This window comes from Streptococcus sp. UBA3373 (assembly GCF_002360305.1).
Lineage (GTDB): Bacteria > Bacillota > Bacilli > Lactobacillales > Streptococcaceae > Streptococcus > Streptococcus alactolyticus.
On sequence record NZ_DEQF01000054.1, the window covers coordinates 1 to 41,151 of the forward strand.

General features: G+C 40.3%; 40 protein-coding genes and 2 pseudogenes. 39 read left to right on the forward strand and 3 right to left on the reverse strand.

Annotated elements, in window-relative coordinates:
* Positions 1-1,100: cobalamin-independent methionine synthase II family protein (locus B3R79_RS07005; protein ID WP_293695960.1), on the reverse strand; the 1,100-nt coding region annotated here is incomplete at its 3' end.
* A 186-nt stretch (positions 1,101-1,286) separates the two neighbouring features.
* On the opposite strand from B3R79_RS07005, the gene B3R79_RS07010 reads away from it, so the two are divergent.
* Both B3R79_RS07010 and B3R79_RS07015 read left to right on the forward strand, forming a co-directional pair.
* The gene (locus B3R79_RS07010; protein WP_058833145.1) at positions 1,287-1,727 is read left to right on the forward strand and encodes a cytidine deaminase family protein; all 441 of its coding nucleotides are present in this window, start codon (positions 1,287-1,289) and stop codon (positions 1,725-1,727) included.
* Between the two features lie 28 nt (positions 1,728-1,755).
* Positions 1,756-2,490: a PHP domain-containing protein gene (locus B3R79_RS07015; RefSeq protein ID WP_168260936.1), complete on the forward strand. Its 735-nt coding sequence runs from the start codon at positions 1,756-1,758 to the stop codon at positions 2,488-2,490.
* A 56-nt stretch (positions 2,491-2,546) separates the two neighbouring features.
* Here B3R79_RS07015 and B3R79_RS07020 read toward each other — a convergent pair whose 3' ends face one another.
* Positions 2,547-2,723, reverse strand: a complete 177-nt coding sequence (locus tag B3R79_RS07020; protein WP_154454290.1) for a DUF3042 family protein — start codon at positions 2,721-2,723, stop codon at positions 2,547-2,549.
* A 199-nt stretch (positions 2,724-2,922) separates the two neighbouring features.
* Here B3R79_RS07020 and miaA point away from each other — a divergent pair, with 199 nt between their 5' ends.
* The 29 genes and pseudogenes from miaA to B3R79_RS07165 all read left to right on the forward strand — a co-directional run bounded on the left by miaA (position 2,923) and on the right by B3R79_RS07165 (position 31,096).
* Positions 2,923-3,816, forward strand: coding sequence for a tRNA (adenosine(37)-N6)-dimethylallyltransferase MiaA (gene miaA, locus B3R79_RS07025; protein WP_204984572.1), 894 nt, complete (start codon positions 2,923-2,925; stop codon positions 3,814-3,816).
* A gap of 139 nt (positions 3,817-3,955) precedes the next feature.
* The gene (gene hflX, locus B3R79_RS07030; RefSeq protein ID WP_204984571.1) at positions 3,956-5,194 is read left to right on the forward strand and encodes a GTPase HflX; all 1,239 of its coding nucleotides are present in this window, start codon (positions 3,956-3,958) and stop codon (positions 5,192-5,194) included.
* A complete protein-coding gene (locus B3R79_RS07035; RefSeq protein WP_168260934.1) occupies positions 5,187-5,825 on the forward strand; it encodes a cystathionine beta-lyase in 639 nt (212 codons plus the stop codon). Before hflX ends, B3R79_RS07035 begins: the two co-directional genes overlap by 8 nt.
* Positions 5,826-5,858: 33 nt before the next feature.
* Positions 5,859-6,788, forward strand: coding sequence for a ribonuclease Z (rnz, locus tag B3R79_RS07040; protein WP_168260933.1), 930 nt, complete (start codon positions 5,859-5,861; stop codon positions 6,786-6,788).
* A complete protein-coding gene (locus B3R79_RS07045) occupies positions 6,785-7,543 on the forward strand; it encodes an SDR family NAD(P)-dependent oxidoreductase (RefSeq protein ID WP_168260932.1) in 759 nt (252 codons plus the stop codon). The genes rnz and B3R79_RS07045 overlap by 4 nt, the downstream gene beginning before the upstream one ends.
* Positions 7,544-7,578: 35 nt before the next feature.
* The gene (gene recJ / locus B3R79_RS07050; protein ID WP_168260931.1) at positions 7,579-9,777 is read left to right on the forward strand and encodes a single-stranded-DNA-specific exonuclease RecJ; all 2,199 of its coding nucleotides are present in this window, start codon (positions 7,579-7,581) and stop codon (positions 9,775-9,777) included.
* Between the two features lie 153 nt (positions 9,778-9,930).
* On the forward strand, positions 9,931-10,908 hold the full coding sequence (gene bsh / locus B3R79_RS07055; protein ID WP_058833142.1) for a choloylglycine hydrolase: 978 nt from the start codon (positions 9,931-9,933) through the stop codon (positions 10,906-10,908).
* A gap of 101 nt (positions 10,909-11,009) precedes the next feature.
* Positions 11,010-11,528 (forward strand): adenine phosphoribosyltransferase, encoded by a 519-nt coding sequence (locus B3R79_RS07060; protein WP_168260930.1) that lies wholly within the window; start codon positions 11,010-11,012, stop codon positions 11,526-11,528.
* Positions 11,529-11,631: 103 nt separating this feature from the next.
* Positions 11,632-12,564, forward strand: a complete 933-nt coding sequence (metA, locus tag B3R79_RS07065) for a homoserine O-acetyltransferase MetA (RefSeq protein ID WP_204984567.1) — start codon at positions 11,632-11,634, stop codon at positions 12,562-12,564.
* A 53-nt stretch (positions 12,565-12,617) separates the two neighbouring features.
* Positions 12,618-13,298, forward strand: coding sequence for a DnaD domain-containing protein (locus B3R79_RS07070; RefSeq protein WP_293695975.1), 681 nt, complete (start codon positions 12,618-12,620; stop codon positions 13,296-13,298).
* Positions 13,295-13,948: an endonuclease III gene (gene nth / locus B3R79_RS07075; protein WP_168260927.1), complete on the forward strand. Its 654-nt coding sequence runs from the start codon at positions 13,295-13,297 to the stop codon at positions 13,946-13,948. The genes B3R79_RS07070 and nth overlap by 4 nt, the downstream gene beginning before the upstream one ends.
* Before the next feature lie 100 nt (positions 13,949-14,048).
* On the forward strand, positions 14,049-14,735 hold the full coding sequence (locus B3R79_RS07080; protein WP_293695978.1) for a tRNA (adenine(22)-N(1))-methyltransferase: 687 nt from the start codon (positions 14,049-14,051) through the stop codon (positions 14,733-14,735).
* Complete coding sequence (locus B3R79_RS07085; RefSeq protein WP_154454278.1) at positions 14,722-15,510, forward strand: Nif3-like dinuclear metal center hexameric protein; 789 nt, start codon at positions 14,722-14,724, stop codon at positions 15,508-15,510. Before B3R79_RS07080 ends, B3R79_RS07085 begins: the two co-directional genes overlap by 14 nt.
* Before the next feature lie 111 nt (positions 15,511-15,621).
* Positions 15,622-16,491 carry a glucose-1-phosphate thymidylyltransferase RfbA gene (rfbA, locus tag B3R79_RS07090; RefSeq protein ID WP_154454277.1) on the forward strand — a complete coding sequence of 290 codons (870 nt, stop codon included), beginning with the start codon at positions 15,622-15,624 and terminating at the stop codon, positions 16,489-16,491.
* Positions 16,491-17,084, forward strand: coding sequence for a dTDP-4-dehydrorhamnose 3,5-epimerase family protein (locus B3R79_RS07095; RefSeq protein WP_154454276.1), 594 nt, complete (start codon positions 16,491-16,493; stop codon positions 17,082-17,084). Before rfbA ends, B3R79_RS07095 begins: the two co-directional genes overlap by 1 nt.
* A 133-nt stretch (positions 17,085-17,217) precedes the next feature.
* Positions 17,218-18,264 carry a dTDP-glucose 4,6-dehydratase gene (rfbB, locus tag B3R79_RS07100; protein WP_293695981.1) on the forward strand — a complete coding sequence of 349 codons (1,047 nt, stop codon included), beginning with the start codon at positions 17,218-17,220 and terminating at the stop codon, positions 18,262-18,264.
* Positions 18,265-18,362: 98 nt separating this feature from the next.
* Positions 18,363-18,842 (forward strand): NUDIX hydrolase, encoded by a 480-nt coding sequence (locus tag B3R79_RS07105; protein ID WP_293695984.1) that lies wholly within the window; start codon positions 18,363-18,365, stop codon positions 18,840-18,842.
* Positions 18,843-18,929: 87 nt separating this feature from the next.
* On the forward strand, positions 18,930-20,114 hold the full coding sequence (locus B3R79_RS07110; protein WP_293695987.1) for an AI-2E family transporter: 1,185 nt from the start codon (positions 18,930-18,932) through the stop codon (positions 20,112-20,114).
* The gene (locus B3R79_RS07115) at positions 20,104-21,339 is read left to right on the forward strand and encodes a tetratricopeptide repeat protein (RefSeq protein ID WP_293695989.1); all 1,236 of its coding nucleotides are present in this window, start codon (positions 20,104-20,106) and stop codon (positions 21,337-21,339) included. Before B3R79_RS07110 ends, B3R79_RS07115 begins: the two co-directional genes overlap by 11 nt.
* Positions 21,323-21,496 (forward strand): sec-independent periplasmic protein translocation protein TatC, encoded by a 174-nt coding sequence (locus tag B3R79_RS07120; protein WP_293695991.1) that lies wholly within the window; start codon positions 21,323-21,325, stop codon positions 21,494-21,496. The genes B3R79_RS07115 and B3R79_RS07120 overlap by 17 nt, the downstream gene beginning before the upstream one ends.
* Before the next feature lie 178 nt (positions 21,497-21,674).
* Positions 21,675-23,348 carry an acetolactate synthase AlsS gene (gene alsS / locus B3R79_RS07125; RefSeq protein WP_293695993.1) on the forward strand — a complete coding sequence of 558 codons (1,674 nt, stop codon included), beginning with the start codon at positions 21,675-21,677 and terminating at the stop codon, positions 23,346-23,348.
* Between the two features lie 37 nt (positions 23,349-23,385).
* Complete coding sequence (gene budA / locus B3R79_RS07130; protein WP_154454269.1) at positions 23,386-24,105, forward strand: acetolactate decarboxylase; 720 nt, start codon at positions 23,386-23,388, stop codon at positions 24,103-24,105.
* Between the two features lie 209 nt (positions 24,106-24,314).
* Complete coding sequence (locus B3R79_RS07135) at positions 24,315-24,791, forward strand: PTS system mannose/fructose/N-acetylgalactosamine-transporter subunit IIB (RefSeq protein ID WP_293695995.1); 477 nt, start codon at positions 24,315-24,317, stop codon at positions 24,789-24,791.
* 11 nt (positions 24,792-24,802) lie between these two features.
* Positions 24,803-25,597, forward strand: coding sequence for a PTS mannose/fructose/sorbose/N-acetylgalactosamine transporter subunit IIC (locus tag B3R79_RS07140; protein WP_293696021.1), 795 nt, complete (start codon positions 24,803-24,805; stop codon positions 25,595-25,597).
* Positions 25,581-26,399, forward strand: a pseudogene (locus B3R79_RS07145) (PTS system mannose/fructose/sorbose family transporter subunit IID). Before B3R79_RS07140 ends, B3R79_RS07145 begins: the two are co-directional and overlap by 17 nt.
* 7 nt (positions 26,400-26,406) lie before the next feature.
* Entirely contained in the window at positions 26,407-26,829 is a 423-nt protein-coding gene (locus B3R79_RS07150) for a PTS sugar transporter subunit IIA (RefSeq protein ID WP_154454265.1), read from the forward strand.
* A 23-nt stretch (positions 26,830-26,852) separates the two neighbouring features.
* Positions 26,853-28,535 (forward strand): annotated as a pseudogene (locus B3R79_RS07155) (glycoside hydrolase family 13 protein).
* A 137-nt stretch (positions 28,536-28,672) separates the two neighbouring features.
* Positions 28,673-29,434 carry a MurR/RpiR family transcriptional regulator gene (locus B3R79_RS07160; protein ID WP_293695997.1) on the forward strand — a complete coding sequence of 254 codons (762 nt, stop codon included), beginning with the start codon at positions 28,673-28,675 and terminating at the stop codon, positions 29,432-29,434.
* A gap of 255 nt (positions 29,435-29,689) precedes the next feature.
* Positions 29,690-31,096 carry an APC family permease gene (locus B3R79_RS07165; protein WP_293696000.1) on the forward strand — a complete coding sequence of 469 codons (1,407 nt, stop codon included), beginning with the start codon at positions 29,690-29,692 and terminating at the stop codon, positions 31,094-31,096.
* Between the two features lie 52 nt (positions 31,097-31,148).
* Here B3R79_RS07165 and B3R79_RS07170 read toward each other — a convergent pair whose 3' ends face one another.
* Entirely contained in the window at positions 31,149-32,801 is a 1,653-nt protein-coding gene (locus tag B3R79_RS07170; RefSeq protein WP_168260917.1) for an Rqc2 family fibronectin-binding protein, read from the reverse strand.
* 153 nt (positions 32,802-32,954) lie between these two features.
* Here B3R79_RS07170 and B3R79_RS07175 point away from each other — a divergent pair, with 153 nt between their 5' ends.
* The 8 genes from B3R79_RS07175 to B3R79_RS07210 form a co-directional block, all read left to right on the forward strand.
* Entirely contained in the window at positions 32,955-33,188 is a 234-nt protein-coding gene (locus tag B3R79_RS07175) for a hypothetical protein (RefSeq protein WP_293696005.1), read from the forward strand.
* A 34-nt stretch (positions 33,189-33,222) separates the two neighbouring features.
* Positions 33,223-33,435 (forward strand): hypothetical protein, encoded by a 213-nt coding sequence (locus B3R79_RS07180; RefSeq protein WP_154454260.1) that lies wholly within the window; start codon positions 33,223-33,225, stop codon positions 33,433-33,435.
* Between the two features lie 396 nt (positions 33,436-33,831).
* Positions 33,832-34,833 carry a tryptophan ABC transporter substrate-binding protein gene (gene trpX, locus B3R79_RS07185; protein WP_293696007.1) on the forward strand — a complete coding sequence of 334 codons (1,002 nt, stop codon included), beginning with the start codon at positions 33,832-33,834 and terminating at the stop codon, positions 34,831-34,833.
* Positions 34,834-34,847: 14 nt separating this feature from the next.
* The gene (locus B3R79_RS07190; protein WP_293696010.1) at positions 34,848-35,717 is read left to right on the forward strand and encodes an ABC transporter permease; all 870 of its coding nucleotides are present in this window, start codon (positions 34,848-34,850) and stop codon (positions 35,715-35,717) included.
* Entirely contained in the window at positions 35,714-36,472 is a 759-nt protein-coding gene (locus B3R79_RS07195; RefSeq protein ID WP_293696012.1) for an ABC transporter ATP-binding protein, read from the forward strand. The genes B3R79_RS07190 and B3R79_RS07195 overlap by 4 nt, the downstream gene beginning before the upstream one ends.
* 205 nt (positions 36,473-36,677) lie before the next feature.
* On the forward strand, positions 36,678-38,339 hold the full coding sequence (locus B3R79_RS07200; protein ID WP_293696015.1) for a ribonuclease J: 1,662 nt from the start codon (positions 36,678-36,680) through the stop codon (positions 38,337-38,339).
* Between the two features lie 153 nt (positions 38,340-38,492).
* The gene (locus B3R79_RS07205) at positions 38,493-39,206 is read left to right on the forward strand and encodes a matrixin family metalloprotease (RefSeq protein WP_293696017.1); all 714 of its coding nucleotides are present in this window, start codon (positions 38,493-38,495) and stop codon (positions 39,204-39,206) included.
* Positions 39,207-39,294: 88 nt separating this feature from the next.
* Positions 39,295-41,151: ATP-binding cassette domain-containing protein (locus tag B3R79_RS07210; protein WP_293696019.1), on the forward strand; the 1,857-nt coding region annotated here is incomplete at its 3' end.

Consider the following 41,151-nt stretch of genomic DNA (forward strand, 5'->3'; position numbering starts at 1 on the left):
GCCCATTGTTGTGGAATGCTCAATTCATTTCCAGAATCACATGAAGCAAAACCGCATTGGTGTGAGAGGTAAAGGCGGTCTTTTGGCAAGATTTGGCTAGCTTCTTCAAGCATTTTAAGCGCACGTTCTTCATCGTCAAGATCAGTTGTTTTACTTGAAAGAAGTCCAAGAACGACTTCAGCATCTGAGTCTTTCAAGCTTTCAAGAGCTTTAAGGTCACCAGCCACTTCGCTATCCCATTCAAGGAAGAAACGGTCATAGTGTTGATCTTTCAAGAATTTTGTTGCGATAGCTTCGTAAGTACCACCAGCAGCAGAACGACTTTCGTAGTTACCACGGCAGTTGTGAGTCCAAACTTGCAAACCAAGCTCATGACCGTAGTCCGCAACATCGTTATTTACTGCGATGAATTCATCAGCAAGATTGGCAAGAGCGCTGTTTCCTTGAGCAAAGAAACCAGCTGGGTTTGTTTCATCGAAAAGTTCCCAGAGGCAGTCGTCAAATTGAATGATTTCTCCGCCAGCTGCTTTGTATTCTTTCAAGAATTCTTTATAGGCATTTGTAAGACCAACTTTTAGTTCTTCTTTAGTTTTGTAAACTTGGTCTTCGCCAACTAATTGATTAAAGACTGTGAATTCTGTGTAGGCGTGAGCAGGTCCCCAGATTGTTAGTTTTGTGTCAGTTTCACCAGCTTCTTCTTTAAGAAGTTTGTAAATATCTAGAAAGTGGTGATTTTTGCCAGAAAGTGGTTCTGTGATACGGATACCAATATCCTTACGTGTTTCAAAATGACCGCCATCATGGTCTTGGAAAGTGTATCCGTGGTCAGCGATGTAACGTTCAATACCTTTTAAGCCCCAAACGAAATCAAGGTGCCACATAGATTTTGAGTATTCGCCGTCAGTTAGGACATCGATACCTGCTGCTTTTTCTTCAGCGATAACTTTTCTGATATCAGCTGTTTCTGTTTCTTTGTAGCCTTCGAATGCATCGTAGAAAGGATATTTGATATCATCACGATGCTCGATTGCGATTTTGTATTCGCGTAAATCTGCTGGTCGTAAAAGTGAACCAACTAGTTGAAATCTTGATTTAGTCATTTTCTATACCTCGTTTATTTTTTTGTGATTCCTATTTTAGCTGAGCTTTTCAGTTTTGAAAAATAGTTATTTATATGGGATAATGTATAGTTATAAACTATAACTGAAAAAATATGTTTTTCTATAAAAATGACAGAAAATTTGGTAAAATAATAAAAGACTGACAATTTTTATAGGAAATTTATGATGGATATTTGGGAGAAACTGTACGAAGCGGCAAAAAATGACTATAATCCACATTATGTGACGCCTTTTATTTATTCAAATCATGTTGTTGCAGCAATTGAAGCAGAAGATGGACAGATTTTCACAGGCTACTGTTTTGAAGCTACGTCTGGTGTATTTCATCTTTGTGCGGAACGAGCTGCATCATTTAATATGTTCCAGCAATCTGGTCAAACGACTATAAAGCGTATAATTGCCTTTCGTGATAAAGCGCCAAATGGTGGTGGTTCAGGTATGCCTTGTGGTGCCTGCCGTGAATTTTTGATGCAATTGTCACCTAAAAATAAAGATTTGGAATTTATGATTGACTATGACAAGCGTGAAACCATTACACTTGGTGAGTTGATGCCAAATTGGTGGGGAGAAGAGCGCATGGCAGCTGGTATTGAGGATTTAGATTAGTCACAAGTAAAGATAAACGAGGTAGAGGATGCGAGATAATCATTTACACACACATTTTTCATATGATTCAGAGACTCAGTTTGAAGATTATTTAACTCATTATGATGGTAATATTGTGACAACAGAGCACTATGATTTGTCAAATCCTTATACTAAGCAAGATAATGTGCCGGATTATGACGCTTATTCGCGTGAAATAGCTGAGCTTAATCGAAAATATGGCAATCGTATCAAAAAAGGAATTGAAATTGGCTATTATGAGCCACGTGAAGATGATATTATTGCTTATTTAGCAGATAAGAACTATGACTTAAAATTGTTATCGGTTCACCACAATGGCATCAATGATTATTTGGATGATGAAGTGGCTAGCATGGACAAGGATGTGGTCATTCAAGATTATTTGGATAGGCTTGAGCACGCGATTGGGCGCGTGGATGCGGATGTTTTAGCACATTTTGATTATGGCTTTCGAATTTTTGATATGACAGTCGAGGATTTAAAAGTTTATGAACCTCAATTAAAGCGTATCTTCCAAAAAATGATTGACCATGATTTAGCTTTTGAGTTAAATAGTAAATCCATGTATTTGTATCATAATGAGGACTTGTATCGTTATGCCTTGGGCTTGGTCAAGGAATTGGGCGGGCATAAGTATTCGATCGGCTCAGACGGGCATCGTTTGGAACATTTTCGCCTGTATTTTGATAAGATCCAACAGTTGCTAGAGGAATTTGGCATTAAGGAATGGGAAATTTTGTAAGTAAGACAAAAAAAGAACTACAAGCAGATGCTTGTAGTTCTTTTAAACTTGTCTGATTAGTGAGAGACACGTTTACGAGCGGCTTTTTTACGATTTTCTTCGATGAAAGCAGCTTTTTCTTCTTCTGGGTCAATGATATTTTTCTTGACAGCGTAAACAGCTCCAGCAACAGTTGCTGCAGTTGCTAAAACACCTGTCGCAATCCCTTTAGCAAAAGCAAATCTTTTAGCCATAATCTAATTCCTCCTTTTTTATAAGGACGGTAGTCACAACACATCACTGATTGCTAAAATCAAGTCGTTATTAGTAACTGACGATTGTTCCTTGTCCCGCCACCATATGTTATAATAATAGTAACTAAAATTAGTGTAGAATTCAAGTAAAAACGTTTCTTTTATCAGGATATGTGTTAGGACGGATGGATAAGTAAAAATGGGTTTAGATAAGGTAAAAATCATAGCAGTTGTTGGTCCAACAGCAGTGGGAAAAACCGCTTTAGGGATTGAATTAGCAAAGCGATTTAACGGTGAAATCATTAGTGGGGATAGCCAGCAGGTGTATCGTCATTTGGATATTGGGACGGCTAAGGCGACTCTTGAGGAGCAGGCTGAGGCACCGCATCATCTCATTGATGTGCGTGAGGTGGATGAGGCTTATTCGGCCTATGATTTTGTCAAGGAAGCCAGTGCGGCGATTGAGGATATTACTAGCCGTGGCAAGTTGCCTATTATCGTTGGCGGGACGGGCTTGTATTTGCAAAGTCTGCTGGAAGGCTATCATCTAGGCGGTCAGGTCAATCAAGAGGAGGTGCTGGCTTATCGTCAGGAGCTGGAGCAGTTGGCGGATGCTGTTTTATTTGACAAAATAGCAGAGCAGGACATTGAGATTCCTGAGTTAAACCGCCGCCGTGCCATTCGTGCCTTGGAATTAGCGACATTTGGGCAAGATTTGGAAAACAAGGAAACTCCCTACGATGCTTTGTTGATTGGCTTAAACGATGACCGTCAGGTGCTTTACGAACGCATTAATCACCGTGTGGATGTCATGGTTGAAAAGGGGCTTTTGGATGAGGCAAAATGGCTTTATGACAATCACCGTGATGTGCAGGCGGCGCGTGCTATTGGTTACAAGGAACTTTTTCCTTACTTCGCAGGTCAAGCTTCGTTGGAGGAGAGCGTTGACAAACTCAAACAAAACACTCGCCGTTTCGCCAAACGACAATTAACGTGGTTCCGAAATCGCATGGCCGTTTCTTTTTACATGGTATCAGAAAGTGATGTTAAAAAGCAGATAAATAAGGCTGTTCAGGATTTTTTAGCAAACTAACTAGCCTAAGGGAAGTAGCACCTTCAAGGTGCTTTTTCTAATGCTTTTGCTGATAGCCTAACGGTGCTTTGTACCGTCATTTTTGATTTTATGATATAATGATATTTACGAGTTAATCAAGTAAAGGGGTGAGTACAAGATGATTGAAACAAGCAAGCACCAAGAACGAGTGATTTTGCTAGGAGTTGAGTTGCCTGACACAGAAAACTTTGAAATGTCAATGGAAGAATTGGCGTCACTCGCTGAAACAGCAGGTGCTGAGGTGGTCTCATCTTATCGTCAAAAACGTGAGAAATATGATAGCAAATCTTTGATTGGTTCAGGGAAATTAGCTGAAATCAAAGCGATTGTTGACGCTGATGAGATCGATACTGTGATTGTCAACGACCGCTTAACGCCACGTCAAAATGTTAATTTGGAAGCAGAACTTGGCGTTAAAGTTATTGACCGCATGCAGTTGATTCTAGATATTTTTGCCATGCGTGCCCGTAGTCACGAAGGTAAATTGCAAGTTCATCTGGCTCAACTCAAATACATGTTGCCACGTCTTGTTGGTCAGGGGGTTATGCTTAGCCGACAAGCAGGTGGAATTGGTAGTCGTGGACCTGGTGAAAGTCAGTTAGAGCTTAACCGTCGTTCGATTCGCAATCAAATTTCAGATATTGAACGTCAACTGAAAATCGTTGAGAAGAATCGTGAAACTGGTCGAGAAAAACGCACTGAGTCACAAGTCTTTAAAATTGGTTTGATTGGTTACACAAATGCTGGTAAATCAACGATTATGAACGTTTTGACAAATGATAAGCAGTACGAAGCCGATGAATTGTTTGCGACTTTGGATGCGACGACAAAGCAAATTTATTTGCAAAATCAATTTCAAGTGACTCTCACGGACACGGTTGGATTTATTCAAAATTTACCGACAGAATTGGTGGCAGCCTTTAAGTCAACCTTGGAAGAGAGCCGTCATGTTGATCTCTTGTTGCACGTGATTGACGCTAGCGACCCCAACCATGAAGAACATGAAAAAGTGGTCCTGGATTTGCTGAAAGACTTGGATATGCAGGACATTCCTCGCTTAGCCGTTTACAACAAAATGGACCGCGCTGAAAATTTGGTGGCTACGGCTTTTCCAAATGTTCGCCTATCTGCGCGTGATAAGGGTGCCAAATCTCTCTTGCGTCGTTTGATACTTAATGAAGTTCGTGACCTTTTTGAACCGTTTAGCATTCGGGTGCATCAAAGTCAGGCTTACAAACTGTATGACTTAAATAAAATTGCGCTGCTTGACCCTTATGAATGGACACAAGAATATCAATTGATCACGGGCTACATTGACCCTAAAAATAAATGGAGATTAGAAGAATTTTATGACTGATTATATCAATTTAGCCTTAACCTACGGCGGTTTTACGTCACTAGATAAGGTTTATTTGCAAAATACCTTGGAGCCATTGACAGATGCGCAAAAGTTGAATTTTATCACCCCACCGCCAAGTGTGATTAACGCTTATTTTGCAGAAATGTATCAAAAACAATCTCCAAAGGCAGCAACGGATTACTATTTTGATTTGTCAAAAGCCTTGCATTTGTTTAATAGCGAGCCTTCTTTTGACGAGCACAAGCCCTTTATTCGCTTGAATTTATCAGGAAAATCGTACGGATTTACTTACGAAAACGATCAAGAAATTGCACGAGTATTTTCTGAAAAGCAGGAGCCTGTATCGTTAGAAGTCTTATTTGAATTGGCACAGGTTTTCCCACAATACAAGGTCTATGTCACAGACAATCATATAAAAATGGCAGATATGACGTTTGATGAAGAGGTTCTTGAAGACCTCACGCCACAAGACAGTCTGCTCAGCCATGTTTCAAAGCTAAAAGGAAACGTGGTGAAACTAAAAAGTTTCAATCGCGATGAACTCGCAGAATTACTAACTGGCTACAAGGGGCAAGTTTATTACACCTTTGACCAGCGAGAATTTATCGCTTATGTAAAAGTACAGTAGGAAAGGACAAAACTTCGGTTTTATCGGTAACATATGGAATTACAATTTTTGGGAACAGGAGCAGGTCAGCCTTCAAAGTCACGCAATGTGTCGAGTTTGGTTTTGAAATTGCTCGATGAAATCAATGAGGTGTGGATGTTTGACTGCGGTGAGGGTACCCAGCGCCAGATTTTAGAAACAACCATTAAACCTCGCAAAGTTAAACGTATTTTTATCACGCATTTGCATGGGGATCATATTTTTGGTTTGCCTGGTTTCTTAGCGAGCCGTGCCTTTCAAGCTAACGAAGAACAAACAGACCTTGATGTTTATGGGCCAGTTGGCATTCGTTCTTACATTTTGAGTAGTTTGCGTTTGTCAGGTGCCCGCTTGCCTTACCGCATTCATTTTCATGAATTTGACGAAACCAATCTTGGAAAAATCATGGAAACGGATAAATTTGTGGTTTATGCGGAAAAATTGGACCACACGATTTTCTGTATTGGCTACCGTGTGATGCAAAAAGATTTGGAAGGAACCTTGGACGCTGAAGCCTTGAAGGCTGCTGGAGTACCGTTTGGACCGCTTTTTGGCAAGGTCAAGAGTGGGCAAGATGTTGTCTTGGAAGATGGTCGCAAGATTATTGCCAAGGATTACATTTCAGCACCTAAAAAAGGAAAAATCATCACCATTTTGGGTGACACGCGTAAAACAGATGCCAGCATTCGCCTTGGTTTGGGAGCAGATATTTTGGTACACGAATCAACCTACGGCACCAAAGACGAGCCTTTGGCACGCAAGCACGGACATTCAACTAATATGCAGGCAGCCCAAATTGCCAAAGCTGCTTCAGCTAAGAAATTGCTGTTGAACCATATCAGTGCGCGATTCTTGGGACGCGAGTGCCGTCAATTGGAAAAAGATGCGCAAACGATTTTTGAAAACACACATATGGTCAAGGATTTAGAAGAAGTTAGCCTATGAGAATCATCGCCATTACAGGAGCAAGCGGAGGTGTAGCGCAAGCCATCATCAATCAGCTACCGAGTGAGGATTATGTCATTGCCTTGGGGCGTGATAAGGCGACATTAGAAAGCCTTTATGGCAAGCGTCCCCACACTACTTGTTGGTCGCTGGATCTGTCAAATGATGCTGAGATTGCTGCTATTGTTGAGCGGATGTATGATTTGCACGGTCGGATTGATGTCTTTATTAACAACGCTGGTTACGGGAATTTCAATGCTTTTGATGCCTATACCACTGCGGATATTCGTGCCATGTTTGAGGTCAATACCTTTGCCACAATGACTTTTTCACGACTGGTTGGGCAGCGCATGAAAGCTGCTAAACGAGGGCATATCATCACTATTGCCAGCATGGCAGGCTTGATGGCATCGGCTAAATCGTCGGTGTATTCAGCCACAAAATTTGCTGTGATTGGTTTTTCAAATGCTCTACGTTTGGAATTAGCTGATAGCAATGTTTATGTGACAACGATTAATCCTGGACCGATCGCAACAAGCTTTTTTGACAAGGCAGATCCATCTGGAGAATACTTAAAGAGTGTTGGACGTTTTGTTTTGCAACCAGAAGAAGTTGCTAGACGTACGGTTGCCATTTTAGGTAAGAACAAGCGTGAAGTGAACATGCCTTGGTCAATAGCTGCAGCACACAAATTCTATACTCTTTTCCCAAAGATTGCTGATTTTTTAGCACGCAAAGTTTTTAATTATAAATAACCTCCTTTCAATTCTACATAAGAAGTGAGAAGTGAATGATAACAAGTAAATACAATTGGAAAAATATTGAAAAAGAGCCAGATGATGGCTTTTTTGAAGTGACAAAAAAAGAAAATATAACGGCATTAGCCAGCAAAATCCTATACAGTCGTGGCGTTGACAACGACGAAAAACTAGCTCAATTTTTATCGAATGATTTGTCACAACTTCACGATCCATATCTTTTGCACGATATGGACAAGGCAGTTGCCCGCATTCGTCAAGCTATTGAAAATTATGAACAAATCTTGGTTTATGGTGACTATGATGCCGACGGGATGACCAGTGCTAGTATCATGAAAGAAGCGTTGGAAATGCTTGGAGCTGAGGTTCAAGTCTATCTTCCTAACCGATTTGTTGATGGTTATGGACCAAATGAATCGGTTTATAAGTATTTCATCGAGCAACAACAGGTTTCTTTGATTATTACGGTGGATAATGGCGTAGCTGGACATGAAGCTATTAGCTATGCACAAAGTCAAGGAGTAGATGTCATTGTTACTGACCACCATGGCTTACCAGCAGAGCTTCCAGACGCATTTGCCATTGTACATCCAGAGTATCCAGAAGCTGACTATCCTTTTAAATATTTAGCAGGATGTGGTGTAGCCTTCAAAGTGGCTTGTGCCCTATTAGAATCCATCCCAACCGAAATGTTAGACTTGGTTGCTATCGGAACGATTGCCGATATGGTTAGTCTAACAGATGAAAATCGTATCATGGTCAAGGTTGGGCTTGAAATGCTCAAGCAGACCGAACGCATTGGTCTCATAGAGCTTATGAAAGTATCTGATATTGACATGTCAGATGTTAATGAGGAAACTGTTGGGTTTAAAATTGCGCCGCAGCTAAATTCTCTTGGTCGTCTAGATGATCCAAATCGAGCTATTGAATTATTGACTGGTTTTGATGATGAAGAAGCGCTAAGTATTGCGCAAATGATTAATGCCAAGAATGAAGAACGTAAAGAAATTGTTCAAAAAATTTACGATGAAGCCATGGGCATGGTTGATCTTGACAAGCCTGTGCAGGTGTTGGCAAAAGAAGGTTGGCACCCGGGTGTTCTAGGAATTGTCGCTGGTCGTATTTTGGAGCACATTGCTCAGCCAGTTATTGTCTTAAACATTGAAGACGATATGGCAAAAGGCTCTGCAAGAAGTATTGAGGCAATCAATATCTTCCATGCACTTGATGACCACCGTGATTTATTTGAAGCTTTTGGTGGACATGCTGGTGCTGCAGGAATGACCTTGCCAGTTGATAACTTAGAGCAATTATCACAAGTTTTATGTGATTACATTGCTGAAAATGATATTAATTTAGCTCAGAAAAAGACTTTGATCATTGATGAAGTGCTGGACTTGTCAGAAATTGATTTAGACACTGTTAAAAGTCTTGAGAAGATCGCACCTTTTGGGATGGATAATGCTAAGCCAGTCTTTGAAATCAAAGACCTTACCGTTAAACAAGCACGTACCATGGGGCAAAATGGTGCTCACTTGAAATTAAAAATTGCTCAAGGAAGTACGGCGGTTGACCTTGTTGCCTTTAACCAAGGTCATTTGGTACAAGAATTCCAGCAAGCGCAGAACCTGCGCCTTGCCGTTACCTTGTCAATCAACAAATGGAACGGGCAAACCACAGTTCAGTTGATGCTTGAAGACGCGCGTGTTGACGGCGTTCAGTTGATTGATATTCGTTCCAAAAATGCCAGTCTTCCTGAACGTGTTCCTGTTTTGAGTGAAGACACCAGTGCCAGTGAAGTGGTTGTACTAGATATTCCTGATAAGGCTGAAGAACTCAAATCCCTTTTTGTTGGTCGACAATTTGATGCCGTTTACTTTAAAAATCACATTAAACGAGCTTATTATTTGACTGGCTATGGAACTCGTGAACAATTTGCTAAGTTGTATAAAACGATTTATCAATTCCCTGAATTTGATGTTCGTTACAAGCTGAAAGAATTGAGTCATTATCTTAATATTCCTGATATTCTTTTGGTCAAAATGATTCAAATTTTTGATGAATTGGATTTTGTAACCATCACAGATGGAGTAATGGTCGTCAATAAAGGTGCTGAGAAACGCAGCATTTCTGATAGTAAAATTTATCAAGATCTTAAGCAAGAAGTGAAATTTCAAGAGCTCATGGCACTTGGAACGCCACAAGAAATTTATGACTGGTTGATGAACTAGACTAAAAAGTTACGTTGCTTAGCTCAGCGTAGCTTTTTTAGTTTTTTCCATAGAAAACGTTTACTTAAAAATTGAAAACTTTTTTAATTGGAACTATAATGAGACTGCAAAGTTGTAGATGACTTTTAAAGTATTTTTTAAAGGAGTTTTTTTATGTGTACTGCAATTACTTATACAACTAAAGATAATTACTTTGGTCGAAATCTTGATTTGGACTTTTCTTACAATGAAACGGTAACGATTTGTCCTCGAAATTATCCTTTTTCGTTTAGACACCAAGGAGAAAATAACAGCCATTTTGCCATGATTGGAATGGCAACGGTAGTGGCTGATTACCCACTTTATTACGAAGCAGTTAATGAAAAAGGTTTAGGAATGGCAGGTTTGAATTTCCCTGAAAATGCCGACTATAAAGAAGTAGCAGAAGGGAAAGACAACCTTGCATCTTTTGAATTGATTCCATGGTTCTTATCACAATGCCAATCTGTTGCTGAAGTTAAAAAACTTTGCCAAAATCTTAACGTCACAAATGAAGCATTTAGTGATGATTTTCAACCAAGTCCCTTGCACTGGTTGATTGCAGACCGCAATGAAGCTATTGTGTTGGAATCTGTGGCTAGTGGTCTTAAGGTTTATGATAACCCAACAGGTGTTTTGACAAATAACCCAACTTTTGATAAACAATTATTCAATTTAAACAATTATCGTCACGTTTCTCCAAAAGTTTCTGACAATCTCTTTTCTACAGAAATTACCTTAGACACTTATAGCCGAGGAATGGGAGGCCTTGGTTTGCCTGGTGATTTGTCATCAATGTCACGCTATGTTAAGGTAGCCTTTACTAAATTAAATTCAGTAGCAGAAGATACAGAAGTATCTAGTGTTAACCAGTTCTTCCATATTTTGAAATCCGTTGAACAACAAAAAGGGTTATGTTACGTAGATGAAAGCGGCAAATACGAATACACCATTTACAGTTCATGTATCAACACAGAAAAAGGTATCTATTACTACACAACTTACGATAATTCACAGATTACAGCTGTCGATATGCATAAGGAAAATTTGGATAATAACAAGTTAGTTACTTATCCATTGATTAAAGATTGGCAAGTGAATTATCAAAATTAAGGTCTTGAAAATTTATTACCTAAATCCCCTTCTTTTTTCGAAAAATATGCTATAATAAAATGTAAAACATTTTTTGGCAAAAAGCCCATAGAAAGAAGAAAATGGATTTAAAAAATTATATTGCTTCAATTGAAAATTACCCAGAGGAAGGGATTACTTTTCGTGACATTTCGCCTCTAATGGCAGATGGAAATGCGTACAGCTACGCCATCCGTGAAATTGTTCAATACGCAACAGACAAGAAAATCGATATGATTGTTGGGCCTGAGGCGCGTGGTTTTATCGTTGGTTGCCCAGTTGCTTTTGAACTTGGTATTGGTTTTGCGCCAGTACGTAAACCAGGTAAATTGCCTCGCGAAGTAATTTCAGCAGATTACGAAAAAGAATACGGAGTGGATACTTTATGTATGCACGCAGATGCCATCAAACCAGGTCAACGTGTTCTTATCGTGGATGACCTCCTTGCAACAGGTGGTACCGTTAAAGCGACCATTGAAATGGTTGAACGCCTTGGTGGCGTAGTTGCTGGTTGTGCCTTCTTGATTGAATTGGATGGTCTTAATGGTCGTAAAGCTATTGAAGGTTACGATACCAAAGTCTTGATGAACTTCCCAGGTTAGTTATAGTTATTAGTTATAACTATATAAAGAATTTATATAATTGAAAACTATATCTCCATGTTTTATAATATGATTTAACATATTATAGAATGGAGATATTTTCATGCCAATAAAACTTGATCGCGAACTACCTGTATTAGACATTTTGCGCAAAGAGAATGTCTTTATTATGGACAATAAACGGGCAAATCACCAAGATATCCGCCCCATTCGTTTTTTGATTGTCAATTTAATGCCGACAAAGGAAACTACCGAGTTGCAATTATTGCGTTTATTGGCTAATACTCCCTTGCAAATCAATATTGACTTTTTGTATATGCGCAGCCATCATTCCAAAAACACAGCCAAAAGTCATCTCGAAACCTTTTACAAGACCTTTGAGGATGTGAAGGACAATTATTATGATGGCTTGATTGTGACGGGCGCCCCTGTTGAAACCCTTCGATATGAAGAGGTGGATTATTGGGAGGAGTTGTGTCAGATATTTGATTGGGCTAAAAGTCATGTGTACTCGACCTTACACCTGTGTTGGGGCGCGCAAGCAAGCTTGTATTACAAATACGGCATTCCTAAGGCACCGCTTCCACAGAAATTGTCAGGTATTTTTGCTCAGACGATTGAAGCACCGTCAAATCCTTTGGTGCGTGGCTTTGATGATGTGTTTATGGCACCCCATTCACGCCATACAAAAGTGACGCGTGCGGCGATTGAGCAGGTGGAACACCTTGAGATCGTTGCTTCAGGGAAAGAAGTCGGCGTTTCCATTGTGGCCAGTAAAGATTTGCGGGAAGTTTACAGTTTTGGGCATTTGGAGTATGATAGAGGTACTCTTGATTGGGAATACCAGCGTGATGTCAAAGCTGGAAAAGAACCCCACTTGCCAGCGCATTATTATATCAATGATGACCCTAGTCAAGCCATACCAATGCAGTGGAATTTAGCCGCAACGACTTTCTTTAGCAACTGGATTAACTATGCCGTTTACCAAGAAACCCCTTATTTATTAGAACAGTTGGGAGAATCTGCAGGTATTTAGGGCGATAAAGCCAAATAAACAATAAAGGAGATTCTCTTTTTAGAGATAGTGTCATGAGTTTTTTAGACAATTTTAAATCGGGCAATTTGGTTTTGCCAAGTGCTCTGCTATTTCATTATAAGGATATTTTTAAAAGCGCCGATGATTTTGTGATTTGGCAATTTATTTATTTGCAAAACACTACAAAAATGGAGGATTTGGCGCCTAGTCAGATAGCTGCTGCCTTAAATAAAACCGTGGCTGAGGTCAATAGTACCATTTCAGATTTGACGGCTCAGGGGCTTTTGGATATGAAAACCATTGAGCTGGGCAATGAGATTGAAGTGCTTTTTGATGCTAGCCCCGTTTTAGCCCGCTTGGATCAATTGCAAGATCAAGCTAATACAACCCCAGAAAAGCAAACTTCTGACAATCCGATCAAAACCTTGGTTGAGGATTTTGAGCGCGAATTGGGACGGATGCTTAGCCCCTTTGAATTGGAGGATTTGCAGCAAACCATTCGTGAGGACCAAGTGGATCCTGATTTGGTTCGGGAAGCCTTGCGTGAAGCGGTTTTCAATGGTAAAACCAATTGGAGATACATTACGGCTATTTTGCGTAATTGGCGCCGTGAGGGCATTACCACTGTGCGTCAAGTTGAGGAAAATCGCAAGGAGCGTGAAGGTGGCAAAACCAACAAAGTATTCGTATCAGATGACTTTTTGTCAGCAATGGATTTATGGAGTGACTCATGAGATTAGGTAGAGAACGTTTGCGCAAGGTCTTGGCCATTATTGGTGAGATGTATCCTGATGCACACTGTGAATTAGACTATCAAACCCCTTTTCAATTATTGGTGGCTGTGATTTTATCAGCACAGACAACAGATAAATCGGTCAATAAGGTAACCCCTCAGTTGTGGCAACATTACCCCACTATCGCGGATTTGGCTGCGGCAAATGTGGTCGATGTTGAAAATGATTTGAGAACGATTGGGCTCTATAAAAACAAGGCTCGTAATATTGTAAAAACGGCGCGAGCTGTTTTGCAGGATTTTGACGGCGTGGTACCTAAGACGCACAAGGAACTAGAAAGCCTGCCAGGAGTGGGGCGCAAGACTGCCAATGTTGTTTTGGCAGAGATTTACAAAGTGCCTTCCATTGCCGTAGATACCCATGTTTCTCGTGTTGCTAAGCGCCTTAATATCTCAGCACAAGACGCGAGTGTAACTGAAATTGAGCATGATTTGATGAAGAAAATTCCTAAAAGGGATTGGATTGTGACACATCATCGCTTGATTTTCTTTGGGCGTTACTTTTGCCTAGCCAAAAATCCTAAGTGTGCGATTTGCCCAGTCCAAAGTTACTGCAAATACTACAAGGATCATGTTAAAAATACCAAGTAAAAAGCTGATATTCAGCTTTTTTATATTGCCATCGCTTTTTGTAAGCCGGGTGCCTTTTTGATATAATAATGTGGTGAATGAAGATTTAGAAGGAAGACTTATGCAGACAGTATTATCACAACGTTTGGCGGCTGTGGCAGAATTTGTACCGCAGGGCGCACGTTTATTAGATGTGGGAAGTGACCATGCCTACTTGCCCATTGCTTTGATTGAAGACAATACCATTTCCTTTGCTCTTGCTGGTGAAGTGGTCAAGGGACCTTATGAATCAGCCCTTCATAATGTGGCTAACGCTGGCTTGAATGACAAGATAGCTGTTCGTTTGGCCAATGGTTTGGCAGCATTTGAGCCAGAAGATAAGGTGGATGTTATTACGATTTGTGGCATGGGTGGTGGCCTGATTGCGGAGATTTTAGCAGCAGGAAAAGCAAAATTAGCTAGCGTTGAACGCTTGATTTTACAACCCAATAACCGTGAAGATGAATTGCGTGCTTGGTTGATGACCAATGGATTTAAATTGGTTGCTGAACACATCATGACCGAAAACGATAAGTATTACGAAATTATGGTAGTCGAACACGGTCACATGCATTTATCAGCCGAAGATTTGCGCTTTGGACCATTTCTTATGCAAACCAAATCGCCTGTTTTTTGTGCTCGCTGGGAACGTGAACTGGCCAAACTGGAACTGGCTTTGTCTCATATTCCTGAAAATCGTGTGGCTGACCGCACTGCTATGATTCAAAAAATAGATGCCATTAAGGAGGTTATCCATGAAAGCAAGTGATCTTATTGCCCGTTACGAAGCCTATTGCCCGCAAGCATTATCTATGGAGGGTGACATTTCAGGCTTGCAAATAGGGACCTTGGACAAGGATATCAACCGCGTGATGGTAGCTCTCGATGTCCGTGAAACAACAGTTGCGGAAGCTATTGCTAAAAATGTGGATTTGATCATTGTCAAACACGCTCCTATTTTTAAACCACTTAAAGATTTGGTGGCAACAGCTCAAAACCAGATTTACTTGGATTTAATCAAACACGACATCGCTGTTTACGTCAGTCATACCAATATTGATATTGTGCCAGATGGATTAAATGATTGGTTTTGCGAACGTTTGGGGATTACAAATACAGAAATATTGATTCCGACCAAAGACGGGTATGGTATCGGGCGCATTGGCACGATTAAAGAGCAGGCTTTTTCAGATTTTGCCTTGACTGTGAAGGAGGCCTTTCACTTGGATAGTGTGCGTTTGGTGGCTTATGGCAATCAGGACCAGCTGATTAACCGTGTGGCTGTTTGCGGTGGCAGTGGTCAAAGTTTTTACCACGATGCTTTAGCCAAAGGGGCACAAGTTTACATCACAGGCGATATTTATTATCACACTGCACAAGAAATGATTACCAATGGTTTGATGGCTATTGACCCAGGTCACCACATCGAAGTGTTATTTATTGAAAAAGTCATTGAAAAATGCGAAACTTGGAAAGCTGAGCAAGACTGGGATGTCACATTTATCGCCAGTCAAGCCCCAACGAATCCGTTTTACCATTTGTAAATGTGAAGGACAAGTAAGGTAAGTCCAGTGTAAAATCTGGAAACGTAGTGACAGCATTTGAAAAAAATGATAGAATAGGCTTGAATAATTAATGTAAGAGGGAGACCTAGTATGAAAGGTATTATTCTAGCAGGAGGTTCAGGGACTCGTTTGTACCCTTTGACTCGTGCAGCTTCAAAACAACTTATGCCAGTGTATGATAAACCAATGATTTATTACCCACTATCTACACTGATGTTGGCAGGGATTCGTGATATCCTAATCATTTCAACGCCAACAGATATCCATCGTTTTGAAGAATTACTTGGTGATGGTTCAGAATTCGGTATTTCATTGACTTATGCTGTGCAACCAAGTCCAGATGGTTTGGCTCAAGCCTTTATCATCGGTGAAGAATTTATCGGTGATGACAATGTTGCTCTTATCTTGGGTGACAACATCTACCATGGACCAGGACTTAGCAAAATGCTTCAAAAAGCAGCCAGCAAGGAAAAAGGTGCTACTGTCTTTGGTTACCAAGTAAAAGATCCAGAACGTTTTGGTGTGGTTGAATTTGATGAAAACCGAAATGCTATTTCAATCGAGGAAAAACCAGAACATCCGAAATCTCACTATGCTGTCACAGGTCTTTATTTCTATGACAATGACGTGGTTGAGATTGCTAAAAACATCAAACCAAGTGCGCGTGGCGAACTTGAAATCACAGATGTTAACAAAGTTTACCTTGAACGTGGCGACCTTTCTGTTGAAGTGATGGAACGTGGCTTTGCTTGGCTTGATACAGGAACACACGAAAGCCTTTTGGAAGCAGCCCAATACATTGAAACCGTGCAACGTATGCAAAACCTTCAAGTTGCTAACTTGGAAGAAATTGCTTACCGTATGGGTTACATCACAAGAGAAGATGTGCACAATCTCGCACAACCATTGAAGAAAAACGAATACGGTAAATACTTGCTTCGTTTGATTGGAGAAGAATAATGACAGAACAATTTTTTGGTAAAGCTTTAGCTGCACGTCCCATCGAAGCCATCCCAGGAATGATTGAATTTGATATTCCTGTGCATGGCGACAACCGTGGTTGGTTCAAAGAAAACTTCCAAAAAGAAAAAATGGTACCGCTTGGTTTTCCAGAATCATTCTTTGCAGAAGGCAAATTGCAAAATAATGTCAGCTTTTCACATAAAAATGTTTTGCGTGGGCTTCATGCAGAACCATGGGATAAATACATCTCAGTAGCTGATGAAGGAAAAGTCCTTGGTTCATGGGTTGACTTGCGTGAAGGCGACAGCTTTGGTCATGTGTATCAAACCGTTATCGATGCTTCAAAAGGGATTTTCGTTCCTCGCGGCGTTGCCAATGGTTTCCAAGTCTTGTCTGATAAAGTGTCATACAGCTACTTGGTTAATGACTACTGGGCTTTAGAATTAAAACCTAAATATGCCTTTGTTAACTACGCCGACCCAACTTTGGGCATCAAATGGGAAAACTTGGAAGAAGCGGAAGTGTCTGAAGCAGACAAAAACCACCCATTATTAAAAGACGTTAAACCACTAAGCAAAGACGATTTGTAATACCAAATAAAAATAAATCAGAAAGGAATGTTCCGTTTTTTAAAAACAGAACACGGGACTAAATCTCTGAGAAAAGATGTTCTATTTTCTACGAGATTTTGCACAAGCAAAATGTCCCTTTGTATCTTAAATTATGTCAGAATACAAAAATATCATCGTAACTGGTGGCGCTGGGTTCATCGGTTCAAATTTCGTACATTATGTTTATAATAATCATCCAGACGTTCATGTGACAGTCCTTGACAAACTCACTTACGCTGGTAACCGTGCTAACCTAGAAGAAATTCTAGGTGATCGTGTTGAATTGGTTGTTGGCGATATTGCCGATGCTGAATTGGTGGATAAAATAGCAGCAAAAGCGGATGCTATTGTTCACTATGCGGCTGAAAGCCACAACGATAACTCATTGAAGGATCCAAGCCCATTTATCCACACTAACTTTGTTGGAACGTACACTTTGTTGGAAGCTGCTCGTAAATATGATATTCGTTTCCACCATGTATCAACAGATGAAGTGTACGGTGACCTTCCTCTTCGTGAAGACCTTCCAGGACATGGTGAAGGTCCAGGTGAAAAATTCACAGCAGAAACAAACTACAACCCAAGTTCACCTTACTCATCAACCAAAGCTGCTTCAGATTTGATTGTTAAAGCTTGGGTACGTTCTTTCGGTGTGAAAGCAACTATTTCTAACTGTTCAAACAACTACGGACCATACCAACACATCGAAAAATTCATTCCACGTCAAATCACGAACATCTTGTCAGGTATTCGACCAAAACTTTACGGTGATGGTAAAAACGTTCGTGATTGGATTCACACCAACGACCATTCGACTGGGGTTTGGGCTATCTTGACTAAAGGACGTATCGGTGAAACTTACCTTATCGGTGCTGATGGTGAAAAGAATAACAAAGAAGTTCTTGAACTTATCCTTGAAAAAATGGGTCAACCAAAAGACGCTTACGACCACGTTACAGACCGTGCAGGTCACGACCTTCGTTACGCGATTGACTCAACAAAACTTCGTGAAGAACTTGGATGGGAACCACAATTCACAAACTTTGAAGAAGGACTTGAAGACACGATCAAATGGTACACTGACCATGAAGATTGGTGGAAAGCAGAAAAAGACGCTGTTGAAGCGAAATACGCTAAAATGCAACAAGTCATCAAATAATCACAGTCTAGCATCCTATCACACTATTGGTAGGGTGTTTTTTGCGTTTGACAAGATGAGAATATCAGAAAATACGCCAAACATGAGAGGAAATCACAATGACTAAACTAGCCACCATTTGTTACATTGACAATGGCCAAGCCTTGTTATTATTGCATCGAAATAAAAAGCCAAACGATGTCCATTACGGGAAATGGATTTCAGTAGGTGGAAAATTGGAAGCGGGTGAAACGCCTGATGAGTGTGCCAAACGTGAGATTTTTGAGGAAACGCATTTAACGGTTAAAAAAATGGATTTCAAGGGTGTGATTACGTTTCCAGAATTCACTCCAGGTCATGACTGGTACACTTATGTCTTTAAGGTCACTGATTTTGAGGGAGAATTGATTTCAGATGAGGAATCAAGAGAGGGTACTTTAGAATGGGTACCTTATGATAAAGTGCTCTCAAAACCAACTTGGGAAGGGGATTATGAGATGTTCAAATGGATTTTGGATGATGTGCCCTTCTTTTCAGCAAAATTTGTCTATAATGACCAGCAAGAATTGGTTGATAAAGAGGTTATTTTTTACGACTGAGCTACTTTGCTTAAATGTGGTTATTTTGCTCAAAAATGCTATAATGGTGTCTAAGTAGGATTATAGTGGTTTGGAAAGGAATACGTTATGCATCAGCAAGATGAAAAGAAATTTTCAGATTCTTGGTTTTTTAAGTGGTTTTTAGACAATCAAGCTGTGGTTGCTGTTTTAGTCACTTTCTTGGTGTTTTTGACCCTTTATCTCTTTACCAAGATTTCATTTTTATTTACAACCTTAGTCTCAGTGGTTGCTGTAATCATGCTGCCTTTGGTTATTTCAGGCCTTCTTTATTACCTCATTAAGCCACTGGTGAGCTTCATTGAACGGCGCGGTGTCAATCGTACGGTGTCGATTTTCATTGTCTTTGCCATTATTGCAGCCCTTTTGGTTTGGGCGGTAGCCAGCTTCATTCCGATGATTGAAACTCAGCTGACTTCTTTTGTCGAAAATCTCCCAAATTATGTGAGAAGCACCAACCATGAAGTCAATAAATTATTGGATAGCCCTTGGTTACTGGTTTATCAAAAAGAATTGAGTGATATGGTGTCTAATATTGGAACCAAAGCCGTTGATTATGCAGAAAGTTTTTCTAGAAATGCCATTGATTTGGCATCTACTTTTGCAGGCACCTTTGCCCGTGTGACCGTAGCAATTATCATGTCACCGTTCATTTTGTTTTACTTTCTACGTGACAGTAGCAAGATGAAGGAAGCTTTGATTCAAGCCCTTCCTACCAGAACACGTCAACCAATTTCGCGTGTTTTGGGAGACATTAACAAACAATTGGCTGGTTACGTTCAAGGTCAGGTAACCGTTGCTATTGTGGTTGGGATTATGTTTACCGTCTTTTTTAACATCATAGGCATTCGCTACGCAGCGACCTTTGGGATTTTGGCAGGCTTTTTGAACATGGTTCCTTATTTGGGAAGTTTTCTAGCCATGGTTCCTGTTGTGATTATGGGAATTGTGCAAGGACCGATTATGTTAGTCAAGGTTCTGATTGTGTTTGCAATTGAGCAGACTATTGAAGGGCGTTTTGTATCCCCATTGGTTTTGGGTAGCCGCTTGAACATTCACCCCATCACCATTATGTTTATTTTGTTGACGGCTGGAGCCCTGTTTGGCGTGTGGGGCGTCTTTTTAGGGGTGCCATTGTACGCTTCGGCTAAAGTTATTGTGACCGAAATTTTTGCGTGGTACAAGCGTGTCAGTGGTTTGTACGAAGAATTGAAGGAAGAAGAAGGAGGACAAGTAGCCGAACATGCTGAATAGTGAAAAAATGGTAGTGTCCATCCAAAATCAAGATTTGGAGCATGCCAATAAATATTTCAAAAAAGCTTTAAAGGAAGATGACGATGAGGCATTGCTTGAGTTAGCGGAATATCTTGAAAGCATTGGTTTTTTAAATCAAGCAAAAACCATCTATGAAAAAGAGCGTGCGTCTTTCCCTGAGGTCAATATCAATCTCGCACAGATTGCGGCTGAGGATGGTGATATTGAGGCAGCTTTTACTTATTTGGATGCCATTTCACCTGATAGTGACGCTTATTTGTCGGCTTTATTGGTGATGGCGGACATTTACGATATGGAAGGTTTGGCGGATGTGGCGCGTGAAAAACTCTTGTTAGCCTCTCAAATCAGCGACGAGCCTTTGGTGACTTTTGGATTAGCAGAAATCGAAATGGAATTGGGTCATTTTTCAGAAGCCATCAAGAAATATGCCAAATTGGATAACCGCGATGTCCTAGAAATGACAGGTATTTCAACCTACCAACGCATCGGTAAAGCTTATGCTAGCCTTGGTAAATTTGAAGCAGCCGTTGAATTTTTGGAAAAAGCCATTGAAATCGAATACGACGATGAAACGGTCTTTGAATTGGCAACCATTTTGTATGACCAAGACGAATTCCAAAAAGCCAATACCTACTTCAAACAATTGGACACCATGGACCCTGATTTTCAAGGGTATGAATACGTTTATGCCCTTTCCTTGCACGAAGAAAACAAGACTGAAGAAGCCTTGCGTATGGCACAAAAAGGAATCAGCAAAAATGCGTTTGATGCTCGCTTGTTGTTATTAGCCTCACAATTAGCTTATGAATTGCACGATGCTGCTCAATCCGAAAGTTATTTGCTCAGTGCTAAAGAGGTCGCAGAAGACGAAGAAGAAGTCTTGATGCGTTTGACCAATTTGTATTTAGAGGAAGAACGCTATGAAGACGTCATCGCCTTTGCCAAAGAGCCCATTGATAATGTGTTGACCAAATGGAATATCGCCAAAGCCTATCAAGGTCTAGAAGCTGACAAAAAAGCCTTGGCCTTGTACAATGACTTGGCTGCAGATTTGGGCGAAAACCCAGAATTCTTGCATGATTATGCCTACATTTTGCGAGAATTTGGGCAAAAAGAGCATGCGCATCAAGTGGCTAAACATTATCTGACCTTGGTTCCTGATGATGTCAATATGGTGGAATTTTTACATGAAGATGAATTTTAGAGATTTGCTGATTAGCAATCTGATTACGGTTATCACGATTTTTATTTTATTGATGTTCTTTGACCAAAGCGGCGAACCCGTGCGCAATATTATCTTTGTGTTTGTTGGCTTTGTAGTGATGACTATTTACGATTTTATCAGAACAAGGCAAAAATAGCCCAAACCAGTGACTCTTTGTCTCTTTTAATCGGTGGTGAAGAGTCCTTTTGTTTTTATGTTAAAAGAAAAATTTCACAAGTATTTATTCACAAAGTCTGTCAAAAACTATGATATAATTGACTTATATTTGTGAAATATCGAAAAAATACTATAAAATAAAAGAGATGGGGGAGCTAATGAGCGAGAATAAGCAATATGGGGCAGACTTGATTGTTGATAGCCTTATTAATCATGATGTGGAGTATATTTTCGGAATTCCTGGAGCTAAGATTGACCGTGTCTTTGACACGCTGGAGGATAAGGGACCGAAATTGATTGTGGCGCGTCATGAGCAAAATGCTGCTTTTATGGCGCAAGGTATTGGACGCATGACAGGTAATCCTGGTGTGGTCATTACCACCAGCGGTCCAGGGGTTTCCAATTTAGCGACGGGCTTAGTAACGGCAACAGATGAGGGCGACCCTATTTTGGCTATTTCTGGGCAAGTGAAACGTTCTGATTTGTTGAAACGCTCGCACCAATCCATGAAAAACGTTGCCATGATGGAGCCTGTCACCAAATATGCTGTGGAAGTCAATGACCCAAATACCTTGTCAGAAACCATCGCCAACGCCTATCGTGAAGCAAAATCAGGCAAACCTGGAGCTAGTTTTGTATCTATTCCACAAGATGTGACCGATAGTTTGGTGTCTGTCAAAGCCATCAAGCCACTTACTGACCCTAAATTGGGTTCTGCTTCCGTGGATGACATCAATTATTTGGCACAAGCCATTCGCAATGCGCAACTACCTGTTCTTTTGTTGGGAAATGGTGCCTCAACGAGCAAGGTAACGCAAGCCATTCGTCAATTGTTGACTGCTGTCAAATTGCCAGTTGTTGAAACGTTCCAAGGCGCAGGAATTGTTTCGCGTGAACTAGAAGAAGATACCTTCTTTGGCCGTGTCGGTCTTTTCCGCAACCAACCAGGTGATATGTTGCTCAAAAAAGCGGATTTGGTGATTGCTATTGGCTATGACCCAATCGAATACGAGGCACGCAACTGGAATGCTGAAATTTCAGCTCGCATCATTGTGATTGACGTAGCTCAGGCTGAAATTGACACTTATTTCCAACCTGAGCGTGAATTGATTGGTGATATTGCTGATACGATTCAACTCTTGTTGCCAGCCATCAACGGTTATTCCTTGCCAAAAACATCGGTGGCTTACCTGCAAAACCTTAAGAAAAACGTTGTCGAAGATGTGAAATTTGACCGAAAAACAAAAGACGGTTTGGTGCACCCACTAGATGTTATTGATGTTTTGCAAGACAACACCACAGATGACATGACCGTAACTGTTGACGTGGGAAGTCACTACATTTGGACGGCGCGTTATTTCAAATCTTATGAGCCGCGTCACCTGCTCTTTTCAAATGGGATGCAGACACTGGGAGTTGCTTTGCCATGGGCTATTTCAGCGGCCCTGATACGCCCTAACACCACGATTATTTCACTATCAGGCGACGGAGGTTTCCTCTTTTCTGCCCAAGAATTAGAAACGGCTGTGCGCTTCCAATTGCCGATCATTCATTTGATTTGGAATGATGGCAAATACAACATGGTTGAATTCCAAGAAGAAATGAAATACGGGCGTTCTTCTGGCGTTGATTTTGGTCCGGTTGATTTTGTCAAATACGCTGAAAGTTTCGGTGCCAGAGGTTATCGTGTTGACGGCAAAGAATCCTTTGAACAGACCTTAAAACAAGTCTTGGAAGAAGTCAAACACGGTCCGATTTTGATTGATATTCCTATTGATTATAAGGACAATATCAAGCTAGGTGAAACCATTTTGCCGGATGAATTTTATTGATAAACGGTAAGGATGTTAGGAAAGAAAGTGAAGTAAAATGTCAGACGTTATTAAACTATTTCAATACAATACCTTAAGTGCTTTGATGGCGGGACTTTACGGTGGAACAATGACCATCGGCGAGCTTTTGCAGCACGGTGATTTGGGAATTGGAACGCTGGATTCGATTGATGGTGAGTTGATTATTCTTGATGGTAAGGCCTATCAAGCCAAAGGTTCTAACGGCAAAGCAGAAGTGGTAGAGGTTTCTGATGATGTGACCGTTCCCTATGCTGCTGTCGTTTTTCATCAAGCAGAAGTGATTTTTAAACAACGCTTTGAAATGACCGATACCGAGCTCAAAAGACGCATCGAGTCTTATTATGACGGGCAAAACCTCTTCCGTTCCATTAAAATCAAAGGGAATTTTTCAAAAATGCACGTTCGCATGATTCCAAAATCAGCTCCTAATATTAAGTTTGCAGACGTTGCCACAAGACAACCAGAGTACACCTGTGAGAACATTTCAGGAACGATTGTAGGGATTTGGACCCCAGAGATGTTCCACGGCGTTAGTGTGGCAGGCTACCACTTGCATTTTATCTCTGATGATTTGACCTTTGGCGGCCACATCATGGACTTTACTATCACAGAAGGCATTGTCGAAGTTGGCCCCGTTGACCAATTAGACCAACGCTTCCCAGTTCAAGACCGAAAATACCTCTTTGCAACCTTCAATATTGATGATTTGAAAGAAGATATTGAAAAAAGTGAGTGAGCTTTATATATGATTTATAGCATTACCTTTACCCATTTGGGTAGAAGGTAGTGCTCTTTTTTATTTCTTATCAAGTGGGAAAAAGTGTCATCGTTTAATACTTTTCCCAACCTCACTGACTAAGTTTCAGAATGCCTGAAATCTATTGTTTTCCCGTATTGATGTTGATAAAATAACCAATGTAAACGATAACAAAAGGAGAAAACATTATGTCAGTAGTATTAGCAAGAATCGATCAACGTCTTATTCACGGTATTGTCGTCACACAGTGGGCAGGATTTACCAAGGCCAAACGCCTTATGGTTGTCGATGATGATATTAGCAAAGATGAAGTTCAAAAGGCAGCTATGAGAATGAGTAAGCCAGCAGGAACAGGAATGTCTATCATCGATACAAACACAGCCATTACTAATTTTGCAGCAGGAAAATACGACAGTCACAACGTTTTTCTAATTGTCCGCCACCCTCAAACATTAGTTGACTTAGCTAAAGGAGGCGTAGCTATTCCTAAAGTTAATATCGGAATCATTTTTGATGGTCCTGGTAAGCAAACTGTTAAAAAGATGGTTTCAGTCAATGAGGAAGAAATCAGTGCTTTGAAAGAATTGGAAAATCTTGGCGTGGAAGTAACCTTCCATTTTGTTCCAGATGATGTTGAAGAACCAATGAGTAGCTACATTAATTGAGGTCGATCACTATAGATATTATTCAAGGCATTTTAATTATTTTACTATCATTTTGGGTCGTTTTGGATCAACAAGGGCTAGTCGTTGTGACTTGGTTTCCTATCATGGTGTCATTGTTTGTTGGTCTTATTATGGGCGATATGGAAACAGCCATGGTTATTGGTGGAACCTTCCAATTAATGTCTTTAGGTGTCGCAAATATTGGAGGCTCATCGGTTCCAAACTGGGGGTTGGCAGCATTGGTTGGTGGTTATGTCGCTATAAAGAGTACTAACAATATTGAAGATGCCAAAGCTGTTGCTCTGGCAGTAGGGGTTCCTGTTGGTATGTTAGGCATTCAACTAGATGTACTAGCTAAAATCCTAAATACTTATGTTGCACACTGGGCACAAAAGGCAGCAAATGCCAAACAATTTGATAAAATGAATCGCATCCTTTGGATTGGTCCTCTTATTTTTGGGCTATCAATGGCGATTCCAACAGCTTTATGTGTATTGTTCGGTGAACAAATTGTTACGTTAATCTTGAATTATGTCCCTGATTGGGTGACAACTGGCCTAACGGTTGCTGGTAATATGCTTCCTGTTGTGGGGATTGCGTTGTTGTTACAAGTGATGCCAGCTAAAAAATACCTATCCCTATTGTTGATTGGATTTGTCTTAACGGCTTATCTTAGCCTACCAATTGTAGGGGTTTCTATCATTGGACTAGCTTTAGCTTATTACTACTTTACAATCACGACTCAAAAAGTCGCTACAACTAGTGCTAATACTGTGGAAGATATGGGAGATGATTTTGATGAGTAAGCAAAAAGATACCGTAACCACTAAAGACATTAATAAAGCAGCCTTTAGATACATGTTTATGGCTTGTAACACCTTCAATTATGAAACACAACAAGGACCAGCAGTTGTATTTGGATTAAATAAATTACTACGAAAAATTTACCCTGATGATAATGAATACCTAGCCTCTTCGAATAATCATTTTAAATATTTCAATACCACAACTTGGATGGCTAATGTTTTGCTGGGGGCAAGTGTGGCAATGGAATAAAAAGATGGGGCGGTTGCTCATGATGCGGTTCAAAGTTTTAAAACAGGGATGATGGGGCCTTTGGCAGGTATTGGTGATACCCTTGTTTGGGTTCTTTATCCAACCATCATTGGTTCTATATCTGCTTATATGGGACTAGAGGGAAATCCGACAGAAGCAATTGTCTGGCTTTTACTCAATCTGCTTTTCTTGTTATTCCGTTTTAAATTGTTTAACATCGATTACAAATCAGGGATTAAGCTAGTAACAGCTTTAGGTGAACGCCTTAGTGTCTTTACAGAGGCAGCTTCCATCATGGGACTGACTGTTATTGGTGCCTTGGTAGCCTCTGTTGTCAAAATCGACGTTGCTACTGTTTTTAAAACAGGAGAAGTTTCCCTACCTTTACAAACAGAAGTGCTAGATAAAATCATGCCTTCGTTACTGCCTGCTTTATTAACCGTAGCTGTCTATAAATTGATTGCAAGTAAAAAAGTATCTGTTATCCAAATTATTTTTGGTATTATTATCCTCTCAATTATATTATCTTATTTTGGAATTTTGAAAGCGTAGGTTATATATGGTTAAAGTTATTATTGCAAGTCATCATAAGTTAGCAGATGGTATGGGAGATACGTTAAAGTATCTCGTACCTTCTTTGACAGATATTGAAACCATCAGTGCTTATCTTGACAATGAGCCGATTGATTCGGCTGTTGAAGCAGCTTTAGGCCGTTGCCAAGATACAGAAGATGTTGTGGTTTTCACAGATTTATTAGGCGGTTCTGTCAATCAAGAATTTGTTAGACAATTAAAACCCAATGTTCACGTCATTGCAGGGATGAATTTACCTATTATCATGACTTTGTTGTTACAATTGGAAAATCAACCACTATCTGAAGAATTGATTACACAGAGTATTGAAGAGGCTAAAAATCAGATTATCTATGTGAATCAGTTTTTAAAAGAATCAGTTGATGATTTAGATGAAGATGAATTGTAAGTAGGATATAAAGGAAGAGCGTCATGGAGAAAGATTGGTGGAAACATAGCATGGTCTATCAAGTGTACCCGCAAAGTTTTAAAGATAGCAATGCAGATGGTATTGGTGATTTAAAAGGAATAATCGAAAAACTTCCTTACTTAGCGACCCTTGGTATTGATGTCATCTGGTTAAATCCAATTTATGAGTCACCAGGAGTAGATAACGGGTATGACATTAGCGATTATTATAAGATTGATCCTAAATATGGGCAATTAGATGATTTAAAAACGTTATTGGAAGAAGCCCACAAAATAGGTATAAAGGTCATATTGGATTTAGTGGTTAATCACACTAGTGATAAGCACCGCTGGTTTGAAGAGTCTAAAAAAAGCCAAGACAATCCGTATTCAGACTATTATATTTGGAAAGATCCAAAGCCAGATGGCAGTGAGCCGACCAATTGGGGATCCACTTTTGGAGGTTCAGCTTGGGAATATGTTCCAGAAAGAAACCAGTATTACTTACATTGTTTTGCCAAGGAACAACCCGATTTAAATTGGGATAATCCAAAATTGCGTGAAGAGATTTTTCAGATGATAGATTGGTGGTTCCAATTTGGAATCGATGGGTTTAGGATGGATGTGATTACGTTAATCAGTAAAGATCTAAACTATCCAGATGCCCCAGAATCTCTCCCTTATACTAAATCTTATTATATCGGTGCTTCAAATGGTCCTAGAGTTCATGAGTATTTGCACGAATTGAACGAAAAAGTATTAAAACGTTATGATGTGATGACCGTAGGTGAAGCGCCTAATACCAATGCTGATCAAGCCCTTCATTACACCAAACCTGAAAATGAAGAGTTAAATATGGTGTTCCATTTTGACCATATGCATCTAGACTACGGTCGTTATGGCAAATTCTCTGATGTTCGTTTTAAATTAAGTGAATTAAAGAGAGTATTATCAGAGTGGCAAGATAAGTTAGCTGAAGGCTGGAATAGCTTATATTAGAGTAACCATGACCAACCTAGAGCTGTAACGCGTTTTGGTGACGACGGTGTATATCGTGTTGAATCTGCAAAAATGCTGGCTACTTTATTACATATGATGAAAGGGACTCCTTACATTTTTCAGGGAGAAGAGTTAGGTATGAAAAATGTTCCTTTTGAAAAAGTGGAAGACTATCAAGATATTGAGACGCAATATTTCTTGCAATTGATGAAAGAAAAAGGAGAGCCTGAAAGTTATATTAAAGAGTCGATGTATCTCAAATCAAGAGACAATGCTCGAACCCCTTTCCCTTGGAATGGGGATGCCAACGATGGCTATGGTTTTTCACCATCAAAACCTTGGATTACTTATTCTAGCGATAATCAATTTATTAATGCTGAGTCAGCTTTAGAAGATGAAGGATCTGTTTTCTATTACTATAAACAACTAATTGCTTTGCGACATCAATTACCAATTATCGTTCACGGAGATTATGAACTGATTAATGAAAGCGATAGTAATGTGTATTCTTATTTGAGAACATACGAAAATCAGACGCTTCTTGTTGTGTGTTCTTTTGCTGATAAGCCGACTTATGTTGATCTTCCAAAAGAGTTGCTGGAACGCTCAGGGCGTTGTTTAATCCATAATTACCCCAAAGAGCCATCGTCATTAAATGTTAAACAAGAACTCCAACCTTATGAAGCTTTTGTCTATTTATTTGATTAATGAAATAAATACCTAAAGGGATAATGCGATGAGCATTGTCTTTTTTGGTATCGAAAATTTTTAGCAAATAGTATACAATATTGTTATATCAGTCGTTATGATTAAGCATGAAAGCATCAGTTTGTGGAGGGTTAGTCTTGAATTTTGAACAGTTAGTTGGGTTGCATTTCGATCACTTGTCGGAGTCTGAAAAGGATTTAGCAAGGTATATCATAGCTCATCAAGAGGATATTGCAGAATTAACGTTGATAGAATTAGGGCAAAAAGTTCTCATGTCTAAAAGTACGGTTTTAAGATTTGCCAAAAAACTAGGGTTCAGTGGTTATTCGGAAATGAAGTATTTTATTCAGTCTTCCCTTGCCGCACAAGTTATCCCATCGGACCAAGATGTGATTGATAGACTATTAGGCGATATTCATAATACTATCAAGTTAATGGAAAATATTGACCTTGATAAAATGTTTTCTATGCTTCATAAGGCGTGTAATGTTATTATTTACGCAACAGGGTTCACTCAGAGTAATTTTGCGAGAGAATTTTCAAATGAACTGTTCTTGTACAAAAGACCCAATTTTTTACTCTCTGGGGAAACCAATTTTTCTGCCATTTCCGATAATCTGACTGAAAATGACTTTGTTATTATTATTTCATTAAGTGGTAATATCTTGTCTATCCAAGAAACCTTGAAGAAGTTAGTTTTAAAACAGATACCCGTCTTGAGTGTTACGGCATTTGGGGATAGCTTTTTAAGACAGCATTCGACCTATCAATTGTATTATGAAGTGAGTGATTTAGAAGTTGATTTTGAAGATAGTAAATCCATGTCTGGGCTCTATGTTGTTTTGATTTTAATGGCTCGGATGTACAACCTATACCGATTGCAACACCTCAATGAGTGATGTTAATCAGATTTTAATAACGATTTTTGCAGATTTTTTCTCGCTCTCCCCAACATGGTGTTGATTTTTGCGTATATTTATACTAAAATAGAGTTCGTTGTGTAGTTCACTTTGTCTGTGATGGTAAGGGCTATCACTTGGTAAGGCTATATTAGAATAAGATTGGGTATCGTTGGTAAAAAGAGCAAGCATCCCAACGGACATAGTTTGCAAAGGAAAAAGACCAACGAGTTTATTTTTTACATAGGAGAGTGTATGGATATCTTTCGAAAAGCTCCCATGACTCAAAAGAAATCGCATCTACAGCGCCACCTTGGATTATCAGAATTGATTTTTCTAGGTGTTGGGTCAATTGTGGGGACTGGAATTTTCACGATAACAGGAACGAGTGCAGCAGAGTATGCTGGTCCTGCTATCACCATTTCTATTATTATTGCCGCTATTTGTGTGACAATGTCAGCATTGTTCTTTGCTGAATTTTCATCTCGACTTCCTCATTCAGGTGGCGTCTATCGCTATATTTATACAGTTTTTGGTGAATATCCTGCTTGGATTGCTGGATGGTTTATGATTATTGAATTCCTCGGTGCTATTTCAACGGCAGCATCTGGTTGGGGAGAATATTTCAAAGCCTTCCTGCAAACCTTTGGTATCTCGTTGCCAAAGGCTTTGAGTGGCCCATTTAACCCTGCAAATGGTACTTACATTGATATTGTTCCTGTCTTGTTGCTGCTTTTTGTGACCATTTTGGTACTTAGAGGGTCTAAGACAGCGCTTCGTTTTAATTCTGTTTTGGTTGTTTGTAAAATAGCGGTGCTGATTTTGTTCATCGCTTTGGGCTTGACAGCCATCAATGTGGATAACTGGAGCAATTTTGCCCCGTATGGTTTTGGTCAACTTTATGGCGGTAAAACGGGTATTATGGCAGGAGCGACACTCATGTTCTTTGCTTTTCTTGGTTTTGAGTCCATCTGTATGGCGGCTGATGAAACCAAAGACCCACAAAAGAAAGTTCCTCAAGGGATTTTCATTTCAATCGGTTTGGTAACTTTGCTTTATGTTCTATTTACTTTAGTCTTGACAGGAACGGTGAACTACACCAAACTCAATATTACTGACGTAGTACCGTTTGTGCTTCGTAGCATCGGTTTCCCACTGGCAGGGAATTTCGTGTCAGTTGTAGTTATTTTGACCTTGGTAACTGTCTGCATTTCAATGATGTATGCCTTGTCACGTATTATTTACAACATTAGTTGTGATGGTTTGTTGCCAGTGCAATTCCAAAAAGTATCAGCTACAAGCAAGGTGCCAAATAATGCGACTATTTTCGTGGGTATTGTTACCATGATTTTTGCAGGTATTTTACCGCTAGAACTTCTCGCTTTATTGGTTAATATCGTTACTTTAGCTTACTTGATTTTGTTGGCTTTAGGTGTGATTCAATTGCGCCGCGTACACGGAGAGCCAAAAGAAGGTGAATTTAGAACACCATTTGTACCTGTTCTACCAATTCTATCTATTATCATCTGTTTGTCATTGATGACTCAATGTGGCACAGAAGCATGGATTGGATTTTTCATTTCATTTGTTCTTGGTACAATTATTTACTTTGTCTATGGCTACCGCCATTCTAAAATTGGCAACGGTCAAGTAGATGATTAACAATCTCAGATAAAATATCCCTCCTAGGTCACCTAGGAGGGATATTTTATGTTTATGGCAAACGCATGCTATTGATTTTTTCTTCTGTTGGTGTGACGCGTAGGGTCTTTTGACCTGTGTAAGTCACAAAACCTGGCTTACCACCAGTTGGCTTGTTGAGTTTCTTAGCTTCAATCATATCCACCTGAACGAGGTTAGATAGCCTTGCCTTAGAATAATAAGCCGCTAATTCAGCTGCATCTGTTTTGACTTCATCGCTAGGATTGAGGTTGTCTTTGATGAGCACGTGACTACCAGGAATATCTTTGGCGTGGAACCAAAGTTCCCCTTTTTTGGCCAATTTAAAAGTCAATTCATCGTTTTGAAGATTATTGCGCCCAACCAGAATAATGGTCTTGCCGTCTGAAGCAAGGTATTGTTCTGGTTTTTTGCGTTTATGACGTTTGTCGCGCGTGCGACGTTTGACAAAACCAGTTTCCACCAATTCGTCACGAATGTCCTCGATGTCTGAAAGCGACGCATGATTGAGGGCTGTTTCCACACTTTCTAGGTAAGTGATGGTGTCTTTTGTTTCTTGGATAAGCCCCGTCAAATGCTTAACAGCTTCCTTTAATTTTTGGTATTTTTTGAAATAGCGTTGAGCATTTTGGCTTGGTGTTAAGCTCTTATCCAGTGCAATACGGATTTTGTCGTTGGTGTAGTAGTTGTCCAACTCCACAGAATCTTTGTTATTGGGCACAAGCGTGAGGTAAGTGGTTAAAAGTTCCCCTTTTTGGCGAAATTCTTCCGCGTTTTCAGTCGCCTGTAATTCCTTTTCTTGCTTGCCCAGTTTTTTGATGTTTTTGTCCAATTCCGTTTGCACCCGATGAATCAAATCGCTGGATTGCTGAGTTACACGATCACGCTCAGCCTTATCTTGGTAGAATATATCCAGTAATTCTGACAAGTTGTCAAACGTTTCCTTGCTATCTTCAAATAGCACTGGCGCAAACGATTTTTCAGTCAGATTGGGTTGGGCAGGACGATTAAAGAAAGCGTGGAATTGTTTTAATTTGTCTGTGCTGAGTTGGTGAGAGAGGTTTTCAGCCGTATCACGTCCTAAACCTTGGAAGAGTTTTTGCAGGTGACGTGGTGCCAAATCTTCCGTTTGCAGTATTTCAAATAAAGTCTGGTCTGGCACGGTAAAAGGATTTTTGGCATTGGTTTGAGGAGGGGCAACATAAGTTGAACCTGGTAAAATCGTACGGTAGCTATTTTGAGAGAAACCGATGTGTTTGATAGATTCGATGATTTTGTGCTCAGCCTTGTCAATCAAAATGATATTGCTGTGTTTTCCCATGATTTCGACCACCAAAGTGACCTTGATGTTGTCGCCAATTTCATTTTTATTAGAAAAGGCAATCTCCAAAATACGGTCATTTTCGATTTGACGAATATCCTCAATCACCGCACCTTGCAGGTATTTCCGCATAATCATCGTGAAAGTATTAGGCGTTTGCGGGTTTTGAAAATCTGCTTTTGTAATTTGCACCCGCCCAAAAACAGGGTGAGCAGATAGAAGAAGCTTGTAATTTTGACGATTGTTCCGAATGGTCAAGACAAGTTCACGCTCAAAAGGCTGATTGACCTTTTGCACCCGCCCATGAATCAGCTCGCCTTGGAGTTCCTTGGTTAAATGGTGTAGAAAAAAACCATCAAATGACATGATAAAAGTTGCCGTAAGGCTGTCAGTAGCAGCATCAAAGCCCCATAACCTTACGACGCCTCCTTTCTAATCTCATGTGTTCAATCCCTATATTATACCATAAAAAAAGCTATTTTAGTTAAGCGTAGAGAGTTAGAAAATGGTATAATTGGCGTGAAAGCAGTTGACAATGTAGAAATTACAGGAATATCAAAACATACAACTGAAAGAGCTATTGAACGTGGTGGTACAATTCAGACATTGACAGATGCTTTAATTAATCCGCTGGAAGTAACAAATACTAAGTACGATAAGGACGGTTTACCATCGAAACAATATCGTGGTGCAGTCTCTACCGTCGTTGTCAATCCAGATACTGGTAATGTTGTATCAACCAATCCAACATGAAGAAACATCAGAAAACGACATGGAGTTTATAAAAATGAAACTAAATAGCATTTATTCAAGTGATGAATTCAAAAAAATCAGTAGTCACTTGCCAAATTGGGAATACGATAAAGATTATTCCAAAAATGAAATCGATATCTTTGACGAACAACTAGAAGACGTCAACGATTTTATCGGTTACGAAAATGAAGCAGGTATTTTTATTTCAGAAATGATTTACAAATTGAGAAGTAACCCACAATATTAACATTTGTATGTCTCCAGCACCTAGAGAAATCGAGAAAACAAGAGATATAATTATAGCCCAAAAAAATTAATCAAATCTCTTGAAATTTTCAGAATTTAGTATATAATTATAAAAAAACACTATTTCAGGAGGATATTAGGATGAACATGACACAAGCTCTTACAAGTTGGCAAGGTTGGCGTAGGTAGAGTTGTGTTTATGTTGTGGCATAGATACGACTTTTAGAGTACTTCTAAAAAGTATCTATGCGCTAGTCTTAATGACAAAGTTGGATAAGGCGTGTAGTAGGCATTTACTACACGCTTTTCTTTTTAGCAGGCTCGATGATATGGCAATGATGAGAATGGTTTGACTGGCAAAGTCAGTCTTTAATAGGTGAGATAAAGGGAGACACGTATGAAAAATAAAGGACTTATTGGAACGTTAATTGTTTTAGTGGTATTAGTGGTGGGGTCAATGCTTTATGACCAAACCAAGAGTGATTCGCATCGCAATGAAAAGGTTAAAATCGGTATTTTGCAATACGTGACCCACGAGGCTTTGGATGAGATTGAGCGAGGGATTGAAGATGGTTTGGCTGATGCGGGTTATGACAAGTCAAATGCGGATATCACGGTTTTAAATGCTGAAGGGGATCAAAGTAAGATTCAGACCATGAGTAAGCAATTGGTCAATGCTAAAAGCGATGTTTTGATTGGGATTGCAACGCCAGCGGCACAAGGTTTGGCTTCGGCTACGAGTGATATCCCAGTTGTGATGGGGGCTATTTCAGACCCAGTTGGAGCAAAATTGGTTAAAAATCTTGGAAAACCAAATAGCAATGTAACAGGGGTTTCCAACCAAGTACCGCTCAAACAAACGGTAGAACTCATCCAAAGCATCACGCCAAATGCGAAAACGATTGGTGTTTTGTATGCTAGCAGCGAGGACAACTCAGTGTCACAAGTGGCTCAATTTAAAGAATATGCCAAATCTGCTGGCATCAATGTTGTGGAATACGCTGTGCCGTCAACTAATGAAATCACAACAACCATGTCTGTGATGACTGGCAAAGTCGATGCTATCTTTGTTCCTCAGGACAACACCATTGCTTCAGCTTTCACGAGCGTTGTGAGTGCAGCCAACGCAGCTAAAATCCCAATTTACTCATGCGTGGATACCATGGTTGAGCAAGGAAGCATTGCTTCTGTGGCACAGAGCCAATACGATTTGGGTGTCGAAACGGCTAAGATTGCCGTGAAATTATTGGCAGGTAAAAAAGTATCAGAAGTTCCTGTTAAGGTGGTCAATACAGGAACACCAACCTTGAATTTAAAAGCGGCTAAGGAGCTTGGCATTACTATTCCAGAAGACGTTTTGTCTCATGCAACCGTAGCCGTTGAGACAGATAAGAATTAGAAAAGGAGAGGCAAATGATTATTTCATCGGTTTCACAGGGGCTTTTGTGGGGAATTCTTGGACTCGGTATTTACCTCACGTTTCGTATTTTGAAATTCCCAGATATGACGACTGAGGGTTCTTTCCCCTTGGGTGGTGCAGTGGCGGTTACCTTGATGAATCAAGGCATTCATCCTATTCTAGCGACTTTTTCGGGAATGTTGGCAGGCTGTGTGGCAGGTCTTGTGACTGGCTTACTCTACACCAAAGGTAAAATTCCAACCATTTTGGCAGGGATTTTGGTAATGACCTCATGTAATTCTATCATGCTGATGATTATGGGGCGTGCTAATCTTGGTTTGCTGGATATTAAGACCATTCAAGACTTGCTGCCTTTTTCAGCAACAACTAACCTTTTGGTGATTGGGTTGTTAGCCGTTATTCTCGTGATTGCGGGGCTGATTTTCTTCCTATATACAAAACTTGGGCAGGCTTATATTGCTACGGGTGATAATCGTGATATGGCTAAGAGTTTTGGCATCAATACCGACCGTATGGAAGTCATGGGCTTGGTGGTTTCAAATGGGCTGATTGCCTTGTCAGGTGCTCTGATTAGTCAGCAAGATGGCTATGCTGATGTGTCAAAAGGGATTGGTGTCATTGTTATCGGTTTGGCTAGCATTATCATTGGTGAGGTGCTTTATTCGACCAATCTGACCTTATTAGAACGTCTTGTGGCAACGGTTGTGGGAGCTATCTTGTACCAATTCTTGATTGCTGGCGTGATTGCACTTGGTTTCAATACTAACTACCTCAAATTGTTTAGTGCCATTATTTTGGCTATTTGTCTTATGGTACCTGTTCTCAAAGATAAATTTTTCAAAGGAGTGACCTTATCGCGATGAAAAAAGTTGTAGAATTAAAAGAAGCGACCGTTCAGGTTAATAACGGTTTGGATAATGTCAAAACCATCCTTGACCATGTGAATTTGACGATTTATGAACATGATTTTTTGACAATTTTGGGTGGCAATGGTGCTGGAAAATCAACCCTTTTCAACGTGATTGCGGGGACTTTGATGTTGACTAGCGGCAGCATTTTCATCTTGGGTAAGGACGTGACCCATTTGTCTGCTGAGAAACGAGCGAGTGATTTGGCGCGTGTTTTTCAAGACCCTAAGATGGGAACGGCTCCTCGAATGACCGTGGCAGAAAACCTCCTTATTGCTAAATACCGTGGCGAAAAACGTGGTTTGGTCCCTCGCAACATTCACGCTTTTACAGAAGAATTTCAGGCCTTGGTGGCTAAGACTGGCAATGGTTTGGAAAAGCATTTGGAAACGCCGACAGGTCTTTTATCTGGGGGACAACGTCAGGCCTTGAGTTTATTGATGGCAACGCTCAAACGCCCTGAATTGTTGCTGCTGGATGAACACACCGCAGCCCTTGACCCCAAAACCAGCGTTTCTCTGATGCATTTGACCAATACGTTTGTCCAAAAGGACCAACTAACAGCCTTGATGATTACCCATCACATGGAGGATGCCTTGCATTATGGTAATCGCTTGATTGTCATGAAAGATGGTAAAATCGTCAAAGACCTCAATCAAGAGGAAAAGAAAGACATGACGATTGCGGATTACTACCAGCTGTTTGATTAAATGTGTGAAAGATGCCTTAGGGTATCTTTTTTTGCTGTTTAAAGCAATCTTTCCAAGTGTAAAAGAAGAAAATCTTCTGAAAATATGCTATAATGAAAGAGCTGTAATTCGACTTGTTAACCGTTTGGTGCAAGGACCGTTTGTATTATCATGAAGCAACTGGCGTTGCTTGTATTAAAAAATCAATGAAGGAGAAAACATCGTCATGAGCGATATTAAACTAATTGCCCTAGGTGGAGTCCGTGAAAACGGTAAAAACCTGTATGTGGTTGAAGTGAACGATTCTATTTTTATTTTAGATGCTGGTTTGAAATATCCTGAAAATGAACAATTGGGTGTTGATGAGGTCATTCCAAATCTAGATTATTTGATTGAAAATAAAAAACGTGTTCAAGGGATTTTCTTGACACATGGTCACGCAGATGCAATTGGGGCTTTGCCTTACATTTTGTCAGAAATGAAGGTACCTGTCTTTGGGTCACCACTTACGATTGAGCTTGCTAAGCTTTTTGTGAAGAAAAACAACAATGTGAAGAAATTCAATCAGTTTCATGTCATTGACGCAGAAACAGAGATTGAGTTTGCGGATGCGACCATTTCCTTCTTCAAAACGACCCATTCTATTCCAGAAAGTTTAGGGATTGTGGTTGGTACAGATGAAGGTCAAATTGTCTATACTGGTGATTTTAAATTTGACCAAGCTGCCCGTAAATACTACCGTACAGACTTAGCACGCTTGACTGAAATTGGTCGTGACGGCGTTTTGGCTTTGTTGTCAGATTCTGCCAATGCGACAAGTCATGTTTTAACGGCTAGTGAATCAGAAGTTGGGGCAGAAATTGATGACGTGATTGCCAATGCCGAAGGGCGTGTTATCATTGCGGCTGTGGCGTCAAACCTTTCTCGTATCCAACAAGTTTTTGATTCTGCCGCTGAACACCGTCGCCGTGTGGTCTTGACTGGTTTTGATGCGGAAAATATCATCCGTACCGCTATTCGCATGAAACGCTTGGGCGTGGCAGATGAAAAACTCATTGTTAAGCCAAAAGATATGCATAAATTCGAAGACCATGAATTGATTATCTTGGAAGCTGGACGTATGGGTGAGCCAATCAATGGTTTGCAAAAAATGGCTTTGGGACGTCACCGCTATGTTCAAATCAAAGACGGTGATTTGGTGTATATCGTAACCACTCCAAGCACTTCAAAAGAAGCTGTTGTGGCTCGCGTTGAGAACCTTATCTACAAAGCGGGTGGAACGGTTAAACTCATCACACAAGATTTGTGCGTATCTGGTCATGCCAATGCCCGTGACTTGCAATTGATGATTAACTTGTTGCAACCTAAATACCTCTTCCCTATCCAAGGGGAATACCGCAACCTTTCTGCCCACGCAGACTTGGCACAAGAAGTTGGGATGTATCCTGAGGACATTTATATTGTCAAACGTGGGGACGTTATGGTACTTGAAAAAGATGGTTTCCACCACGAAGGCAGTGTTCCTGCTGGTGATGTGATGATTGATGGAAATGCGATTGGTGATGTCGGGAATATCGTTCTTCGTGACCGTAAAGTCTTGTCAGAAGACGGTATTTTCATCGTGGCTTTGACAGTCAACAAACGTGAAAAGAAAATCGTATCAAAAGCTAAAATTCATACGCGTGGCTTTGTTTATGTGAAGAAAAGCCGTGATATCTTGCGAGAGGCAGCAGAATTGGTCAACCAAACAGTTGAAAATTACTTGGCACAAGACAGTTTTGACTGGGGCGAATTAAAAGGAGCTGTCCGTGATGACGTGGCTAAGTTCTTGTTTGACCAAACCAAACGCCGTCCAGCTATTTTACCAGTTGTCATGGAAGTGCGTTAATCCGTTTTGAAAAGGAGCAGAATGAGCATCTCAAGAATAAGGTTTTCCTTATTTTTGGGTGCTTTTTCTCGTTTTTTAAGCCAAAGCTTGGTATACTTGAGGTAATAATGATGAATTAAGCGTTTTCAAAAATACATAAAAAGGAGATGGTGGATGCGGTCTTTTGTAAACATGATTTTCTTTATTCTCAGACTTGTGTTTCGGCTGATTTGGAATCTTTTTTGGGGTTTGGTCGAGACGGTGGTGGTGCTGGGACTTCTAATTTTTGGCTTGCTTTATTACGCTAATCATAGCCAATCAGCTCTTGCCAATGCTATTTTAGATATCAAAGACCGTGTGGTGACTTATGTGTCCACACAAGATGACGATTTGGTTGGGTGTTTGAAAAACCTCACTATTGACCAGGACAGCCATCATGCGGGCGATCGTTGGGAAAATGCCAGTGCGACGGTTTATATTGATACGGACAACACGACCTTGGTTTATGCTTATGAAGAAGCCATCAGGGCTTGGAATGATACAGGGGCTTTTACCTTCAACATCGTTCCTGACAAGAGTTTGGCAGGGATTGTTTTGACCGAGTACTCAGATGCCCAATCAAAAGCCGCAGGAGTGGCCGAGGCTGAAACCGATGCTCTCACCAATGAAATCAAGTATGTCAAGGTCAAGTTGAACACCTATTATTTGACGGAGAACAACTACGGTTACAGTTATTATCGAATTGTTTACACGGCGGAGCATGAATTGGGGCACGCGATTGGCTTGGACCACGATGATAGCCAACAGTCTGTCATGCAATCATCAGGCTCTTATTATGGCATTCAGCCTGTTGATATTGAAAATGTCAAGAAACTTTATGCTTCTTAAAAATGGTTTGTTTGGAAAATCTGCTGATTTTGGCAGATTTTTTGACATTCTTCTAGTTTAACGACTCGTGATTTGGTAAAATAGACCTATGATTATTTTACAAGGTAATAAATTGGAACGCTCATTTTCGGGCGATGTGTTATTTGATAATATCAATATTCAAGTAGATGAAAAAGACCGCATTGCGCTGGTTGGGCGAAACGGTGCGGGAAAATCGACTTTGCTGAAAATTTTGGTTGGCGAAGAAGCACCGACTTCTGGTGAGATTAACCAAAAACGGGATTTAAGCCTGTCGTATTTGGCACAAGATAGCCGTTTTGAATCGGAAAATACGATTTTTGATGAAATGCTGCACGTTTTTGATGACGTGCGGAGCATGGAAAACCGTCTGCGTCGCATGGAAATGCAGATGGCAGAGGTGACAGGCGATGCCTTTGACCAGTTAATGTCAGATTATGACCGCTTATCAGAAGAATTTCGCGTGAAGGGCGGCTTTACCTACGAAGCGGATATCAAGGCTGTTTTAAACGGTTTTAAATTTGATGAATCCATGTGGCAAATGAAGATTTCGGAATTGTCAGGAGGGCAAAATACTCGCCTAGCCCTTGCCAAAATGTTGCTGGAAAAACCAGAACTTTTGGTCTTGGACGAGCCGACCAACCACTTGGATATCGAAACCATTGCTTGGCTGGAAAATTATTTGGTCAATTACCAAGGCGCCTTGATCATCGTCAGCCACGATCGTTATTTCTTGGATAAGGTAGCAACGATTACGCTGGACTTGAATCCGCATTCGCTTGACCGTTATGTGGGTAATTATTCGACTTTCATGGACTTGAAGGCAGAAAAATTAGCCCTTGAAGCCAAAAATTACGAAAAACAAGCCAAAGAAATTGCCAAATTGGAAGGTTTCGTGCAACGCAATATCGTTCGAGCCTCAACGACAAAACGTGCCCAAGCCCGCCGCAAACAATTAGAGAAAATGGAACGTTTGGATAAACCAAGCGCTGGGCAAAAATCAGCCCATATGACCTTCCACGCGGACAAGGTTTCAGGAAATGTGGTCTTGACCGTCACAGATACGGCAATTGGTTACGACAATCATATCTTGTCTGAGCCGATTAACATTGACGTTAAAAAATGCGATGCCATTGCCATCGTCGGACCAAATGGTATTGGTAAATCAACCTTGATTAAGTCTATCGTGGGGCAAGTGCCATTTATCAAGGGAACTGCTACTTACGGTGCCAATGTCGAAGTGGGTTACTATGACCAAACGCAGTCTAATCTCACGCGGACCAACACCGTGCTGGACGAATTGTGGAATGATTTTTCAACCACGCCAGAAGTGGACATTCGTAACCGTCTGGGAGCTTTTCTTTTCTCAGGAGATGACGTCAAAAAATCAGTTGCTATGCTATCAGGTGGCGAACGTGCTCGCTTGCTTCTTGCGAAATTGTCAATGCAGAATGACAATTTCCTTATCCTAGATGAGCCAACCAACCACTTGGATATTGATAGCAAGGAAGTTTTGGAAGACGCCTTGATTGATTTTGATGGCACCCTTCTCTTTGTCAGTCACGACCGTTATTTCATTAACCGCGTGGCAACAAAAGTGCTTGAAATCTCTGAAAAAGGCTCAATCCTTTATCTTGGTGATTATGATTATTACCTTGAGAAAAAAGCGGAGCTGGAAGAAATGGAACGTTTGAAAGCCGAAGAAGCACAGGAAAAAACAGTTGCCATTGTTGAAAAAGCGCCAGCTAATGATTATCAAGCGCAAAAAGCTAACCAAAAGGAACTTCGCAAACTCACACGCCGAATCGCAGAAATTGAAAATCAATTAGAAGACATTGAAGCGCGTGAAGAAGGAATCAACCAAGCGATGTTAGCCACAAATGATGCCGTAGAACTCGTTGATTTGCAAAAAGAATTGGATGCCTTG

Coding starts and splice junctions, on each gene's coding strand:
- B3R79_RS07010 (WP_058833145.1), top strand. CDS start 1,287: ATGGATATTTGGGAGAAACTGTACGAAGCGGCAAAAAATGACTATAAT.
- B3R79_RS07015 (WP_168260936.1), top strand. CDS start 1,756: ATGCGAGATAATCATTTACACACACATTTTTCATATGATTCAGAGACT.
- B3R79_RS07020 (WP_154454290.1), bottom strand. CDS start 2,723: ATGGCTAAAAGATTTGCTTTTGCTAAAGGGATTGCGACAGGTGTTTTA.
- miaA (WP_204984572.1), top strand. CDS start 2,923: ATGGGTTTAGATAAGGTAAAAATCATAGCAGTTGTTGGTCCAACAGCA.
- hflX (WP_204984571.1), top strand. CDS start 3,956: ATGATTGAAACAAGCAAGCACCAAGAACGAGTGATTTTGCTAGGAGTT.
- B3R79_RS07035 (WP_168260934.1), top strand. CDS start 5,187: ATGACTGATTATATCAATTTAGCCTTAACCTACGGCGGTTTTACGTCA.
- rnz (WP_168260933.1), top strand. CDS start 5,859: ATGGAATTACAATTTTTGGGAACAGGAGCAGGTCAGCCTTCAAAGTCA.
- B3R79_RS07045 (WP_168260932.1), top strand. CDS start 6,785: ATGAGAATCATCGCCATTACAGGAGCAAGCGGAGGTGTAGCGCAAGCC.
- recJ (WP_168260931.1), top strand. CDS start 7,579: ATGATAACAAGTAAATACAATTGGAAAAATATTGAAAAAGAGCCAGAT.
- bsh (WP_058833142.1), top strand. CDS start 9,931: ATGTGTACTGCAATTACTTATACAACTAAAGATAATTACTTTGGTCGA.
- B3R79_RS07060 (WP_168260930.1), top strand. CDS start 11,010: ATGGATTTAAAAAATTATATTGCTTCAATTGAAAATTACCCAGAGGAA.
- metA (WP_204984567.1), top strand. CDS start 11,632: ATGCCAATAAAACTTGATCGCGAACTACCTGTATTAGACATTTTGCGC.
- B3R79_RS07070 (WP_293695975.1), top strand. CDS start 12,618: ATGAGTTTTTTAGACAATTTTAAATCGGGCAATTTGGTTTTGCCAAGT.
- nth (WP_168260927.1), top strand. CDS start 13,295: ATGAGATTAGGTAGAGAACGTTTGCGCAAGGTCTTGGCCATTATTGGT.
- B3R79_RS07080 (WP_293695978.1), top strand. CDS start 14,049: ATGCAGACAGTATTATCACAACGTTTGGCGGCTGTGGCAGAATTTGTA.
- B3R79_RS07085 (WP_154454278.1), top strand. CDS start 14,722: ATGAAAGCAAGTGATCTTATTGCCCGTTACGAAGCCTATTGCCCGCAA.
- rfbA (WP_154454277.1), top strand. CDS start 15,622: ATGAAAGGTATTATTCTAGCAGGAGGTTCAGGGACTCGTTTGTACCCT.
- B3R79_RS07095 (WP_154454276.1), top strand. CDS start 16,491: ATGACAGAACAATTTTTTGGTAAAGCTTTAGCTGCACGTCCCATCGAA.
- rfbB (WP_293695981.1), top strand. CDS start 17,218: ATGTCAGAATACAAAAATATCATCGTAACTGGTGGCGCTGGGTTCATC.
- B3R79_RS07105 (WP_293695984.1), top strand. CDS start 18,363: ATGACTAAACTAGCCACCATTTGTTACATTGACAATGGCCAAGCCTTG.
- B3R79_RS07110 (WP_293695987.1), top strand. CDS start 18,930: ATGCATCAGCAAGATGAAAAGAAATTTTCAGATTCTTGGTTTTTTAAG.
- B3R79_RS07115 (WP_293695989.1), top strand. CDS start 20,104: ATGCTGAATAGTGAAAAAATGGTAGTGTCCATCCAAAATCAAGATTTG.
- B3R79_RS07120 (WP_293695991.1), top strand. CDS start 21,323: ATGAAGATGAATTTTAGAGATTTGCTGATTAGCAATCTGATTACGGTT.
- alsS (WP_293695993.1), top strand. CDS start 21,675: ATGAGCGAGAATAAGCAATATGGGGCAGACTTGATTGTTGATAGCCTT.
- budA (WP_154454269.1), top strand. CDS start 23,386: ATGTCAGACGTTATTAAACTATTTCAATACAATACCTTAAGTGCTTTG.
- B3R79_RS07135 (WP_293695995.1), top strand. CDS start 24,315: ATGTCAGTAGTATTAGCAAGAATCGATCAACGTCTTATTCACGGTATT.
- B3R79_RS07150 (WP_154454265.1), top strand. CDS start 26,407: ATGGTTAAAGTTATTATTGCAAGTCATCATAAGTTAGCAGATGGTATG.
- B3R79_RS07165 (WP_293696000.1), top strand. CDS start 29,690: ATGGATATCTTTCGAAAAGCTCCCATGACTCAAAAGAAATCGCATCTA.
- B3R79_RS07170 (WP_168260917.1), bottom strand. CDS start 32,801: ATGTCATTTGATGGTTTTTTTCTACACCATTTAACCAAGGAACTCCAA.
- B3R79_RS07180 (WP_154454260.1), top strand. CDS start 33,223: ATGAAACTAAATAGCATTTATTCAAGTGATGAATTCAAAAAAATCAGT.
- trpX (WP_293696007.1), top strand. CDS start 33,832: ATGAAAAATAAAGGACTTATTGGAACGTTAATTGTTTTAGTGGTATTA.
- B3R79_RS07190 (WP_293696010.1), top strand. CDS start 34,848: ATGATTATTTCATCGGTTTCACAGGGGCTTTTGTGGGGAATTCTTGGA.
- B3R79_RS07195 (WP_293696012.1), top strand. CDS start 35,714: ATGAAAAAAGTTGTAGAATTAAAAGAAGCGACCGTTCAGGTTAATAAC.
- B3R79_RS07200 (WP_293696015.1), top strand. CDS start 36,678: ATGAGCGATATTAAACTAATTGCCCTAGGTGGAGTCCGTGAAAACGGT.
- B3R79_RS07205 (WP_293696017.1), top strand. CDS start 38,493: ATGCGGTCTTTTGTAAACATGATTTTCTTTATTCTCAGACTTGTGTTT.